This window comes from Streptomyces sp. NRRL B-1347, assembly GCF_000720325.1.
Lineage (GTDB): Bacteria > Actinomycetota > Actinomycetes > Streptomycetales > Streptomycetaceae > Streptomyces.
On sequence record NZ_JOJM01000028.1, the window covers coordinates 1 to 57671 of the forward strand.

Genomic DNA, 57671 nt, shown 5'->3' on the forward strand with positions numbered 1-57671 from the left:
GCCGGGCAGCGACAGGTGCGAGGGCAGGAGCGCCCCGCGGCAGCGCTGAGGCGCCAAGCCCCGGCCCCCGAAGCCGGGGAGGGCCGGGCGGGAGCATCCCTCGGCAGCGGTGGGGCCGTGCCGAGGGGCGTCAGCCGCAGCGCCCCGCGGCAGCGGTGAGGCGGCCCCTGAGGTGCCAAGCCCCGGCCCCGAAGCCAGGGAGAGGCGGGCGGGAGCATCCCGCAGCAGCGGTAGGGCCGTACTGAGGGGCGGCAGCCAGGCGGCACCTGGGGCGTCAGGCCAGGGGCTCCGAAACCGGGGAGGGCCGGGCGGGAGCATCCCGCGGTAGCGGTGGGGCCGTGCCGAGGGGCGTCAGCCGCAGAGCCCGCGCGGTAGCGGTAGGGCCGTACCGGGGGCGTCAGCCGCAGCGGGCCCGTGACAGGGGCCGTGAAGGCCGGGAGGGACCCGCCGGGGGCCGGGGCGGGGGTGCCCCCGGCCCCATGGGGGGAGGGACGACAGCCGTAGCCGTTACGCTGGTGTCGTGGCAGTCGTCGACGTATCCGAAGAGCTCAAGTCCCTCTCCTCGACCATGGAGTCGATCGAGGCCGTCCTGGACCTCGACAAGCTGAGGGCAGACATCGCCGTGCTCGAGGAGCAGGCGGCCGCGCCGTCCCTCTGGGACGACCCGGACGCGGCGCAGAAGATCACCAGCAAGCTGAGCCACCTCCAGGCGGAGGTGCGCAAGGCGGAGACCCTGCGCGGGCGCATCGACGACCTGGGCGTGCTCTTCGAGATGGCCGAGGAGGAGGACGACCCGGACACCCGCGCGGAGGCCGAGACGGAGCTCACGGCGGTCAAGAAGGCGCTGGACGAGATGGAGGTCCGCACCCTCCTCTCCGGCGAGTACGACGCGCGTGAGGCCCTCGTCACCATCCGCGCGGAGGCCGGAGGCGTCGACGCCTCCGACTTCGCCGAGAAGCTCCAGCGCATGTACCTGCGCTGGGCCGAGCGCCACGGCTACAAGACGGAGCTGTACGAGACGTCGTACGCGGAAGAGGCCGGCATCAAGTCGACCACCTTCGCCGTCCAGGCTCCGTACGCGTACGGCACGCTCTCCGTGGAGCAGGGCACGCACCGCCTGGTGCGCATCTCGCCGTTCGACAACCAGGGCCGCCGTCAGACGTCCTTCGCGGGCGTCGAGATCCTGCCCGTGGTCGAGCAGACCGACCACGTCGAGATCGACGAGAGCGAGCTGCGCGTCGACGTGTACCGCTCGTCGGGCCCCGGCGGCCAGGGCGTCAACACGACGGACTCCGCGGTCCGCCTGACCCACCTCCCCACCGGCATCGTCGTCTCCTGTCAGAACGAGCGCTCGCAGATCCAGAACAAGGCGACCGCGATGAACGTCCTCCAGGCGAAGCTGCTCGAGCGCCGCCGCCAGGAGGAGCAGGAGAAGATGAACGCCCTCAAGGGCGACGGCGGAAACTCCTGGGGCAACCAGATGCGTTCGTACGTCCTGCACCCGTACCAGATGGTGAAGGACCTGCGGACGGAGCACGAAGTCGGTAACCCCGAAGCGGTGTTCAACGGCGAGATCGACGGCTTCCTCGAGGCCGGAATTCGCTGGCGCAAGCAGCAGGAGAAGTAAGCAGGAGCAGGACTCGGGGAAGTAATTTCGGCGCTTTGTCGACACGGCGGGTTTCCGCTCGTCGGCACGGCGGGTCTTCGCCGGAGCATCGCGCACCCCTCGGAATTCACGGAAGCCGCGGCCTTCAAGGCCGCGGCTTCCGCGTTCCGCAGGCCAGTTGTGGGCTTCTCGCGCTGGTTTCGTCACAGTCGCATGTCCGCTCGACGGTCAACTGAGCGCATAACGGTCATCGCGCGCGCAACGTCCTTGACGGTGCTCAGAAAAGTGGAAAGGCTAGCGGGCGGCATGCGCATCTCTGGGGCGCGTGTGATCCGGGAGGCCGACCGCGAGCCGTCCCGTGACCGGGGCCCCGGGCGCTGCCTCACTGACGTATCAGCTACTGGGGGTAGCAGCCTGATGACCAAGAAGACGCGCATCCGCATCGCGCGGATAGCCGCCGGCGCGGTGATCGCCGCCGGTGCGTCGCTCACCGCCGCGGGCGCCGCCTCGGCCCTGGACGTGGGCGTCGATCTGGGCGGCAAGGGCGCGAGCGCCTCCGCCGACGAGAACGGCATCGGTGTCGACGCGGACCTCCCGGGTGACGAGGACCCGGAGGAGCCCACCAACCCGCCGGAGCCGACCGACGAGCCGACCGAGCCGACGGAGCCGCCCGAGCCCACGGAGCCGACGCAGCCGCCGCGGCCCACGGACCCGACCGACCCGCCCCAGCCGACGGAACCGCCGCGGCCGACCGACCCGCCCAAGCCCACCAGCGACCCGAGCAAGCCGGGCGAGGGCGGCACCGGCGGCGGTGGCACCGGCGGCGGCAACGGCGCCGACCCCGACGGCGGCGGCGACCGGCCCGTCGAGCAGGGTCAGGGCAAGGACAGCCTGACCGACACGGGCACCTCTCCGCAGCAGGTGGATCAGGTGGCCGACAAGGGCCAGGGCAAGAACGACGGCGAGCTGGCCGAGACCGGTGCCACCGAGGTGACCTTCCTGGTCATCGGTGCCGCGACGATGATCGCGGGAGGCATCGGCTTCCGCCTCCTGCCGCGCCTGGTCGGCAACCGCGGGGCAGCCGCGTAACCCTCCCGGGTGGACAAGCAGGAAAAAGGCCCGGAGCCGCATGGCTCCGGGCCTTTCTGTGCGCTCCGCCGGTGCGCGCGAACGGCCACCGGCGAACACGGTCGATCACGGATGGTCGGTCACGGACAGTCGCAGCCGGTCGCGGTCCGGTCCACCGCGGTCGGGGCGCTCGGCCCCGGGCCCGGCGGTTACGCGGTCTGGTGCGCGAGCAGCGCCATCGCCGCGATCAGGACGACGAGCAGCCCTATCAGGGTCGCGGGGCTGAGGCCGCCGAAGGGGCCTTCCTGCTGCATGCGCTCCCGGTTGGCCCGGCACACGGGGCAGCGGCCCTCGCTCACAGGCGCCGCGCAGTTCGCGCACACCAACCTGTCAAAGGTCATGCGCTTCTCCTCCCGCACAGTCTCAGCCTGCCCAACGCTCTGGGAACCTCAACCGTTCCCCCTACCACTGTGCCAGCTTCCACGGATTTCGGCGCGGCCCGCCCGCAGCCGCCGGTTTCCGGCCGATCCGCCCCCTCCAGGATCCGCGACAAATCGCGCAACTCAGGACGCCGACTGCGCTCGCCTACCGCATTCGCGTATGGTCACGCTCACCTACCCCCGGCTACCCGTGGTGCATCCGTGATCCGATTCGACAACGTCTCCAAGGCCTATCCGAAGCAGAACCGTCCGGCGCTCCGCGATGTGTCGCTGGAGATCGAAAAGGGCGAGTTCGTCTTCCTGGTGGGGTCATCCGGCTCCGGAAAGTCCACCTTCCTGCGGCTGATCCTCCGCGAGGAGCGCACCAGCCACGGCCAGGTGCACGTCCTGGGCAAGGACCTGGCCCGGCTCTCCAACTGGAAGGTGCCGCACATGCGCCGCCAGCTGGGCACCGTCTTCCAGGACTTCCGGCTCCTGCCGAACAAGACCGTCGCCGAGAACGTGGCCTTCGCCCAGGAGGTCATCGGCAAGTCGCGCGGCGAGATCCGCAAGTCCGTGCCCCAGGTGCTCGACCTCGTCGGGCTCGGCGGCAAGGAGGACCGGATGCCCGGCGAGCTCTCCGGTGGTGAGCAGCAGCGCGTGGCGATCGCCCGCGCCTTCGTCAACCGCCCGAAGCTGCTGATCGCCGACGAGCCGACGGGCAACCTCGACCCGCAGACCTCCGTCGGCATCATGAAGCTGCTCGACCGCATCAACCGGACCGGCACCACCGTCGTGATGGCCACCCACGACCAGCAGATCGTGGACCAGATGCGCAAGCGGGTCATCGAGCTGGAGAAGGGCCGTCTCGTCCGCGACCAGTCCCGCGGCGTCTACGGCTACCAGCACTGATTCGACGACTGCCCCCGTCGGCGGCCGGCCTCTCCTGTCCCCGTGGCCGGCCCTGACGACCCGCCTGCCGGAACCATCTGTTCCACCTGATCCACCGAAAGGCCGCCATGCGCGCCCAGTTCGTCCTGTCGGAGATCGGCGTCGGTCTCCGCCGCAACCTCACGATGACCTTCGCCGTCGTCGTGTCCGTCGCCCTCTCGCTCGCCCTGTTCGGCGGCTCGCTGCTCATGCGCGACCAGGTGAGCACGATGAAGGGCTACTGGTACGACAAGGTCAACGTCTCGATCTTCCTCTGCAACAAGGCGGACGCCGAGCAGGACCCCAAGTGCGCCAAGGGCGCCGTCACCAACGAGCAGAAGGACCGGATCCTCACCGACCTCAAGAAGATGTCGGTCGTGGACACCGTCGAGCACGAGTCGGCGGACGAGGCGTACAAGCACTACAAGGAGCAGTTCGGCGACTCGCCGCTGTCCAGCTCCCTGACGCCGGACCAGATGCAGGAGTCGTACCGCATCAAGCTGAAGGACCCGGAGAAGTACCAGGTGGTGGCCACCGCCTTCTCCGGGCGTGACGGGGTGCAGTCGGTGGAGGACCAGAAGGGCGTCCTGGACAACCTCTTCGAGCTGCTCAACGGCATGAACAAGGCGGCGCTCGCGGTGATGGCCCTGATGCTGGTCGTCGCCCTGATGCTGATCGTCAACACGGTGCGGGTCTCGGCGTTCAGCCGTCGCCGTGAAACCGGGATCATGCGTCTGGTGGGCGCGTCCAGCCTCTACATCCAGATGCCGTTCATCCTGGAGGCCGCCGTCTCCGGGCTCATCGGCGGCGGGCTCGCCTGTGGCTTCCTGCTGCTCGGCCGCTACTTCATCATCGACCACGGCCTGGAGCTCTCCGAGAAGCTGACGCTGATCAACTTCATCGGCTGGGACTCCGTCTTCGCGGTCCTTCCACTGGTCCTCGTCATCGGACTGCTGATGCCCGCCCTTGCCGCTTTCCTCGCGTTGCGCAAGTACCTGAAGGTGTGAGGCGGCGGGCGGCGCGGGGTGCCGCTGATGTGAGGAGTGCCTCGGGCGCCGTGCGGTCAACCGACCGTACGGCGCCCCTCGTTGTCCTAGACTCACCGACATGTCAGGCCCCGATTGGCTCGCCTCGCCCCGCCGCATCCGCCGCGGGGCAGCCCTGACATTGGTGTTCGCGAGCGTGCTCGCCACCGGCGCGGCCACCGGCTCCTGGAGCGAGGACCCCCCGGAAGGCCGGAACTCTGCGGCACCCCCCACCCGTTCCCTCGCCTCCTCGCGCGAACGCGACCGGGACCGGGACCGGGATCCCGCCGAGGAGGCGGCGGACGCCGCCGCCGAGGCCATGGCCGACGGCAAGTCCGGCACCGAGGCCGCCGAGGACGCGGTCAGCCGCAGCGGCGACCGCTGGGCCTCGGTGTACTCGCAGGGCGAGTACAAGGAGTTCGAGCAGGCCCTGGGCGGCGCCTACACGGGCGTCGGCCTGTGGGCCCGGCGCGCCGCCGACGGCCGCATCGAGGTGTCGAAGGTGCGCGGCGACGGCCCCGCCGCCCGCGCGGGCATCCGCCAGGGCGACCGGCTCACCACCGTGGACGGCCGCAAGGTCAAGGGCCGCCCGGTGACGGAGGTCGTGTCCCTGCTGCGCGGCGCCCGCGAGGGCACCCCGGTCGCGCTCGGCCTGGAGCGCGGCACGCGCGCGTGGCGGACGACGCTGCACCGCGAGCGCCTGTCGACGGACTCGGTGAGCGTGACCCGGCTCCGCGACGGCGCCGTGAAGATCAAGGTGGACGCGTTCACCAAGGGCTCGGGCGCGGCCGTGCGCGACGCGGTGCGGCGGGCCCCCCGGGGCGCCGGTGTCCTGCTCGACCTGCGGGGCAACGCGGGCGGCCTGGTCACCGAGGCCGTCACCGCCGCATCGGCGCTGCTCGACGGCGGCCTGGTGGCGACGTACGACGTCCGCGGACGCCAGCGCGCGCTGCACGCGCGGCCCGGCGGCGACGCGGCGAGACCCGTGGTCGCGCTCGTCGACGGCGGCACGATGAGCGCGGCCGAGCTGCTCACCGGGGCCCTCCAGGACCGCGGGCGCGCGGTCGTCGTGGGCTCCAGGACCTTCGGCAAGGGCTCGGTGCAGATGCCGAGCCGGCTGCCCGACGGCTCCGTCGCCGAACTGACGGTCGGGCACTACCGCACCCCTTCGGGGCGGGGCGTCGACGGCCGGGGCATCACCCCGGACCTGGAGGTCGACGGCGGCGCCCAGGAGCGGGCCGAGACAGTATTGACTGGCCTCGGACCCCCCTCGTAGTGCGAAAATGGCCGCACTATGGCTAAGGAAAAGGTGAAGCGCAAGGCGGCGAAGGCCGAGGCCAAGGCCGCCCGCCCCAAGATGATCGCGCAGAACAAGAAGGCGCGGCACGACTACCACATCCTGGACACGTACGAGTGCGGCGTGGTCCTGATGGGCACCGAGGTCAAGTCCCTCAGGCTCGGCCGGGCCTCCCTGGTGGACGGCTTCGTGCAGATCGACGGCCACGAGGCCTGGCTGCACAACATCCACATCCCGGAGTACGTCCAGGGCACGTGGACCAACCACTCCGCCAAGCGCAAGCGCAAGCTGCTGCTGCACCGCGCGGAGATCGACAAGCTGGAGGCGAAGTCCCAGGAGACGGGGCACACGCTCGTACCGCTCGCGCTGTACTTCAAGGACAGCCGCGTCAAGGTCGAGATCGCGCTCGCCAAGGGCAAGAAGGAGTTCGACAAGCGGCAGACGCTGCGCGAGAAGCAGGACCTGCGCGAGACGAACCGCGCGATCTCCGCCGTCCGGCGGCGCCAGGGCATCGCCTAGGCCCCCTGGCGGGGAATGCGCTGGCACGCGACGGCGTTGGTCACGTACGATGGTTCATGCTCCGCTGGTGACGGGGCGGCCCCTCCTCGGAGGGTTTGAAAAATCAACATGGGGATGATCGGTTTCGACAGCGGATGTCGAAGCAGGGGAAGCGTGTCGAGGAAGCGGCAATGATCTCGTTAACCATATGTCGCAACCAATAATCGCCAACACCAAGCGCGATTCCTTCGCCCTCGCTGCCTAAGTAGCGACTTTGCGAAGTGTCAGCCCGGGGCTGTTCCCGACCCGGATCCTGGCATCAGCTAGGGGACTAAACTTCTAGACCCGGTCACGGGGCCTAGGAGGAAATCAAACAGTGACTGAGCCCGTCGGAGACTTGTCCACGTGATCTCCGGGGCTGAGAAAATCGCAGTGGACTGCACACGGAGAAGCCCTGATTCTGCACCGTTGGACGCGGGTTCGATTCCCGCCATCTCCACGAAGGCGACAGGCGACGTGTGCCCGCGGACAGCGCGGGCCACGTCGCCTTCGTATTTTCTGCGCGGCTTCGCCGCGCGAGGCGGGGGCTCCGCCACCCGCACCCCCCTGGCCCAGGCCCCCCTGGCCCAGGTCGTGGCGCGGCCTACTGTTGCGAGGGGCCGTCATCCGGGATCCTCCAGGGTCATGAGTAGACCCGTGAGTCGCGTCAACACCCGCATGCGCCACTGGATCTGGCCCGCCGTCCTCGGCGTCGCCGCCGCCTCGCTGTCCCTCAGCGCCCCGGCCGGGGCCGACGCCGAGCGCAGCGGGCTCCCCGAAGCCATCGACACCATCCTCGGCGACCCCCGTATGGAAGGCGGCGTCGCCAGCGTCGTGGTCGCCGACGCCAAGAGCGGCGACGTCCTCTACCGGCACCGGCCGACCGGGCGGCTCATGCCCGCGTCCAACACCAAGATGCTCACCTCGGCCGCCGCCCTGGAGGTCCTCGGCCCCGACCACCGGTTCACCACGGACGTCCTCGCCGACGGCGAGCGGCACGGGCCCGTGCTCAAGGGGGACCTGTATCTGCGCGGCACCGGCGACCCGACGACCCTCGCCAAGGACTACGACGCGCTGGCCGCGAAGGTCGCCGCGGCCGGCGTCCGGCGGGTCTCGGGTCGGCTCGTCGCCGACGACACCCGGTTCGACGACCGGCGCGTCGGCGACACCTGGGGCGCCGACGACGAGTCGTCGTACTACGCGGCCCAGATCTCGGCCCTCAGCCTCGCCCCCGACACGGACTACGACACCGGGACCGTCATCGTCGAGGTGACGCCGGGCGCGGCCCCCGGGGACGAGCCGCGCGTGTCCCTCACCCCGAGGACCGGCTACGTGGACATCGACCTGCGCGCCACCACGGGCGCCGCGGGCAGCGGGAACAGCCTCGCCGTCGAGCGGCGGCACGGCGAGAACACCATCACCGTCACGGGCTCCGTCCCGGCGGGCGCCGCGGCCGTCAAGGAGTGGGTGACCGTCTGGGAGCCCACCCGGTACGCCGCCGCCGTCTTCCGGGACGCGCTCGCCGCCCACGGGGTGAAGGTCAGCGGGCCGACCAAGGCGGGGCGCGCGACCCCGAAGGACGCGCGGGCACTGGCATCGCACGCCTCCATGCCGGTCAAGGACCTGCTCGTCCCGTTCATGAAGCTGTCCAACAACATGCACGCCGAACACCTGACGAAGGCCATGGGGCACAAGGCGACCGGGCGCCCCGGCAGTTGGGGCGACGGGATCGCGGCGATCGGCGGCTATCTGAAGACGGCGGGCGTCGACCCGGGCAAGCTGCGCCAGGTCGACGGCTCCGGCCTGTCGCGCAAGGACAACATCGCCGCCGACCAGCTCATCACGCTGCTGCGCTCGGCCAAGGGCGAGCCCTGGTTCGCCGACTGGTACCGGTCCCTGCCGGTGGCCTGCGAGCCGGACAAGTTCGTCGGCGGCACGCTGCGCACCCGCATGTGCGGGACCCCCGCCGCCCGCAACGTGCGCGCCAAGACGGGGACACTGACCGGCGCGTCCGCCCTCTCCGGGTACGTGACCGACGCGGGCGGGCGCGAGCTGGTCTTCAGCATCGTCCTCAACAACCACCTGGCCTCCTCGGTGAAGCCCGTGGAGGACGCGATCGTCGTCACGCTCGCCAGGTCCACCGCGGACAAGGCGGTCCTGGTGGAGCCGCGCGCGGGCCGTGCCGGTGCCGGGGAGCGGGGCGGCGGCCTGGAGTGCTCGTGGGTCAAGCCCGCCCGGTGCTGACGGCACCGCCGGTGCCCCTGGTGGGGTCCCCGCCGAGCACCGTCAGGAGCAGCGCGCAGCACGCGGCGGCCACGGGCACGGCGTAGCCCGTGGTGGCGCCCAGGTGCTCCACGGTCCAGCCGCTCGCCGCCGCGCCGCAGGCGATGCCCCCGAGGAGGCCGGTCACGGCGAGGGTCATGCCCTCGTTCGTCCGCCCCTCGGGGGTGAGGCGCTGCACCAGCGTCATGCTGGTCACCATCGTCGGCGCGGTGGCCATCCCGGCGCACAGCAGCGCCCCGGCGAGCACGACGAGGGAGCCGGTGGCGGTGGCCGCGAGCAGCGGCAGGCACATCAGGGCCGCCATCGCCGCCGCGCACAGCAGTCTGCGGCGGTGCAGCGGGCCGCGCGGCCGTACGGCGCCGAAGACGAGCCCCGCGGCGCACGAACCCGCCGCCTGGAGGGCCAGGACGACGCCCGCGGCCGCCTTGTGGCCCTGCTCGTCGGCGTAGGCGATGGTGACGACCTCCATGGCGCCGAAGACCGCGCCGGTGGCCAGGAAGACGACGAGCAGCGCGGGCACGCCCCGCGCGCGCAGCGGCGATCCCGTCTTCGAGGCGGCGTCCGTACGCGCGTGGGGCGGCGGTTCCGTCGCGCCCTGTGCGGCGAAGAGCAGCACGCCGGTCAGCAGCAGCACGGCGGCCACGAGGGTGCCCGCCTCCGGGAAGAACGCCCCGCACAGGAACGCCGCGAGCACCGGGCCGAGCATGAAGCACAGCTCGTCCGCGGCCTGCTCGAAGGAGTTGGCGGTGTGCAGGGCGCGCGTGTCGCCCTTCAGGAGGTGGGCCCAGCGGGCGCGGGACATGCCGCCGGTGTTCGGGACCGTGGCCGTGGCGGCGTAGGAGGCGAACAGGGTCCAGTCGGGGGCCCCGTACCGCACGCACAGCAGCAGCGAGAGCGAGCCGAGCACGGCGAACGCGGTGGCGGGCACGGCCACGCGCGCCTGTCCGTGGCGGTCGACGAGCCGCGCCGTCCAGGGCGCCACGACGGCGGTCGCCGCGAGCCCGGTGGCGGTGACGGCGCCCGCGAGCGCGTACGAACCGCGGGATCCGGCGATCATCGTCACCGCGCTCACGCTGAACATGCCCATGGGCAGCCGCGCGATGAGGTTGCCGACGGTGAAGGCGGTGGCTCCGGGGACGGCGAAGAGACGGGCGTACGGGTTGCGGCGCGGGCCCAGGCCCGGGGCAGCGGCGGGGGACGCCATCGGGTCGGCGGCGGGAGCGGTGGTGGATATGTCGGGCGAGTCGGAGGGGGCTTGCGGCATGGCTCAAGGCTCATCGCTGCCCCTAGGAGTGGTCCAACACCTTCTGGAGGGCGATTAACGCGTCTGCGTTGTAAGTTTCCCGGATGGTCACCTCACTGCCCGGGGCGCGCCGTGACGTGGAGCCGCGGCTGCTCCGCGCCTTCGTCGCCGTCTCCGAAGAGCTGCACTTCACGCGCGCGGCCGCCCGCCTCTACGTCGCCCAGCAGGCGCTGAGCCGTGATGTGCGGCGCCTGGAGCGGGAGTTGGCGACGGACCTGTTCGTACGGTCCACGCGACAGGTCGTGCTGACGGCCGACGGTGAGCGGCTGCTCCCGTACGCCCGGCGGGTCCTGGAGGCGCAGGACGAGCTGACGGCCGCCTTCGCGCGCGGGGGCGCCACCGCCACCCGCCCCCTGCTGGTCGACCTCAACAGCCCCGGCCTCTTCTCCGCGCGGGTCCTGGAGCGGGCCCGTCAACTGGTCCCGCACTGCGAGCTGATGGCCCGCTTCGAGAGCGGCCTGACGGGCGCGGCGGCCGAGATCGCGGCGGGCAGGATCGACGCCTCGTTCGGCCGGTACGCAGGGCTTCCCGCCGCCCTGCGGGCCTCGCTCGCGCAGCAGCCGGTGCGGTACGAGCCGATGGCGGTGCTGCTCCCCACCGGGCATCCGCTGGCGGCCCTCGACGAGGTGCCGCTGGCCCGGCTCGCGGGCGAGCGCGTGTACGCGGGCGCGGGCAACGACCGCACCCCGGAGTGGACCGACCTGGCCGAACGCCTCTTCGCGGGCCGGGGCATCGAGGTCGCGCCGCCCGCCCCGCTGGCCGTCGGGCCCGAGGAGTTCGCGCGGGTCATGGCCAAGCACCGCAACCCCGTCCTCGCGGTGGTCGGCTTCCCCGAGCTGCCCGGCGCGGTGCTGCGGCCGCTCGTCGACCCGGTGCCGCTGTCACCGGTGTCCCTGGTGTGGCGGCGCGGTCTGGACCATCCCGGTCTCGACGCGCTGCGGCGCGCGGCGGCCGAACTCGCCGCGGCGGAAGGATGGCTGGTCAGGCCCATGAATGCATGGATTCCGGACAACGATGCACTCATCATGGTGAGTTAAGACTGGCGAGAAAACACAGGTGTCCCCGGCGTGCGCTACATTCGTCGCCCGGGTGCGGTGTGATAGTAGGGGCGCTCGGGCCGGGTGGGGGCCCGGTCCGGACGACGAGGGCCCGGCGAGTCGTACGCGCACCCGCATCGTTCCAGTGGGGGGTGGCCCGTGCGCGGCGAGAAGTGGCGGGAGAACACGCTGTCGGACGACCCGGCGAGCGTGCTGACAGGCGGTCTACCAGGCGATTCCTCGGGTGACCCGCATGGTGGCCCGATGGCGGGTCCGCCGGGTCCGGCGGCGGGCCCCATGGGTCCCACGAGTGCGTCGGCGGGGTACGTCCACGACCCGCACGAGGTCACGGTCCAGATCGACGGCGTGGGGCGGCACTTGGCGGGCGAGTCCCCGGCCGGTGTCGACGGCACCCGGATCATGCGAACAGTTTCAGACACCACGGACATGGCCGAAGGTCCGGTGTTCGTCGACGAGACGGGCCGCCGCAGCCGCAGGTACCGCCGCCTCGGCACCTTCGTCGGCCTCGCCTGCGCGGGGTACGCGGTGGTCGTCGTGGCCACCCTCGCCTCCGGCAACTCCAGCGCGCCCTGGCTGCCGGTGCCCGACCCCAAGGACGAGCAGCCCGCGAGCAAGGTGGACACGCCGAACGTACCGGCGGATTCGACGGGTTCACCGCCTTCGTCCCCTTCATCCGATAAGCCTTCCTCCGGTACGACGCCTTCGGCCGGTCCTTCGCGGACGACGAGCGGGACGGCCCCGGACCGGGTCGTCGTGCCCTCGGGCGGTCCGGGCGCGGACGTGCCCACCGCTGACCGCGACGGCGGCGGGCCCGGCGGCCCCGCGGCCCCCGCCCCGAAGCGCGGCGGCGACCGGCCCGCTCCCCGCCCGACGGACGGCGGCGGCGCCCCCGCCCCGGCCCCGACGAACGACCCCGAACCCCCGGCCGCCGAGCCGTCGCAGGACCCCGAGCCCCCTGCCGCCCCGCCCACGCCCACCCCCTCGCCCGAGGGCGAGAACGACGGCGCGGGCAACGGCGCCGGTGCGGGCGACGGAGCCGAGGCAGGCGACGGAGCCGAGGCGGGCGGCGAGTCCGGCTCCGGCTCGCAGCCCGCGACCGACGCGGGCGCCGCCCCACCGGAGGAAGCCCAGCCATGAACCCCCGCTCCAGCGGGCGCGGCGCGGCCCGCCGCGCCGGGCGCCCCGCTGCCCGCGCGCGGACCGCCCGCCGCCTCCCCATGCGCTATCTCCTGCCCAGCCTCCTCCTGGTGGCGCTGCTCGCGATGCTGCTGCTCCGCGGGTACGTGCACAGCGAGATCCTCGCCGACCACCGCGTGCGCCCGCCCGCGGCCACCGACCGGGTCCCGAAGGAGATCCTGCGCGGCGGCCCGGTCATCGACACCCGCGGCGACCGGCAGAAGACCCTGCGCGTGCCCGACCGCCACATCGTGCTGACCTTCGACGACGGCCCCGACCCGAAGTGGACCCCGAAGGTCCTCGACGTCCTGGCCGAACACGACGCGCACGGCGTCTTCTTCGTCACCGGCACGATGGCCTCGCGCCACCCCGGCCTGGTCGCGCGGATGGTCCGCGAGGGCCACGAGGTCGGCCTGCACACCTTCAACCACCCCGACCTGTCGTTCCAGTCGAAGAGCCGCGTCGACCGGGAGCTGTCCCAGAACCAGCTGGCGCTCGCGGGCGCCGCGGGCATCCGCACCTCGCTCTTCCGCCCGCCGTACTCGTCCTTCGCCGACGCCATGGACAACACCTCGTGGCCGGTCGCCCGGCACATCGGCAGCCGCGGCTATCTGACCGTCGTGAACGACACCGACAGCGAGGACTGGAAGCGCCCCGGCGTCGCCGAGATCATCCGCCGTGCCACGCCCGCGGACGGCAGGGGCGCCATCGTCCTCATGCACGACTCGGGCGGCGACCGCTCCCAGACGGTGGCGGCCCTCGACCGCTTCCTGCCGACGCTGAAGCAGCAGGGCTACCGCTTCACCCACCTCACCGATGCCCTGGACGCCCCCAGCGCCCACGCGCGCGTGACCGGCGTCGCGCTGTGGCAGGGCAGGATCTGGATCGCCCTGGTCACCGCGGCCGAGCACATCACGGACATCCTGGTCGTGGGCCTCGCGGTGATCGGCTTCCTGGTCCTCGGCCGGTTCGCCCTGATGCTGGTGCTCTCCGGGATCCACACCCGTCGCGTCCGCAAACGCGACTTCCGGTGGGGCGCGCCGGTGACGGAGCCGGTCTCGGTCCTCGTGCCCGCGTACAACGAGGCCAAGTGCATCGAGAACACCGTCCGTTCCCTGATGGCGAGCGATCACCCGATCGAGGTCCTCGTCATCGACGACGGCTCGACGGACGGCACCGCCCGCATCGTCGAGGGCCTCGGCCTGCCGAACGTACGCGTCGTCCGCCAGCACAACGCGGGCAAGCCCGCGGCGCTCAACAGGGGCCTGGCCAACGCGCGCCACGACCTCGTCGTGATGATGGACGGCGACACCGTCTTCGAGGCGTCGACGGTCCGGGAGCTGGTGCAGCCCTTCGGTGACCCGCGCGTGGGCGCCGTGGCGGGCAACGCGAAGGTCGGCAACCGGGACTCGCTCATCGGCGCCTGGCAGCACATCGAGTACGTGATGGGCTTCAACCTCGACCGCCGCATGTACGACGTGCTGCGCTGCATGCCGACCATCCCCGGCGCCGTCGGCGCCTTCCGCCGCTCCGCCCTGGAGCGGGTCGGCGGCATGAGCGACGACACGCTCGCCGAGGACACCGACATCACGATGGCCCTGCACCGCGACGGCTGGCGCGTCGTGTACGCCGAGAAGGCGCGCGCGTGGACCGAGGCCCCCGAGACCGTGCGCCAGCTGTGGTCCCAGCGCTACCGCTGGTCGTACGGCACGATGCAGGCGATCTGGAAGCACCGGCGCGCGCTCATCGACTCCGGCCCCTCGGGGCGCTTCGGCCGCGTCGGCCTGCCCCTGGTCTCCCTGTTCATGGTCCTGGCCCCGCTCCTCGCGCCCCTCATCGACGTCTTCCTCCTCTACGGCCTGGTCTTCGGCCCCACCCAGAAGACGGTCGCGGCCTGGCTCGGCGTCCTCGCCGTCCAGGCGGTGTGCGCGGCGTACGCCTTCCGCCTCGACCGCGAACCCATGACCCACCTGATCTCGCTCCCGCTCCAGCAGATCCTCTACCGGCAGCTGATGTACGTGGTCCTCCTCCAGTCCTGGATCACCGCCCTCACCGGCGGGCGGCTGCGCTGGCAGAAGCTGCGGCGCACGGGCGTGGTGGAGGCACCGGGCGCGGCGGCGCGGCGGTGGCAGGCGGGCGGCGCGGAAGGGGGGACGGCGGCATGACGCACCACCCCGCGCGCGTGGACGCGGCCGCGGGGGAGGCGGCGCCCGCGGGCGGCACGGAGGCGCCCCCGGCCCCGGCCCCTCCCCGTGACCGCTACCTCGACCTCCTGCGCTCCCTCGCCCTGGTCCGCGTCGTCGTCTACCACCTCTTCGGCTGGGCCTGGCTGACGGTCCTGTTCCCGTCGATGGGCGTGATGTTCGCCCTCGCGGGCTCCTTGACCGCGCGCTCCCTGAAGCGCCCGGCGTGGCAGGTCATCAAGTCCCGCGTACGCCGCCTCCTGCCGCCCCTGTGGGTGTTCAGCGCGGCCGCCCTGTTCCTGCTCCTCGCGGCGGGCTGGAAGCCGGCCGACGACCCGGACCTCGACGGCACCCGGGGCCTGCTGAGCCTCGCGAACTACGTCCTGCCGGTCGGCGCGCCGCCCTTCCCCTGGTACCTCGGCGACAAGGCGGGCCTCCTGGAGGACACCTGGGCCGTGCAGGCGGTCGGCCCGCTCTGGTACCTCCGCGCCTACCTGTGGTTCGTGGTCGCCTCGCCCCTGCTCCTGTGGGCCTTCCGCCGCGCGCCCTGGCCGACGCTCCTCGCGCCCCTGGCCCTGACGGCCCTGCTCACCACGGAGTTCGTCCGCATCCCCGGCGAAACCGGCAACGCCGTCTCCGACTTCGCGGTCTACGGAGGCTGCTGGATCCTCGGCTTCGCCCACCAGGACGGCGTCCTCGCGCGGGTCCCGCGCTACCTCGCCGTCTCCCTCGCCACCCTCACCATGGCCTTCGGCCTGTGGTGGGCCTCCGGCCACCTCGGCCCCGACGGCTGGGACCTGAACGACATCCCCCTCGCCCAGGCCACGTGGTCCCTCGGCTTCGTCGTCGTCCTGCTCGTCTACTCCCCGACCTGGCACCGCCTCCCCGGCCGCCTCGCCGCCTGGGACAGACTGATCACCCTCACCAACAACCGTGCCGTCACGATCTATCTCTGGCACAACCTCTTGATCATGGCGACGGTCCCACTGATCGACATGGCGTACGACATCCCGTTCATGACCGAGCGGACGATGGCGGCGCTCGACTCGACGTACACGATGTGGATGTTCATGCTGGTGTGGCCGCTGATCGGATTGATGGTGCTGGCCGTGGGGTGGGTGGAGGACCTGGCCGCGCGGCGGAGACCGCGGGCGTGGCCCGACGGCACCGCGGAGCGGGGCCGCCCGGGGGCGTAACCGCCCTTCCCGGGTTCTGCGACCGTTGCGCAACAACCCCCGCCGCGCGGCGGGGGTATGCCCCCTTCTGCCCCCGTCCTCGGCAAACCTCACTGTCGCGTGGCGCTTTGCCCGTGGATAGCGTGGGTTCACTCAAGTGAACCCACGTCCCATGGGAGCTGACTGTGACCCGCCGACCCACACTGCTCGCTGCCGCGTCTCTGACCGCTGCCGCAGTCCTGTCACTCTCCGCCTGCGGCGGCGGAGACGGCGGGTCCGGGAACGACGACAAGATCGAGGGCGCCGGAAGCGGCAGCAGCGAGAGTGCGACGCCGTCGCCGAAGGCTTCGGCCGACGCGATAGAACGGCCGCGGATCAAGTTGCCCAAGGGGGACACACTCGTCTTCACCCCTGACACGGTGGGCGACTCCAAGAAGGACGCCGTCCTGAGAGACAACGCGAACTACCTGCGTGCCATCGATGAGGCGATCGGTGCGCGCGACCCCAAGTCCAAGACGGTCGCCTTCTACAGCAAGGACTCCGCCTACCTGGGGTCGGTCGACTGGATCAGCGGATTCATCAAGGACGGGACCACCGTGACGGGCACCGTTCGCTACTTCGACCGCAAAGTCACTCTCAGCAAAGACGGTTCGGCCGGTCTGACGTACTGCGCGGACGAATCGAAGGGTTACACAAAGGACGTCAAGACGGACAAGACCAACGTCACCGAGGTGTCCAAGGATTCGTACGTCTTCTACAACGACCGCCTGCGGAAGAACGACAAGGGCGTCTGGCAGACGACGAGGAGCATCTCGAAGCGGGGAAGTGAGGTGTGCCAACCGTGAAGCACGCAGCCAGGCCTGCGGCGTTGGCCCTTGTCGCCGCGCTCTTGATCACGGCTCAAGCGGCCCCCGCGGCCTGGGCCGACCGCAAGAACACCGGCGGCACGAGCAAGGACGCCGAAGGTGGTGCCAACGGTCGCACCATCAACGTCAAGACCAGGGTCCAGACGACGGTGAACGGCAATGCCGCCACCGGCAAGTCCGGTGTTTCCTCATCCGTGGACGGGGACTGGACGCCCCCTGCTTGCTGGTACGAACCCGCCTTCTCGCCCAAGGAGATCGAGGCCACCGTCAAGAAGTGGCGCAAGGTGAAGATCCTGGGACTAGGCGACCTGGTTGGGGACTTGTTCGACGCGTACTACAAGGACGGAAAGCCGTACAAGGACTACAACCTGGACGAGCAGGGCAAGGGCATGTTCTGGGCGGCTGCCATCAACCCCAACAGAAAGGACGAGCCGGAGGCGAGCGCCTGCGACAAATTGCCCTTCTGGGTGCCCGACAACGCCACGCCGAAGGAACCGCTGGCCATCACACCCAAGGTTCTCGCGGAGTACGCCTATGACGAACTCCCACTGCCGGACACGGAAGTGGAGATGGCACCCAACGCCGAGACCAAAGTGAATCTGCCGACCTGGGTGTGGTTGGACGAGGCGAAGTTCAAGGAGGTCTCGGTCACGGCGAGTCTGCCGGGGACGGGGCTTTCGGCCACGACGACGGCCAAGCCCGTTTCGCTGCGGATCGACCCCGGGACGAAGGACGCCGAGACCTATCCCGCCGCGGGGGAGTGCCCCGTGGTGAAGGGGCGGATCGGTGCGCCCTGGGCGAAGGGCAGGAGCGAGGAGACGCCGCCGTGCGGGGTGAAGTACCTGCGCTCGTCGGGCGACGGATCGTACGGTCTGCGGGCCACCGTCACCTGGAAGATCAGCTGGACGAGCACCACGGAGAAGGGCGACGACCTCCCGGACGGCGAGTTCGGCGCGGACCAGGACGTCGTGGTCAAGGAGATCCAGTCCGTGAACCGGTGAGGGGGCTCCGCACGGGCGGCCGCCCCGGCCCGCCACGCTCCCTCACCACCGCCCGCCCGCCGCCGTGAGAGCAACGTTCCCCCGCGGTCATCCGTCGCCACGGGACGGAAACGCGCCGTCCCTACCTTCGGGATCACCAGTCGTTGGCCGGGGAGGCTTGACATGAAGGTGTGGGGCAAAGGGAGCAGGTGGATCCAGCGGTGGGATCCGGAGGACGACGGGTTCTGGGCGCGGGAGGGGGAGCGCGTCGCCCGGCGGAACCTGGTGTTCTCGGTCCTTTCGGAGCACGTGGGGTTCTCGGTGTGGACCCTGTGGTCGGTCTTGGTGCTGTTCATGGGGCCGGAGTACGGCATCGACCCCGCGGGGAAGTTCTTCCTGGTGTCGATGGCCACGCTCGTGGGCGCCGTCGTGCGCGTGCCGTACACCTTCGCCGTCGCCCGGTTCGGGGGCCGGAACTGGACGGTGATCGCGGCGGGCCTCCTGCTGCTGCCCACCGTGGCCGCGTTCGTCGTCATGGAGCCCGGCACCTCGTACGGCACGTTCATGGCGTGCGCGCTGCTCACCGGCATCGGCGGGGGGAACTTCGCCTCCTCCATGACCAACATCAACTCCTTCTTCCCGCTGCGGAAGAAGGGCTGGGCCCTCGGGCTCAACGCGGGCGGCGGCAACATCGGCGTGCCCGTCGTGCAGCTCGTCGCGCTGGCCGTCATCGGGGCCGGCGGCGGGCCGCGCCTGCTGCTCGGCGTCTACATCCCGCTGGTCGTCGTCTCCGCCGTCTGCGCCGCCCTGTTCATGGACAACATCGCCTCCGTGCGCAACGACACGGGCGCCGCGCGCCAGGCCGCGCGCGACCCGCACACCTGGATCATGGCGTTCCTGTACGTGGGGACCTTCGGGTCGTTCATCGGCTTCAGCTTCGCCTTCGGCCTCGTGCTCCAGACCCAGTTCGGGCGGACGCCGCTGGAGGCCGCGCAGCTCACCTTCGTCGGGCCGCTGCTCGGCTCGCTGATCCGGCCCGTGGGCGGGCGGCTCGCCGACCGCTACGGCGGGGCCCGGATCACCCTGGGGAACTTCGTCGCCATGGCCGCCGCCACCGGCGTCGTCGTCCTGGCCTCGGTGCGGGAGTCGCTCGGGCTGTTCACCGGCGCGTTTGTGGTGCTCTTCGTGCTCAGCGGCCTCGGCAACGGCTCCACGTACAAGATGATCCCGGGCATCTTCCAGGCCAAGGCCCTGCGCAAGGGGCTCACCGGGGACGACGCCGACCGCTACGGGCGGCGGCTCTCGGGCGCCGCCATGGGGCTCATCGGGGCCGTCGGCGCGCTCGGCGGGCTCGGCATCAACCTGGCCTTCCGGCAGTCGTTCCTGAGCGTCGGCTCGGGGACCGCCGCCTACCTCTCCTTCCTCGGCTTCTACGCCCTGTGCTTCGGGGTCACCTGGGCCGTATACCTTCGCCGGCCCGCCGCCCGCACGCGCTCCGTGGCCGCCGCGAGCGCCGAGCGGGAGCTGTCGTACGCCGAGGTGTGACGTAACACGGCGGACATCGCGGTGATCCAGTCCCGTCACCGGCCGTTGGCAGGCTCGATGGCCCGTGGAACCGGGGAGACGGCCACGACGGGGCGGCGGGCAACGGCAGGGCCACTACTACGAGCGGGACGCCACACATGAACGTGATCCACGAGCACGGTCCCCTCGCCGGGTTCACCGTCGGCGTCACCGCCGCCCGCCGCGCCGACGAGCTCGGCGCGCTGCTCCAGCGGCGCGGCGCCACCGTACTGCACGCGCCCGCCCTGCGGATCCTGCCGCTGTCCGACGACGGGCGGCTCCTCGCCGCCACCAAGGAGCTGATCGACCACGCGCCGGACGTCGTCGTCGCCACCACCGCCATCGGCTTCCGGGGATGGGTGGAGGCCGCCGACGGCTGGGGCCACGGAGAGGCGCTGCTCGCGCGCCTGCGCGGGGTCGAACTGCTCGCGCGCGGGCCGAAGGTGAAGGGCGCCGTGCGGGCCGCGGGCCTCGTCGAGCACTGGTCGCCGTCGTCGGAGTCGATGGCGGAGGTCCTGGACCGGCTGCTCGCCGAGGGCGTCTCGGGGCGCCGCGTCGCGCTCCAGCTGCACGGCGAACCGCTGCCCGGCTTCGTGGAGGCGCTGCGGGCCGGGGGAGCGGACGTCGTCCTCGTACCGGTGTACCGGTGGCTGCCGCCCGCCGACCTCGCGCCCGTGGACCGGCTGCTCGACGCGGCCGTGACGCGCGGCGTCGACGCGCTCACCTTCACCAGCGCGCCCGCCGCCGCATCCCTGCTCGCGCGGGCCGATGACCGGGGGATGGCCGGGGAGCTGCGCGCCGCCCTGGCGCACGACGTGCTCGCGGCCTGCGTGGGCCCGGTGACCGCCCTGCCGCTCCAGGGCCTGGGCGTGGACACCGTGCAGCCGGAGCGGTTCCGGCTCGGCCCGCTCGTGCAGCTGCTGTGCCAGGAACTGCCCGCGCGGGCCCGGACGTTGCCGGTCGCCGGGCACCGGGTGGAGATCAGGGGGCACGCGGTCCTGGTCGACGGCGAGCTGCGGGCCGTGCCGCCCGCGGGGATGGCGCTGCTGCGCTCGCTCGCGCGGCGGCCCGGGTGGGTGGTCGCGCGCGCCGAACTGCTGCGGGCGCTGCCGGGCGCGGGCCGCGACGAACACGCCGTCGAGACCGCCATGGCCCGGCTGCGCACGGCACTCGGCGTGCCCAAGCTCGTCCAGACCGTGGTCAAGCGGGGCTACCGGCTCGCGCTCGACCCGGCGGCCGGGTCCAAGTACGGGCTCTGAGCCGGGGCGCCCAGGAGCCGCCCGCGCAGCACGAGCGCCCGGCCGAGCAGGCCGAACGCGAGCGTGCACAGGACCGCCCGCACGATGTTCCACGCCACCCACGGGTCCTCGAAGTCCGCGCGCACGGCCGCAGGATCGGCGATCCGCGCCGGGTCGCCCGCCGCGGCGAGGTCGTCGTTCATGGGCACGTTCACCACGGCGGTGAGCACGAACGCGAGCGCGTACGCGGCCAGGGCGCCGAGCACCCACCACCGCAGCGGCGTGCGCCGCAGCCGCCACGCCGCGAGCCCGGTGCTCAGCAGCGCCCCGACGAAGCCGAAGAAGAACACCGGGTTCTGGATGACGTCGTTGATGTGCTGCATGACCTCGATGTACGCGCGGTCCGAGCTGCGGGCGAGGCCGGGCATCACCGCGCACGCGAAGACGTAGAAGGATCCGGCCATCAGGCCCGTGGTGAGCGCTGCCGCGCCCAGGGTGACGCCGCCGGAGGACCGGCCTGGGCGCGGGGCGTGGGGTGTGCCGTGGTTCGTCATGGCATCGAGTCAAGCCGCCCGCCGCCGCCCCGGCCATGGCCGACGAGCGCACCGGCATAAGCGCGCGTCTTCGGCCCGCGGCGCGGCCGTCTCCTGCCACAGTGGCGTCCGCGCGTGGTGGCAGGGGTTCCGGACCCGCGCCAGGACGGGCACTGTAGGAGTACGGACGGGCGTACGGACGAGCGTGACGGCGACGCGCACCCGCACGTCGGCACGCACCGGAACGGCCCCCCGAACTCACCGGTGACCCCGAGGCGGTGACACCCGCATGGCGTTGAGTGCGGCCCCCCAGGAGGCCCCTCAGGAGACCCCGCACAAGGTCGCGTACGGCGAGCTGCGCTTCGACTCCGGCCGGAGCTGCCTCGACCTCCTCGCGACGACCCACCCCGTGGAACGGCTCGACGACGTGGACCGGCTGTGCGCCTGGCTGACCGGGGCGGGCCTGGTCCCGCCGGGCACACCGCTGCCGGACGCCGGCCAGGACTGGCTCGCGGGCTTCCGCGAACTGCGCGGCCACATCGACCGGTTGGTCGGCGGCGAGCTGGCGGGACGGCCCGCCGACGCCGCGCTCGCCCGCGTGAACGCCCTTGCCGCGGCGGCCCCGCCCGCCCCGCGCGCCGTCCGCCACGCCGACGGCAGCCTCACCCGCGCCCTGCACGGCGCTCCGGGGCGCGCCGCGCTGCTCGCCGCCGTCGCCCGCGACGCCGTCGAACTGCTCACCGACCCGGTGGCCCGCCCGCTGCTCCGCCGGTGCGCGGGCGACAGCTGCCCCATCGTCTACCTCGACACGTCACGGGGGCACCGGCGCCGCTGGTGCTCCAGCGAGGTGTGCGGCAACCGGGAGCGGGTCGCCCGGCACCGGCGGCGGGCGGCGGGGCTCGCGCCCGCGTGAGCGACGAAAACCCCTCCGGCGCCTGAACACATCCCCCGCTCCGTCCGTACGTCCATGATGACCAGCCGGCGCGCGGTTCGGCAGGGCCCCGAAGGGGCGCGGGGAACTGCGCGACCGGCCGAGGACGGCTCGCAGGCAACCGACCACCCATCGCGGCAGCCCAGAGATCGCACAGTCGGGCAGCCCGGACGAACCGCGGACACCGGAGGCAGACGTGCGCAAGGATTCCGCCGTGGCCGATGAACGCCCGCACCGACATCGCGCGGAGCCCGTGCCGGAACCGGACGAGGAGCTGATGCGCGCGCTGTACCGCGAGCACGCCGGTCCACTTCTCGCCTATGTGCTCCGCCTTGTGGCGGGAGACCGGCAGCGCGCCGAAGATGTCGTACAGGAAACGCTCATCCGTGCCTGGAAGAACGCCGGTCAGCTCAACCGTGCGACCGGTTCGGTACGCCCCTGGCTGGTGACGGTCGCGCGCCGCATCGTCATCGACGGCCACCGCAGCCGGCAGGCCCGGCCGCAGGAGGTCGACCCGTCGCCGCTGGAGGTCATCCCCGCGGAGGACGAGATCGATAAGGCGCTGTGGCTGATGACGCTGTCGGACGCGCTGGAGGACCTGACTCCCGCGCACCGGGAGGTACTTGTCGAGACCTACTTCAAAGGGCGTACGGTCAATGAGGCGGCCGAGACGCTGGGCATACCCAGTGGGACGGTGCGCTCGCGGGTCTTCTACGCGCTGCGCTCGATGAAGCTGGCTCTGGAGGAGCGGGGGGTGACGGCATGAGTACGCCGTACGACGCACACGGCCATGACCGGGGTGACCACGACCCGCAGGGTCCCGGCGCGGTGCACGAGACCGTCGGCGCCTACGCCCTCGGCATCCTGGACGACGCGGAGGCCACCGAGTTCGAGGTCCACCTGGCGGGCTGCGAGATCTGCGCGCGGCAGCTGGAGGAGTTCTCCGGCATGGAGCCGATGCTTGCCGCCCTCGCGGACCTGCCGGGCGCGCGCGGTGCGCTCGGGGCGCCCGCGGGCCCCGACGCGGCCGTGCCCCGGCCGCGCGGCCTGCCCGAACTCGGCGAACAGCTCGCCGCCCGGCCCAGCCCGCGCCTCGCCGAACGCCTCGTGGACGAGGTCGCCGACCGGCGCGCGCGGCGGCGCAGGCGCGGCCTGTACCTGGTCGCGGCGGCGGCCGCGCTGATCATCGGCGGGCCCCTCGCGGTCGTCGTGGCCGACGGCGGTGACGACGGCTCGAAGCGGCCGGTGGCGGTCGACCCGCACCCGACCTCGCCCGCCGAGGACGCCTTCTTCCACCACATGGAGGAGAAGACCACCGCCACCGACCCCACGACCAAGGTCACCGCCACGGTCGGCACGGAGAAGAAGGCCTGGGGCACCCACACCGTCCTGGAGTTGAAGAACGTCAAGGGCCCGCTGAAGTGCTCCCTCGTCGCCGTCGGCAAGGACGGCAAGCGCGAGACCGTGTCGTCCTGGTCCGTGCCCAAGTGGGGCTACGGCATCAAGGACAGTTCGAACAAATGGGCCCGCAATCCGCTGTACGTCCACGGCGGTGCCGCCTTCGACCGCGCCGACATCGACCGCTTCGAGGTCACCACGTTCGACGGCGAGCGCCTCGTGTCGGTGGACGTCTGAGGCCCTCAGGACCCCGGCCACCGCCCTGACCAGCAACGCCCCGGGTCACGGCCCGGCGACGGACGGCGCACGAGACTGCACAAGCGGGGCCCCTTTCGCGTACGGTGGACGGCTGCTCAACACGAGCAGCAGCACGTCTTGAAAGGGGCCCCGGTGGCCGACGTACGCGACCGCGAGATCAGCGTCGAACAGGAACACCTCGACCAGGTCTACCGCCGCCTGGAGGAGAAGATCCACGAGGCCGAGTTCCTGATGAACGACGCCGCCCAGCGTTCTCAGGTCGGTACGCCGGGCGCGCTCGCCGAGCGCGACGCGCAGGTCTTCCGCGCGGGCATCCACCTCAACCGGCTCAACAACGAGTTCGAGGACTTCCTCTTCGGCCGCATCGACCTGCTGCTCGGCAAGGACGGCAAGAAGGGCCCGGACGGCGCCTACACGGCGGTCGAACCCGCCGAGGGCGTGGTCCGCGAGGACGAGTCGGGCCAGCGGGCCGACATCGCCGAGACCCTGCACATCGGCCGCATCGGCGTCCTCGACGCGGACTACTCGCCGCTGGTCATCGACTGGCGCGCGCCCGCCGCCGCGCCCTTCTACCGCTCCACGCCCGTGGACCCCGGCCGGGTCGTGCGCCGGCGCGTCATCCGCTCCAAGGGCCGCAAGGTCCTCGGCGTCGAGGACGACCTGATGCGCCCCGAGCTGACGGCGTACCTGAACGGCGAGGCGCTGCCCGTCGTCGGCGACGGCGCGCTCATGGCCGCGCTCGGGCAGGCCCGCAGCCACACCATGCGGGACATCGTGGCGTCCATCCAGGCCGAGCAGGACCTGGTGATCCGGGCCCCCGCCGCGTCCGTGACGTACGTCGAGGGCGGTCCGGGCACCGGCAAGACGGCGGTCGCGCTGCACCGCGCCGCGTACCTCCTCTACCAGGACCGCCGCCGCTACGCGGGCGGCATCCTCATCGTCTCGCCGACCCCCCTCCTGGTCGCCTACACGGAGGGCGTCCTGCCGTCCCTCGGCGAGGAGGGCCAGGTCGCCATCCGCGCGGTCGGCTCCCTCGTCGACGGCGTGGACGCCACGGTCTACGACTCCCCGGCGGTGGCCCGCGTCAAGGGCTCGTCCCGCATGCTGAAGATCCTCCGCAAGGCGGCGCGAGGGGCCCTGGAGACCCCGCCGGTGCCTGCCCCGGCCCCTGAGGAGGACGCCCTCTTCCCGGCTCCTGACGAGGACGCCCTGTTCGCGGTCCCGGCCGACGGTCCCCCGCAGGCGGCGAGCGGCCTCACCCGCCTGCGCGTGGTGGCCTTCGGCCGCCGCCTGGAGCTGGAGGCGGGTGACCTCGCCCGCATCAGGCGCAACGCGCTCGGCGGCACCGCCCCGGTCAACCTGCTGCGCCCCCGGGCCCGCAAGCTCCTCCTGGACGCCCTCTGGGACAAGTCGGGCGCGGCCGGGCGCCACAGCGACCCCGAACTCGCCGCCGAACTCCGCTCGTCGTTCGACGACGACGTCAGCACCGAGGACGCGTTCATCGCGTTCCTGGACGCGTGGTGGCCCGTGCTCACCCCCCGCGGCGTGCTGCGCGCGATGGCCGACGAGAAGCGCCTCGGCCGCTGGGCGCGCCGGGTGCTCAACCCGGGCGAGGTGCGCAAGCTGGCCCGCTCCCTGCGCCGCGAGGCGTACTCCGTGCACGACATCGCGCTCCTGGACGAGCTCCAGGCGATCCTCGGCACCCCGGCGCGGCCGAAGAAGAAGCGCGACCTCGACCCGCTCGACCAGCTCACCGGCCTCGACGAGCTGATGCCGGTGCGCGAGGAGTCCCAGCGCGAGCGCGCCGAGCGGCTCGCCGCCGAGCGCACCGAGTACGCGCACGTCATCGTCGACGAGGCGCAGGACCTCACGCCGATGCAGTGGCGCATGGTGGGCCGCCGCGGCCGCCACGCCACCTGGACGGTCGTGGGCGACCCGGCGCAGTCGTCGTGGTCCGACCCGGACGAGGCCGCCGCGGCCCGCGACGAGGCCCTCGGTACCCGCCCGCGCCGCCGCTTCACGCTGACCGTCAACTACCGCAACCCGGCCGAGATCGCCGACCTCGCCGCCAAGGTGCTCGCCCTGGCCATGCCCGGCTCCGAGTCCCCGTCCGCCGTGCGCTCCACGGGTGTCGCGCCGCGCTTCGCCGTGGTCCGGGGTAAGGACCTCGGCGGGTCCGTGCGCGAGGAGGCGGCCCGGCTGCTCGACGAGGTCGAGGGGACGGTGGGCGTCGTCGTGGCCATGCACCGCCGCGACCAGGCGGCCCGCTGGCTCGCCGGGCTCGGCGAGCGCGTCGTCGCGCTCGGCAGCCTGGAGGCCAAGGGCCTGGAGTACGACGCGACGGTCGTGGTCTCGCCCGCGGAGATCGCCGACGAGTCCCCGGCGGGGCTGCGCGTCCTGTACGTGGCGCTGACCCGTGCCACCCAGCAGCTCACGGTCCTGTCGGGCGAGCGCGACGAGCCGGACGCGGGCGGCGTGCCGGACCTGCTCAGGGAATGACCCCCTGCTACGGGAATTGCCTTACGGGATTCGTTTGTTACCGTTGATGTGGCACCGGCTCGATCCAAGCCCCCGGGCCCAACCTTCGTCGCTACGAGCGACCACTTGCCGCGAGGCGAGCATGGCGGGTCGGTGTCACTCAACGTGAGAAGAGGTCCGCGTCATCCGTGACGCGGACCTTTTCCTTTGCCTCCTCTTGCCTGCCCCCGACCCGCGTGCCCCTTCCCCGGACCCTGCCGCTTCTCGTATGGTGGAAGTGGTTTTCCAAAAATACGGTGAACAAAACGTTCTCAATCCGGGGCGGCTACCACGTACTCAGGGGTAGGTGCGACCATCGGACGGCAACAGCTACAAGGTGAAAGCAGAGGAAGTCCGCCATGGCAACGGCGCCCAGCGTCTCCTACTCGATGACGGTCAGGCTGGAGGTGCCCGCGAGCGGAACCGCGGTCTCCCAGCTGACCACGGCCGTGGAGTCCTCCGGCGGCTCCGTCACCGGCCTCGACGTCACGGCGTCCGGCCACGAGAAGCTGCGCATCGACGTCACGATCGCCGCGACGTCCACCGCGCACGCCGACGAGATCGTCGAGAAGCTGCGCGGCATCGAGGGCGTCACGCTCGGCAAGGTCTCCGACCGTACGTTCCTGATGCACCTCGGCGGCAAGATCGAGATGGCGTCCAAGCACCCCATCCGCAACCGCGACGACCTCTCCATGGTCTACACCCCGGGCGTGGCCCGCGTGTGCATGGCGATCGCCGAGAACCCCGAGGACGCCCGCCGCCTCACCATCAAGCGCAACTCCGTCGCGGTCGTGACGGACGGCTCGGCCGTCCTCGGCCTCGGCAACATCGGCCCCAAGGCCGCGCTGCCCGTCATGGAGGGCAAGGCCGCCCTCTTCAAGCGCTTCGCGGGCATCGACGCCTGGCCGATCTGCCTGGACACCCAGGACAGCGACGCGATCGTCGAGATCGTCAAGGCCATCGCCCCGGGCTTCGCGGGCATCAACCTGGAGGACATCTCCGCGCCCCGCTGCTTCGAGATCGAGGCCCGGCTCCGCGAGGCCCTGGACATCCCCGTCTTCCACGACGACCAGCACGGCACCGCGATCGTCGTGCTCGCCGCGCTGACCAACGCCCTGCGCGTGGTCGGCAAGAACATCGGTGACGTACGGGTCGTCATGTCCGGCGCGGGCGCGGCCGGTACGGCCATCCTGAAGCTGCTGCTCGCCGCGGGCGTCAAGCACGCGGTCGTCGCCGACATCCACGGCGTCGTGCACGCCGACCGCGCGGACCTGGTGGACGCCGCCGCCGATTCGCCGCTGCGCTGGATCGCCGACAACACCAACCCCGAGGGCATCACCGGCACCCTCAAGGAGGCCGTGCGCGGCGCCGACGTGTTCATCGGCGTCTCCGCGCCGAACGTGCTCGGCGCCGAGGACGTCGCGGCCATGGCCGATGGCGCCATCGTGTTCGCGCTCGCGAATCCCGACCCGGAGGTCGACCCGGCCATCGCCCGGCAGACGGCCGCGGTCGTGGCTACCGGCCGCTCGGACTTCCCGAACCAGATCAACAACGTCCTGGTCTTCCCCGGCGTCTTCCGCGGCCTGCTCGACGCCCAGTCGCGCACGGTCAACACCGAGATGATGCTGGCCGCCGCCACCGCCCTCGCGGACGTGGTGACCGAGGACGAGCTCAACCCGAACTACATCATCCCGAGCGTCTTCAACGACAAGGTCGCGGGAGCCGTGGCCGGGGCGGTGCGCACCGCGGCCAAGGCCGTGGGCGCGGCGGGCTGAGCCGCTTTTCCCACTTGTGACAGGTGCCACGGCGCGTCAGCACGGCGCGTCGTGGAACACCGCCCTCAGCGGGCCTTTAGGGTGGCTGGGCACGGGCCTGCGGGCCCGCGCCGCCCTGACCAGGCCCGCACGCCCTGCGGCACGGCGCCGGGAGCGGACGGAGCGTCACCATTTCGAGGCACCTTGACGAAATGGGCGCTTTTCGTGTGACTCCCAGGGGTGCCGGATTGGCTTTCCCGCCGCAGGTGGGGGCAGGATGCGTCTCTGGGCGCGAGGGTCTGACCAAGACCCGGGTCCTGGGCCTGACCGAGACCCTGGCAGCATCGGCTTCGCTGTTGCCTAACATGCGGCTCCGCCGCGTGGCACGCCTCAACGGCAAGAAGAACACGGGAGTACAAACATGAACCGCAGTGAGCTGGTGGCCGCGCTGGCCGACCGCGCCGAGGTGACCCGCAAGGACGCCGACGCCGTGCTGGCCGCGTTCGCCGAGACCGTCGGCGAGATCGTTGCCAAGGGCGACGAGAAGGTCACCATCCCCGGCTTCCTGACCTTCGAGCGCACCCACCGTGCCGCTCGCACCGCCCGCAACCCGCAGACCGGCGAGCCGATCAACATCCCGGCCGGTTTCAGCGTCAAGGTCTCCGCGGGCAGCAAGCTCAAGGAAGCCGCGAAGGGCAAGTAGCCTTCAGCCAGCGAGGGGCGGCCACCCGGTTCGGGTGGCCGCCCCTTTGGCGTGGTGCTGTGGTGTTTTCGTCTGCGGCGCCGTCGCGGCTGGGCGTGCAGTTCCCCGCGCCCCTTCGGGGCGCCTGGCTAGGCCAGCGCCGAGCTGCCCGGAAGCTCGACCTTCGCCCCGAGCGTCACGAGCTTGTCCATGAAGTTCTCGTAGCCCCGGTTGATCAGGTCGATGCCGTGCACACGGGAGGTGCCCTGCGCGGCAAGGGCCGCGATCAGGTACGAGAAGCCGCCGCGCAGGTCGGGGATGACCAGGTCGGCGCCCTGCAGCTTCGTGGGGCCGCTGACGACCGCGGAGTGCAGGAAGTTGCGCTGGCCGAAGCGGCAGTCGGAGCCGCCCAGGCACTCGCGGTAGAGCTGGATGTGGGCGCCCATCTGGTTCAGCGCCGAGGTGAAGCCGAGGCGGGACTCGTAGACCGTCTCGTGGACGATGGAGAGGCCCGCGGCCTGCGTCAGGGCGACGACCAGCGGCTGCTGCCAGTCGGTCTGGAAGCCGGGGTGCACGTCCGTCTCCAGGGCGATCGCGTTGAGCGAGCCGCCCGGGTGCCAGAAGCGGATGCCCTCGTCGTCGATCTCGAAGGCGCCGCCGACCTTCCGGTACGTGTTCAGGAAGGTCATCATCGAGCGCTGCTGGGCGCCGCGGACGTAGATGTTGCCTTCGGTCGCCAGGGCCGCGGAGGCCCAGGAGGCGGCTTCCAGACGGTCCGAGAGGGCGTGGTGGTTGTAGCCGCCGAGGCTGTCGACACCGGTGATCCGTATGGTCCGGTCCGTGTCCATGGCGATGATCGCGCCCATTTTCTGCAGGACGCAGATCAGGTCCTCGATCTCCGGCTCGACCGCGGCGTTCGAGAGCTCCGTCACACCCTCGGCGAGCACGGCGGTGAGCAGGACCTGCTCGGTGGCGCCCACGGAGGGGTACGGCAGCCGGATCTTGGTGCCGCGCAGGCGCTGCGGGGCCTCCAGGTACTGGCCGCCCTCGCGCTTCTCGATGGTCGCGCCGAACTGGCGGAGCACCTCGAAGTGGAAGTCGATCGGCCGGCCGCCGATGTCGCAGCCGCCGAGGCCCGGGATGAAGGCGTGGCCGAGGCGGTGCAGGAGCGGGCCGCAGAACAGGATCGGGATCCGCGAGGAGCCCGCGTGCGCGTCGATGTCCGCGACGTTCGCACTTTCCACATGCGAGGGGTCGAGCACCAGCTCGCCCGGCTCCTCACCCGGACGGACCGTCACGCCGTGCAGCTGCAGCAGGCCGCGTACGACACGGACGTCGCGGATGTCGGGAACGTTGCGCAGGCGGCTCGGCGCGCTGCCGAGCAGCGCGGCGACCATGGCCTTGGGCACGAGGTTCTTCGCTCCGCGGACACGGATCTCACCCTCCAGCGGGGTTCCGCCGTGGACAAGCAGTACGTCTTGGGTGCCGGTGACGGTCATGAATCTCGCGTTCCGATGAGGTGGACGGGGGGATCAAAGGGAAAGCGTAATGGCCGCCCGCCCCCCGTCCGTAGGTCCGAGGGGGCACAAGCACGTCATGAGTCCGCTACAACACGAACCGTGCGGAACCGGACGCTCAGGGTCACCTTCCCCGTGCGCCGTCCGAGCCGCCCGCGTACGCCCTGAACTGGGCGCACTTCCGTAGGCCCATTGCCTCCCCGCGCGAGCCCAAGATGCGGGATCATGTCTGGCATGACCGAGGTGTCCTCGCTCACAGGGCGGTTGCTCGTGGCCACGCCGACCCTGTCGGACCCCAATTTCGACCGTGCGGTGGTGCTGCTCCTCGACCACGACGAGGAGGGCTCCCTGGGCGTGGTCCTCAACCGCCCGACACCGGTGGGCGTCGGCGACATCCTGGAGGGCTGGGGCGAGCTCGCGGGCGCGCCGGGCGTCGTCTTCCAGGGCGGCCCGGTCTCCCTCGACTCGGCGCTCGGCGTCGCGGTGATCCCCGGCGACGAGGCGGCGGACTCCCGGCGGCGCCGGGGCCGCGACGACCCCATCGGCTTCCGGCGGGTGCACGGCGCGATCGGCCTGGTCGACCTGGAGGCCCCGCCGGAGCTGCTCGCCGCCGCGCTCGGCTCCCTGCGGATCTTCGCCGGGTACGCGGGCTGGGGCCCGGGCCAGCTGGAGGACGAGCTGGTCGAGGGCGCGTGGTACGTGGTCGAGTCCGAGCCGGGTGACGTCTCCTCGCCCGACCCGGAGCGGCTGTGGCGGTCCGTGTTGCGGCGCCAGCGCAGCGAGCTCGCGATGGTGGCGACGTATCCGGACGACCCGTCCCTGAACTGACCCGGTGCCCGCCGGGGAGGCGGCCCGGTCGGGCGGCCCCGGTCAGGCGGCCGGGCGCTCCGCGCACTCCCGCAGGTACCGCTCGGCGAGCGGGTGCGGGTCGCGGGCCGGGACGGCCAGGTGCACGGTGACCGGCGGCGCGTTCTTCAGGCGCAGATAGCGCAGGCCCGGGTGGGCGTACCGGCGGGCCACCGGCTCCGGGGCGACGCCGACGCCGTGGTCGGCGGCGACGGCCTCCAGCCACTCGTCGAAGTTGTCGGCGGTGCAGGCGAGCCGGGGGCGGCGGTCCGCGGGCCACAGGTCGGGGCGCGTGGTGCCGGTGACGGTGTTCACGACGAGCGGGTGCGCGGCGAGCTCCGCCCAGTCCACGACGCGGCGGCCCGCGAGGGCCTGGGAGCCGCGGGCCACGACGGCGACGCGCGGCTCGCGCAGCAGCACCCGGCCGCGCACCTCGGCCCCGGGCGGCAGTTCGCCGCGGACCACCGCCACGTCGCAGGCGCCCGCGGTGAGCCCGGCCAGCGGCTCGTCCCGGCGCACCAGGCGCACCACGGCGCCGGACGACTCCTTGAACGCGGTGGTGAGCGGTCCGCAGGCCTCCGGCAGCATCGAGGTGAAGCCGAGCCGCAGCACCGGACGCCCCGCCCCCGGGGCGCGCAGCGTGGCGTCGAGGCGGGTGAGCAGCGGCGCGAGCTCGTCGCGCAGGCGCCGCCCGGCTTCGGTGAGCTCCACGCGGCGCGTGGTGCGGTCGAGCAGGCGGGTGCCGACGGCCTCCTCCAGGGCCCGCACGGTCCGGGTGAGCGCGGGCTGGCCGATGCCGAGCGCGGCCGCGGCGTGCGTGAAGCTCAGCTCGTCGGCGACGGCGAGGAAGCCCCGCAGATGCCGCAGTTCCACGCTGTCGAGGGGACCCAAGTCATCCATGCCGCCCGAGCATAAACGCACCGTGGCGGGCATTTCCCCGTCGAACCGGAGACTGCCTACGTTTCCGTCCGGACGACGACCGACCGGGAACGAAGGGAGCTGGTGACCCGTGCGGAAGATCTGGCTGTTGATGCTGGGGGCCTTCACGCTGGGGCTCGACGCGTATGTGATGGCGGGCCTGCTGCCCGTCGTCGCGGACGATCTGGGCACGACCGTGTCCCTCGCCGGGCAGATGGTGACCGTCTTCACGCTCGCGTACGCGGTGAGCGCGCCGCTCGTCGCGGGCCTGTTCGCCGGGGCACGGCCGCGGGTGCTGCTCATCGCCGCCCTCGCCGTGTTCACCGTGGGCAACGCGCTGACCGCGCTCGCGCCGGGTCTCGCGGTGCTCCTCGTCTCCCGTGCGGTGGCGGGCGTGGGGGCCGGGGTGTACTCGGCGCTCTCCACGGCGGCCGCCGCCACGCTCGCCGGACCCGAGAAGCGCGGCCGGGCGCTCGCCCTGGTGATGGGCGGGATGAGCTCGGGCACGGTGCTCGGCGTGCCCCTCGGGGTGCTGCTCGCCGACCACACCTCGTGGCGGTCGACCATGTGGCTCGTGACGGGGCTCGGCGCGGTCGCGCTCGCGGGCCTCGCGGTGGGCCTGCCCGAGATCCCCGCCCCGCCCGCCGTGCCGGTGCGGGCGCGGCTCGGGGCGCTGACCGACCGGGCCGTCCTTCCCGTGGTGAGCGTGTCCTTCCTGGGAGCCGTGTCGAGCCTCGGCCTGTACACCTATCTCGCGCCGGTCCTGGACGCGGTGGGCGACGTCGGCGAGGGCGACGTGGCGCCGTACCTGTGGGCGTGGGGCATCGGCGGGGTGCTCGGCAGCGTCCTCGCGGGTCCGCTCGTGGACCGTACGGGCCGGGTGCTCGCCCTGGTGACGGGCGTGACCGCGCTCCTGGTCGTATCGGAAGCGTCTCTTCCGCTCCTGGGTGCCGCGGCCTTTCCCGCGCTCGTGGTCTGGGGCGCGGCGGGCTGGGCCTTCCAGGTGCCGCAGCAGCACCGCCTGTTGGCGATCGGCGCCGAGCGCGGCACGGTGGCCCTCGCCCTCAACAACTCCGCCCTCTACCTGGGCAGCGCGGTCGGCTCGGGCGTCGCGGGACTCGCCCTGTCGGCGGGGCTCGACGCGGGCGCGCTGCCCTGGGCGGCGGCCGGGGTCGCGGCCCTGGGCCTCGCCGTGCACCTGGTGGCGGGGCGTGGTCCGCGCGGAGCCGGCAGGCGCTGCCAGGACGCGCCGGGCGTGAGTACCCTTGGCACCTATGAGCACTCTTGAGCCCGAGCCCGAGCGCGGGGCAGGTACGGGGACCCTCGTAGAGCCGACGCCGCAGGTGTCGCACGGTGACGGCGACCACGAGCGCTATGCGCACTACGTCCAGAAGGACAAGATCATGGCGAGCGCGCTCGACGGGACCCCCGTCGTGGCGCTCTGCGGCAAGGTGTGGGTCCCCGGCCGCGACCCGAAGAAGTATCCCGTCTGTCCCATGTGCAAGGAGATCTACGAGTCCATGGGCGCCGGCGGCGACAAGGACAAGGGTGGCAAGGACGGCGGCAAGAAGTAGCCACCCGCCGACCCGGCCGACCACCGTGGGCCCCCGCCGCGCTCGACCGCGCGCCGGGGGCTCACGCGTGTCCGGGCTCTTCCGGCGGCGGGTCGACGGTGATGTTCAGCCCGTCCGGCGTTTGAGGACGAGGCGCGCGGCGCCGATGGCCGTTCGGGGCCCAGGGGCCGGCCTCCGTTGCATATGCCGCAAAGGCTCTTTTGCCCCGTGCAATGCCGTGGCAGCCTCCTCCCCATGACCTTCGAGCAACTGATCCCGGCGCCCGCGCGCGCCGAGGCCACGCAGGGCGGCACCGGCTTCACCGTCGACGGGTCGACGACGCTCTGGGCGGGCCCGGGCACCGAGTCCACCGAGCGCTGGCTGCGCGCGACGCTGGGCGCCGCCTTCCAACTTCCGCTCGCGCCGGGCGCGGAGACCGCGCCGGGCACCATCGTCCTGCGCGTCGACGACGAGGGCGGCGAGCTGGCGGCCGAGGCGTACCGCCTCACCGTCACCGCCGACCGCGTCGAACTCCGCGGCGGCGGCCCGGCCGGCGTCTTCTGGGGCGCTCAGACGCTGCGTCAACTCCTCGGCCCGGAGGCGTTCCGCCGGGCCCCGATCGCCGGGGAGGCCGCGCTCACCCTCCCCGAGGGCGTCGTCGAGGACGCCCCCCGGTTCGGCTGGCGCGGCATGATGCTCGACGTGTCGCGGCACTTCATGTCCAAGGAGGGGGTCCTGCGCTATCTGGACCTGCTCGCCGCGCACAAGCTGAACGTCTTCCACTTCCACCTCACCGACGACCAGGGCTGGCGCCTGGAGATCAAGCGCTACCCCCGGCTCACCGAGGTGGGCGCGTGGCGGTCGCGCACCAAGTGGGGCCACCGCCAGTCGGACCTGTGGAACGAGAACCCGCACGGCGGCTTCTACACCCAGGACGACATCCGCGAGATCGTCGCGTACGCCGAGGCGCGGCACATCACCGTCGTACCGGAGATCGAGGTTCCGGGGCACTCCCAGGCCGCCATCGCCGCCTATCCGGAACTCGGCAACGCCGACGTCATCGACACGAACGCCCTGACCGTCTGGGACAACTGGGGCGTCACGCCGAACGTGCTCGCGCCCACCGAGGGCACCCTCCGCTTCTACGAAGGCGTCTTCGAGGAGGTCCTCGAGCTGTTCCCGTCGACGTTCATCCACGTCGGCGGCGACGAGTGCCCCAAGGAGCAGTGGAAGGACTCCCAGGTCGCGCAGGAGAACATCGAGCGGCTCGGGGTCAGCAACGAGGACGAGCTGCAGAGCTGGTTCATCCGGCACTTCGACAAGTGGCTGGCCGCGCGCGGGCGTCGGCTCATCGGCTGGGACGAGATCCTGGAGGGCGGGCTCGCGGAGGGCGCGGCCGTGTCCTCCTGGCGCGGGTACAGCGGCGGCATCGCGGCGGCCAAGGCGGGCCACGACGTCGTCATGTGCCCCGAGCAGCACGTGTATCTGGACCACCGTCAGCACGGCGGCGCCGACGAGCCGGTGCCCATCGGCTGGGTGCGCACCCTGGAGGACGTCTACCGCTTCGAGCCGGTGCCGGACAAGCTCACCGCCGACGAGGCCCGGCACGTGCTCGGCACCCAGGCCAACGTGTGGACCGAGGTGATGGAGAACGAAGGGCGCGTGGACTACCAGGTCTTCCCCAGGCTCGCCGCGCTCTCCGAGGTCGCCTGGAGCGAGCTCCCCGCGCCCGCCGAGCGCGACTTCGCGGCCTTCGAGGAGCGAATGACGGCCCACTACGCACGACTTGACGCCCTCGGCGTGGGCTACCGCCCACCGAGCGGCCCGCTGCCCTGGCAGCAGCGCCCCGGCGTGTTCGGACGCCCGATCGAGGGGGCGCCCCCAATCGTGTGAGGTCCGCCCCGCGCACGTGCTCCTGGCGGCCCGCCCTGCGACTGTGGGCCGCCAGGAGAAAGCCGTACAAGGCTGACCGAAGAGTGGCAATTCCCGCTGACCGGCGAGGGAGTGCGAAAACGGCATATCCCCCAGGTCTGCGGACGAACGTCTCCTAGCGGACCCCCGCGCCGGGCCCCGGTGAAGATGTGCCAGAGTTGCCACGTCCGGGTTGTGAGCACGTACCGTACGGCGGAACAGGCGTAACGGTGAGCACGGCACGCAAGCGGCCGGGCCATCGGGAAGGGGCAGCCGGTTTTGACCACGCACGCACCGCGGGCGGCGCAGGGGGCGCAGTCTGTGTCGCTGCCCGCCACGCTCGACGAGGCCGTCGCGGCGCTCGCCGCCGTGCCCGCCGCCGTGCCCGTCGCGGGCGGCACGGACCTGATGTCGTCGGTCAACGCCGGCCTGCTGCGCCCCGCCGCGCTCGTCGGCCTCGGCCGCATCAGCGAGATCCGCGGCTGGCAGTACCAGGACGGGCACGCCCTGCTCGGCGCCGGACTCACGCACGCGCGCATGGGACGCCCCGACTTCGCGGCGCTCATCCCGGCGCTCGCCGCGGCCGCGCGCGCCGCGGGACCGCCGCAGATCCGCAACGCGGGCACCCTCGGCGGCAACATCGCGTCCGCCGCCCCCGCCGGTGACTCGCTGCCCGTACTCGCCGCGCTCGAAGCCGTGTTGATCATCGTGGGTCCCGGCGGCTCCCGCCGTGAGGTCCCGGTCTCGCACCTGCTCGCGGGCATGGAGATGCTGAACCCCGGCGAACTCATCGGATTCGTCCGCGTACCGCTCCTGCACGCCCCCCAGGTCTTCCTGAAGGCCACCGGGCGGACCGGGCCCGGCCGCGCCATCGCGTCCGTCGCGCTGGTCCTCGACCCCGCGCGCCGGGGCGTGCGGTGTGCGGTGGGGGCGATCGCGCCCATGCCCCTGCGCCCCCTGGAGGCGGAGCAGTGGGTGGCCGGGCTCATCGACTGGGACGGCGAGCGCGGGCTCGTACCGGAGGCCCTGACGGCGTTCGGTGAGTACGTGGCCGCGGCGTGCATCCCGGACCAGCCGCCCGCCGAGGACGGCAGCGAGCGGCCGCATCCGCCCGCCGTACTGCACTTGCGGCGCACCGTCGCCGCGCTGGCCCGACGAGCACTGGGGAGGGCGCTGTCGTGACCGACGCTCAGAGGAACGGGGCGGGCGGCGGCTGGCAGCCGCACCCGCAGGGCGAGTACGACGCCGACGCCACGGCGTTCGTGCAGCTCCCCGAGGGTGCTGTCGACGCGGTGAGCACGCCGCTCGCCGCCCCCGGACACGGCTACGTGCCGCCGCAGATAACGGTCGCGCCGACGGCCCCCGACGCCACCGACCCGGCCGCCACGGGTGTGTGGGTGCTGCCCCCGGAGATCACCGGTGTCGCGCCCGCGACCGTCGACGCGCCGGTCGCGAGCTGGCCGGACCCCGCCGCGCAGGCCGGAGCCGGGCTCCACGAGGCGTACGACGAGCCGGTCCACGAGCCGCACGGCCCGCACACCCCGCACGACCCGTACGAGCAGCACGTGCAGGACGCCTACGATCCCCGGGCCACCGGCCAGTGGACCTTCCCGGAGGCGGTGACGCCGGAGCGGCAGCCCGCTCCGGGGCACCCGCACGCGCCCGCCGCCCACGACGTGACCGGGCAGTGGTCGATCCCCGTCGCGGATGGTGATCTTCCGGACGAATCGGGCGAGTTCACGGCGTCGTCGCTCGCGCAGCAGTGGGGCGGTACGCCGCCCGCGACGCTGCCGGGGGGCGCGCCCGCGCCCTGGGCGTCGGCGCTCGCGGCCGAGCAGCCTCCCGCTGAGCCGGTCGTGGAGCCGGTCATGGAGCCGGTCACGGAGCCGGTCATGGAGCCGGTCGTGGAGCCGCCCGCCGTCGAGGAGACTCCCTTCGAGCGGACCGCCAAGCTGTTCGTCGTCGAGCGGCGCCCGGACGGGTCGCTCGGTCCCCGGGGCGGCGCGCCGGAGGAGGCGGCGGCGGAGCCGGAGCCCGCCCCCGTGGTGGCCGAGGCCCCGGCGCCGACGGAAGCTCAGGTCGCAGTAGAACGCTCTATCCAGGAGGAGCAAGTCATTGCTCCCGAGGGGCTCGTCGAAGCCCCGGCCCCCGAGCCGGAGCCGGAGCCCGTCCCCGAGCCGGAGGCGGCCGCTCCGGTTGAGGTCGCGGTCGAGCCGGAGCCGGAGCCTGAGCCCGAGCCCGTTCCCGAGTCCGCGCCTGAGCCCGAGCAGCAGCCGGAAGCCGAGACGGAGCAGCCGGAGGCCGAGCGGCCCGAGGTCGAGCGGCCCGAGGCCCAGCAGCCCGAGGCCGAGCCGCAGCCCCTTCACGACGAACACCCCCTCGTCTCCTACGTCCTGCGCGTCAACGGCGCCGACCGGCCCGTCACCGACGCCTGGATCGGCGAGTCGCTGCTGTACGTGCTGCGTGAGCGGCTCGGCCTCGCGGGCGCCAAGGACGGCTGCTCGCAGGGCGAGTGCGGGGCCTGCAACGTCCAGGTGGACGGCCGCCTCGTGGCCTCCTGCCTGGTGCCCGCGGCGACCACCGCGAGCAGCGAGGTGCGCACCGTCGAGGGCCTGGCCGCCGACGGGCAGCCCTCCGACGTCCAGCGGGCGCTCGCCAACTGCGGTGCCGTGCAGTGCGGCTTCTGCGTCCCGGGCATGGCCATGACGCTGCACGACCTCCTTGAGGGCAACCCCGCCCCCAGCGAACTGGAGACCCGCCGCGCCCTGTGCGGCAACCTGTGCCGCTGCTCGGGCTACCGCGGCGTGCTCGACGCGGTGCGCGACGTCGTCGCCGAGCGCGCGGCCAAGGGCGCCGCCGAGCAGGAGCAGGACGAGCAGGCCGCCGGGCAGACGCGCATCCCGCACCAGGCGGACCCGTACGGGCAGGACGGAGACCAGGCGTGACCGGCGTGACCAACGAAGCCGTCACCTCCCCCGGAGGGGCCGAGCAACTGCCGCACGGCATCGGCTCCTCGCTGCCGTCGGCGGACATCAGGGCCAAGACGGAGGGCACCTTCCCCTACGCCTCCGACCTGTGGGCCGAGGGCCTGCTGTGGGCGGCCGTCCTGCGCTCCCCGCACGCGCACGCGCGCGTGGTGTCCATCGACACCACCCACGCCCGCGAGCTGCCGGGCGTGCGCGCCGTCATCACGCACGAGGACGTGCCGGGCGCGCCCCGGCACGGCCGGGGGAGCGCCGACCGGCCGGTGTTCGCCTCCGAGGTGGTGCGCCACCACGGCGAGCCCATCGCCGCCGTCGCCGCCGACCACCCGGACACCGCGCGGATGGCCGCCGCCGCGATCATCGTCGAGTACGAGGCCCTCGACCCGGTCACCGACCCGGAGCAGGCCTTCGAGGCGCCGCCGCTGCACCCGGACGGCAATCTGATCCGGCACATCCCGCTGCGCCACGGCGACCCGGAGGCGACCGGCGAGGTCGTCGTCGAGGGCCTGTACCGCATCGGCCGCCAGGACCCGGCGCCGATCGGCGCGGAGGCGGGCCTCGCGGTGCCGCGCCCGGACGGCGGCGTCGAGCTGTACGTCGCCTCGACCGACCCGCACGGCGACCGCGACCGGGCGGCGCTCGTGTACGGCCTCACGCAGGACCTGGTGAAGGTCGTCGTCACCGGCGTGCCCGGTGCCACCGCCGACCGCGAGGACCCGGGCTTCCAGCTGCCGCTCGGCCTGCTCGCGCTGAAGACGGGCTGCCCGGTCAAGCTCACCGCGACCCGCGAGGAGTCCTTCCTCGGCCACGCCCACCGCCACCCGACGCTGCTCCGCTACCGCCACCACGCGGACGCGGAGGGCAAGTTGGTGAAGGTGGAGGCGCAGATCCTGCTCGACGGGGGCGCGTACGCGGACACCTCGGCGCAGGTGCTCGCCGCCGCCGTGTCCTTCGCCTGCGGCCCCTACGTCGTCCCGAACGCCTTCATCGAGGGCTGGGTGGTGCGGACGAACAACCCGCCGTCCGGGCACGTGCGCGGCGAGGGCGCCTTCCAGGTCTGCGCGGCGTACGAGGCGCAGATGGACAAGCTCGCCAAGAAGCTGGGCGTCGACCCGGCCGAGGTGCGCCTGCGCAACGCGATGGCGACCGGCGACGTCCTGCCCACGGGACAGACCGTGACGTGTCCGGCCCCGACGGCCGAACTCCTCACCGCCGTACGGGACTTCCCGCTGCCGGAGCTGCCGAAGGACACCCCGCCGGAGGAGTGGCTGCTGCCCGGGGGCCTGGAGGGCGCGGGCGAACCGGCCGCCGTCAGGCGCGGCGTCGGCTACGGCCTCGGCATGGTCCAGCTGCTCGGCGCGGAGGGCACCGACGAGGTCTCCACGGCCACCGTGAAGGTCCACGACGGCGTGGCGACGGTCATCTGCGCGGCCGTCGAGACCGGCCAGGGCTTCACGACGCTCGCCCGCCAGATCGTCCAGGAGACCCTCGGCATCGACGACGTGCGCGTGGCCCCCGTGGACACCGACCAGCCCCCGTCGGGCCCGAGCTGCCACGGCCGCCACACCTGGGTGTCGGGCGGCGCGGTGGAGCGGGCCGCGAAGATGGTCCGCACCCAGCTGCTCCAGCCCCTGGCGCACAAGTTCGGCATGTCCACCGAGCTGCTCCAGATCACCGACGGCAAGATCACCTCGTACGACGGCGTCCTCTCCACCACCGTGGAGGAGGCGATGGAGGGCAAGGAGCTGTGGGCCACGGCCCAGTGCCGCCCGCACCCCACCGAGCCGCTCGACGCCGACGGGCAGGGCGACGCCTTCGTGGGCATGGCCTTCTGCGCGATCCGCGCGGTGGTGGACGTGGACATCGAGCTCGGCTCGGTCCGGGTGGTGGAGCTGGCGGTCGCCCAGGACGTCGGCCGCATCCTCAACCCCGCGCAGCTGCGGGTCCGCATCGAGGCGGGCGTCACCCAGGGCCTCGGCGCGGCGCTCACCGAGAACCTCCGCACCCCGCGCGGCATCGTCCGCCACCCCGACCTGACGGGCTACGCCCTGCCGACGTCCCTGGACGCGCCGGACATCCGCATCGTCAAGCTCGTCGAGGAGCGCGACGTCGTCGCCCCCTTCGGCGCGAAGGCGGCCAGCGCGGTGCCGGTGGTCACGTCCCCGGCGGCGATCGCGTCCGCGGTGCGGGCGGCGACGGGCCGTCCCGTGAACCGGCTGCCGATCCGGCCGCAGGCCGCGGTGGGGGCGGAACTGGCCTGAGCCGCGTTCCGCTCACCGGAAAAGGGGAGGAGCGCCGGGCCCGCCCTGCGATACGTTCGCGCGTGTGAACGCACACACGGGTACGGGCGTCATCCTGATCACCGGCATCATGGCGGCGGGCAAGTCCACGGTCGCGCAGGCCCTCGCGGAGCGGCTTCCGCGCGCCGCGCACGTGCGCGGCGACGTGTTCCGGCGCATGATCGTCTCCGGCCGCGAGGAGTACGAGCCCGGCGCGGGCGGCGAGGCCGAGGCCCAACTGCGGCTCCGCTACGGCCTGTCGGCGGCCACGGCCGACGCGTACGCCGCCGCGGGCTTCACCGCGATCGTCCAGGACGTCGTCCTCGGCCCCGAGCTGAAGCGCTACGTCGACTCGATCCGGACCCGCCCCCTGTACGTCGTCGTCCTCGCCCCGCGCCCCGGAGCGGTCGCCGCCCGCGAGGCCGGCCGCGCCAAGACCGGCTACGGCGAGTGGACCGTCGAGGCCCTCGACAACGGCCTGCGCGCCGAGACCCCGCGCATCGGACTGTGGCTGGACAGCTCGAAGTTGACGGTGGATCAGACGGTGTCGGCGGTCCTCGCGCGCCTGGACGAGGCGGCGGTGGCCTGAGCGCGGAATGTCTCAGACCGGTCCCGAGGACGTCCCAGCTGACCTATGACGCCATAAATCCCTTTTAATTCGGGCGAGTTGCAAGGCACCATCGAAGTGTCCCGAACCACTCACCGCACGATCCGACTCGTTACGGGGGAGAGACGTCATGGGGGATGACAACGACACCGGCTGGGGCTGACGGCCTCACACTCTGAAGACGCGCCAAGGGGCGGCTCCGGTTGGAGCCGCCCCACACTTGTGTTTCTCAGCCCGTCCGGCGTTTGAGGACGAGGGCGCAGCGCGATGGGCGGGGTCCAGGGGCGGCAGCCCCTGGTTTCGGGAAGGGGCGGGATTGGGGAGCCCCCGGCAGGGCCTAGCGCCGCACCGTCACGACCGCCCCCGGCGACAGCCGCCCGTACACCCACCGGGCATCCGCAGAGCGAAGCCCGATGGACCCCCGCGTGGCGTCGCGCGTACCCGGCGCCCCCTCCGCGTACGTCATCGCGACGAGGAAGTTGGCCCGCCCGTCGGGCCCCCGCAGTTCCACCACCCACGGCAACCGCACGTCGTACTCGTCCCCGAGCCCCACCGACTCACTGGTGAGCCTCTTCACGCGGTGCTTGGCGACGACCGTCATGCGGCCGGTCGCGGTCGGGTGGGAGGCGTTCCCGGAGGAGACGGGCACGCGCCGCCCGTCCAGGGTCAGCGTGCGCGCGCCGAGGTCGACGGTGGCGGCGGGCGCGGCGGAGCGCGTGCTGGGGGCGGCGGGCGGCGCGGGCCGGGCGTCGGAGCCGCCGCCGAGGGCGCCCGTGAGGCCGAACGCGAGGGCGGCCACGGCGACGGCGGCGCCGCCCGCGAGGGCGGTGTGCCGGCGCCGCCGCCGGGCCACGGCCCGGCGGCGGACCTGGGCCCCGGCCACGGGCGCGGGCGCCGCACCGCTCGCGGCGAGCGAGCGCAGGGACGCGGACAGTCCGGGGGCGGCCAGCTCCGGGGCGGACGGCTCCGGGACGGACAGCTCCGGTACGGCCGGTTCGGGGGCGGACGGCTCGCGGGACAGGTCATCGGACACGGCCGGTCTCCTTCGCGCTGGGCGGCCCGCCGAGGGCGTCGTTCTCGTCGGCCGAGAGGATCCGGGCGAGGGCCGCGCGGCCGCGCGAGAGGCGGGCCTTGACCGTCCCCGAGGGGGCACCGGTCTCGGCGGCCACCTCCTCCACGCTGAGGTCGCACAGGTGGTGCAGCACGATCGCGAGGCGCTGCGCGTCGGGAAGCTGCCGCAGGGCGTGCACGAGGGCGAGGTGTTCGGGCCCAGGCCCTGGCGCGTGCTCGGGCGGCGGGGTGCGGCGCACCAGGTCGAGCCAGCGCCGGGCCCGCCGCCAGTGGCTGACCGCGAGGCGCATGGCGACCGTGCGGATCCACGCCTCCGGCGCCTGAGTGGCGAGGAAGTCGCGCCGCCGGTCCCAGGCGCGGACGAAGGCCTCCTGGACGACGTCCTGGGCCTGCCCGTGGTCGCCGGTGAAGGCGTAGACCTGGCCGACGACGCGGGGGAACGCCGACGCGTAGAACGCGTCGAACTCGTCCTCCGTCATGCCGCCCCCGAGGGTCCCGAAAACCGTCCCGAAAAGTTTCTCGCACGGCATGCAACCCGGTGGCCCCTGGCGTGCGTACAGGTCGCGTACATCGAAGCACACCACACAGGGGGGCTCTGTTGACCATGGGAAACAGCGGAAACAGGGGCAGCGAGCAGGCCAGGGGCAACACCCGGATCTGGGGGCGCAGGGGAGCCGCGGCGGCGCTCGGCGCCCTGCTGCTCGCGGGCTGCGGCGTCGGCGGCGGCGAGGGCGACGCGGGCGGCACGAGCGACGGCAAGGGCGGCGGGCCCGCCGCGGCGGCCCCGGCCGCGAAGCCGTCCCCGCGCGCGAAGCCGCTGCCCGCGGCGCTGCGCGAGGGCGCCAAGGTCAACCTCTTCGACGGCCAGACGGTCGGCGTCGGCATGCCGGTGTCGGTGACGTTCGCGCGGCCCGTCCCGGCGGCGGAGCGCGCGGCGGTGGAGAGGCGCCTGAAGGTCACCACGGACAACGGCACGACCGGCTCCTGGAGCTGGGTCAAGGACCGCAACCTGCACGAGGGCCAGCGGATCGACTACCGCCCCGAGACCTACTGGAAGCCCGGCACGAAGATCACCGTCCGGGCGGGCAAGGCCATCGACAGGACTGTCACGGTGGGCCGCTCCCTCGTGGCCACGGTGGACGTGCGCCAGCACACCATGACGGTGGTGAAGGCCGGGACCACGCGCCGCGTGCCGATCACGGCGGGCGCCCCGGGCATGGACACCTGGAACGGCACGATGGTCGTCTCCGACAAGCAGCGCCGCGTCCTCATGGACTCCCGGACCGTCGGCTACGGAGACGCGTACAAGGGCTACTACGACTACGCGGTGCACCTGACGACGTCGGGCACGTATCTGCACCAGAACCCCAAGGCCAACACGTTCGCGGGGAACACCAACGTGACGCACGGCTGCATAGGCCTCGCCACGGACGGCACGGCACAGCGCTTCTACGAAGAGGTGATCCCCGGGGACGTCATCCGCGTCACGGGCTCCACGGAGACGGTGGCCGCGGGGAACGGCTACGGCGACTGGAACGTGCCGTGGGACCAGTGGAAAGCGGGCAGCGCCCTGTAGGCGCCGCCCGCTCGGTCCTGTCCGGACGTAGAGGCCGTGACCGGAATCGAACCGGTGTGCTTCGCTTTGCAGGCGAATCCCTAAACCACTCGGGCACACGGCCAAGCTGTGCTCTCTTGTCCTCGACCGTAGGCGGTGGCCGCGGCCTCTCTCAAGGCCGCGGCCCGTCCCGCAACGGGACCGCCATACGGCGTTCATGAACGCCGGGAGGAGCTACGGCGTGGGGCCGAGCTTCTTCCAGGGGCGGCTTCCGTCGGCTTCGGTCCTGCCCGGTTCGACCGTGGTGTACCACTGGGCGTACCAGTAGAAGCCGTCGTGCTTGACGTAGGCGCCGGTGGCCCGCTTGGGGTCGCCGGTCAGGATGTGGGTCTCGTGGTCGTTGTCGCCGTTGGCGGCCTCGGCCTCCTGCCCGGTGGCGGCGCGCAGCTTGAAGAGCTTGCCGTGCTTGGGTCCGCCGGGCGAGCCCTCGGTGCCGTCGTCGTTGACGGGGACGAAGCGCCAGCGCTGGCGTTCGCCGTCGCCGCAGTCCCGGGTGGCGAGGTCCTCTCCGGCGTCGGTGGCGGTGAGGCACTGGCCGCTGTTGCCGATGGTGTACCAGCCGTCGCCCGCGTCCTTGACCTGCCAGAACTGGTTGGGGTTGGTCGTGGACGGGGACACGAGGTGGACCCGTGACTGGTCGGGGTAGTAGTCCATGTTCATCTGCTGGTACTCGAACTGCCAGCCCTTGTCGCCCTTGTCGAACGCGCCCCAGAGGCGGCCCGCCGACGGGGTGTACGTCTTGCCGGGCTTCCAGTCGACGGCGGGGCAGCCACCGGCCGCGGGGGCCGGGGGCTCCACGGTGTCGGTGCCCCGGCGCTGGTCACCGGTGACGCCGAACTCCTTGTCGCCGATCTTGACCACGGTGTTCGCGGGGCCGGTGATCGGCAGGTAGTACTTGACGTCGATGTCCATGGACTTGCCCGGCGGGATGTCCTCGCAGTAGCCGAGTTCGATGGTCACGCGGTGGAAGTCTGCCTTCAGTCCGCCCTTGTTGGAGCCGCTGCGGCCGGGTTTGACGATCGGCATCACCTTGTAGTCGTTGTCCTTGATGACGGGCGGGGCGGAGGTGGGGATGTCGAAGGAGATCTCGGTGCCCTGGCCGAGGGTCTCCTTGCTGTTGTTGGTGATGCGCAGCTTGGGCTGGAGGGGGTAGAAGTCGTCCTTCCCGGTGGGGAAGTCGACGAGCTCGACGTCGGCGTCGATGACCTGCCGGGGCAGGGTGCGACCCTGGCCCGCCTTGGTCGCCCCGTAGGGGCCCGCAGCGCGCATCGCCTTGTCCAGGCGCGTCGTCAGGTCGTAGCCCATGCCGTACTCGCCGCCGGGCCGCTCCGCGTAGTCACCCGCGAGCTCCCACAGCATGACGCCGCCGATGCCGTTGTCCTTCACGTACTCGGCCTTGGCGTCGATGGACCGCTCGTTCTCGGTGGACAGGAACACCTTCTTGTCGGCGTTCCACAGCCACGGGGCTTCCAGCTCGGAGCTGTACTTCTCGCTGTAGTCGCCGCGCAGCTTGTTCCGCTGCTGCGTGGTGTCGAGCCCGTACGACCTCAAGTAGCCGGGCGTGGTGCCGCGTTGCAGGTTCTTCGCGTGCCACAGCGGGTTGGAGCCCGCGGCGACCTCCTTGCCGTCCTCGATGTCGTGCCAGATGTTGTCGATGCCCTCGGCGCCCATGCCGCAGTCCGAGTGGCCGCCACGGCCACCGGTGCCAAGCGGGCAGTCACCCTGCTGCGGCAGCGACGAGGTGCCCCACAGGCCGTCCTGGCCGCCCTGTACGTCGCGCCAGCCGCGCGTGTAGTAGGGCAGGCCGAGGTTGATGCGGCCCGCGGGGAGCGCGCCCCGGTAGTAGTGGTACGCCCAGTCGGTGTTGAAGTAGCCGTGCTTCTGGAAGTCCTTGGTGTCCGCCTTCTGGTCGTCGTAGACGCCGGCGGCCGCCAGCTCGTTGTCCTTGCCGTCGTCGTACAGCGGCGCCTGCGGGCCGACGTACTTGTTCCAGGAGCCGTGCAGGTCGTACGACATGACGTTGACGAAGTCCTGGTACTGGAAGGACTTTCCGGCGTCCAGGCCGCGCACCAGATAGCCCGACGAGGAGCCCGCGGAGGTGAGCTGGAGGTACCGGCCCTTGTCGGCCCCGGCCCGGTCGAGCTTCTCCCGCAGCGTCTTCATCAGCGCGTTGTAGCCCTTGGTCAGGCCCTTGCGGCGCGGGTCGGCGACGTCCCAGTCCTTGGGGTTGCCGGTCTTGGGCAGCGCGGTGGGGTACTCGTAGTCGATGTCCACCCCGTCGAACCCGTACCGCTGGAGGAAGTCGACGACGGAGTCCGCGAAAGTGTCGATGCCGCCCTGGTTGACCGATCCGTCCGCGTTGGTGGCCATCGAGTAGAACTCGCGGGTCTCCGCCCAGCCGCCGACCGAGATCAGCGTCTTCACCGACGGGTGCCGCTTCTTGTACTTGGTCAGCAGGTTGAAGTGCCCCTTGTACGGCAGCGAGTCGTCCATCTCGGCGCGCGGGTTGCCGGGCCAGGTCATGCCGGTGGCCGGGTTCTTCGGGTCGGACGTGTCCCCGACCGAGATCTTGTCGTCCTTGACGTGCGCGAACGCGTAGTTGATGTGCGTGACCTTGGTCCACGGGATGTTGCCGACCAGGTACTTCGGGTCGCCCTTGGCGCCGGTGCGCCAGCCGGTGAAGTAGCCGACCACGCGCCGCGAGCGGCCGTTGCCGAGCCACTCGCGGCCCTGCTCGTCGTACACGTCGCAGTAGGGCGTGTCCACCCCGGCCGTCTTCGCCATCCCCTCGGGCCGGCAGTCGCCGGAGGCGGCGGGCTTGTCGTCACGCACCGGTTCCCCGTCGTCGTACGGGTCACCGGCGTCGCCGTCCTTGCCTTCGTCGTCCGGCTTCTCCGGAGTGACTCCGAGGGCCTTCCACCGCTGCCCGGCGTCGTCGGCCGCGCAGTCCTTGAGGGCCAGCGTCTCGTCCTCGCCGCCCGCCGTCAGACACCGGCCGCCGTTGCGCAGCCGCGTCCAGCCGTCGCCCGCGTCCTCGGCCTGCCACAGCTGGTCCTTGTCCCCGTCGTCGTCCTTGGCGAGGCGCGCCTCGTGCTTGTCGGTGTCATGGGCCAGTACGGGGGCGCCGTCCAGGGCGCTGATGATCTGCCACCCCTCGGGCGTGGAGCGTGCCCGCCACTTCTGGGCGGGGTGGTCCTTGGGCGCGAGCGCCTTCACGCGGGTGCCCGGCTCCGACCACGCGTTGTCGACGTCGGCGACGAGGTCGTCCTTGGCGGACTTGAGGTGGCCGGTGCGGTGGATGGGCTGGGGGCGGGGGGTGATCTTTATGTCGGCCTTCTCGATCTTCCATGAGATGCGAAGGAAATTGGAGGTGCTGCACGGCCTCAGGGAGCCCCATTGGGTGGAACGGGGTTCAACGGCCAGGCACCACTTCTCGTCATCCGTGGTGATGAAGAAAGCACCGGGTGACCCGATTGGCTTGATCTTCCAGATGCGGGGGGTGTCGGTGACGGATGCCCATTGCCACGAACTCCCGCCGTCACCCTGCAGGTACTGTCCCGTCCTGTTCCTGATGGCGGTCTCTAGTACCTCGTCGTCCTCAGGCTCCTCGCCGGTCTTCAGGGCGCTGGGGTCACCGTTGATGTACCACCGTCCTGTGTCGGCGTCGTCCGGGCCTGTGGACACCCACTTGGAATCGGGTGTGTGACGCTGCAGAACTTCCTGGGGAATGGCGTCATTCGTTTTGTACTGGGAAATGCGGACCGCGTGCTCAAGGCCCACACCGTCAGTGTCCTGGCCCGGAGTGCCCACGCACGTCGACGTCTTCGCCTGCCCCGGCACGCGCGACCGGGCGAAATCCGCCAGACACGAGCCGAGCGCCTTCTGCCCGTAGGCATTGGGGTGGATGGCCTCCTGCTTGGCCCCTTGGGACCCCCACAGCCAGTTCTGCGTCTTGTCGAACAGGAACGGAATCCACCGGACCCACTCTGCGTCCGCGTCCGACACCGGGTTCGCGCGCGAGTTCGCGCTCGTGGCCTGCTTGGTGCCCTTGCGGCACAGCTCGTGCCCAGCGAACGCGTCCTCCACGTTCAGCAGGGATGTCCCGGCGTTCTTCGCCGCGTCGCGCAGCATGGAGGTAATGCCCGGCATGAGCTCGTCGCGGGCCCAGTCCACGTCGGTGTCGCGGAAGGGGCAGCCCCCGATGCTGTAGCGGTCGGTATCGCCGTCATGGACGTCGTACTTCATCTGCTCGCTGCGGGGCAGTGGATTCGGGTATGTGCTCAGCACCAGGTCGTACTCGTCGCGCTCGTACCCGGCGTCCGTCATGACGGAGCGGATCTTCTCCAGGGCCTTGACGACGTCGCCCCGTGTTTTGTCCAGCTTCTCCTTCAGCTCCGCGTTCGCGGAGCTCGTGTTGCAGGAGCCGCCGCTCGGCCAGCCCCAGTAGCGCCAGACGCAGTCGGTGATGATCTTGGAGAAGCCCAGGTCGTTGCCGCCGATGGACACCACGATCATCTTGACGTCGTAGTCCTTCGCCAATTGCGCCAGCTTCTCCGCCTGCGGCTCCTGGTTCTTGAATTTCTCCGAGGTGATGTGTTTCGTCTCGGCCCCTGAGCAGGCGATGTTGAAACGGCGTTCTCTGGGGATGCCGTCGAGCGCGGCGCTCTTGATGGGGGCGACGTCCGAGCGGTCGCAGCCGGTTCCGCCGTCGTACGACGTCTCTCCGTAGATGCAGTCCTTGCCGCCCTCGCAGTCGGCCCTGCGGTCGGTGCCCCACACGTCGCCGCCGGGGCCGGTGTTGGCGTTGCCCGCCCACCGGCCGGCCTCACCGGAGATGTAGCTGTCGCCCATGGAGACGGCAGCGGTCTCCTTCCCGCAGGCCTCGCCGCGTGTGGTGGAGCGGGCTACGGTATTTCGATTGCGGCAGCGCGTCTCGAACAACACCGCATGGTGGTCGGAGTAGAGGTTGTTCACGCGCACGCCCACGTAGGTGGCCGGCGGCGCGGCGCTGGTGATCGCGTAGTCCAGGTTCTTCCCTGTGGGAAGGGTGGGGAGAGGGGCCTTGTACGTAGCCGTTCCGGAGTCCACGACATGTGCTCCGTTGAGGTCGGCGCGCCCCCACGTCTCCGCTCTCCTGTTGAAGTCACCGAGCACTGTCCAACTGATGAGACCCGCATCCGCCCTGGCCGCGGCGATGCGGTTGGCGGTGTCACCCCGGTCGTCGGTGTTGTTCGCGCCGTGCACGCTGTAGAACCACGTGTCACCGCCCACCTTGATGCCGAGCATCGGCTTGGGATTGCCCGGGACCAAGTCCCCGTTGCCGTCCACGGCCCGCCCGATGACGTGGACGTCATTGGCGAGCGACACGTCCAGTTCGCTCTTGACCACGAAGCCGAGGTTCCGGGTGGAGTTGCCGTTCTCGATGCCGAGGAAGAACAGGTCGTAGCCCCTTGCCTTGACGAACGGGTCACTACATTCGGTCACCTCCCAGTACCGGGGGTCCTCGGTCCCGGCCAGACGGCCGCTCCGGACCTGGCGCGTCTCTGACCTGCTGTCGACGCAAGGAGCCCAACTGCCCAGCTCTTGGAGCGCCACGACGTCGGGTGCGTCAGAGGTGTCCAGGAGATCGGCTTCCAGGTTTCCGCCTGCGTTCGTTACGGTGCCGTCCCAGCGGTTTCCGTTCTGCATGTTGAACGTGGCCGCCTTATAGGTATGCATGGCGGCGAGGGCAGGCGGCGCCTGGGTGACCGCGAGGGCCCCCAGCAGCGTCGTCAGCAGGGCCAGCGTCACGGCCCCTGCCAAGCCCTGCCGGGCTGGGGCCCGGCGTGGGCGATATGGATGTCTCATGGTGCCGGACGGTAATCGGGGCTGGTCAACGGCCGATCAACAACTCTTGGCTCAGGAGAATCCCCATCGATCCCTACCGGCCGCAGCCGAGCTCCGCCCACACCGTCTTGCGCGGCTCCGGGCCGACCTCCGTGCCCCAGCGGTCCGCGAAGGCCGCCACCAGCGCGAGGCCCCGGCCCGACTCGTCGTCCGGTTCCGCCGCCCCCGGCGCGCGGGGCAGCCGCTCGGCGCACGTGTCGCTCACCTCCACCCGCAGCACCCCGTTCGCCGTGAGCCGCAGCGTCAGGCGGAAGTTCCGCCCCGGCACGTGCCCGTGCCGCACCGCGTTGCTCGCCAGCTCCGCCACGATGTGCTCCGCGCTCTCGAAGGGGCGCTCCCACGCCATGAGTTCGCGTACGACGGCACGCCGGGCCAGGTGCGCTCCGCGCGGGCTTGACGGCATCAGCGCGCTGAACTGCCGTACGGGGGCCAGGGCTTGTGTGGTCTCTGTGTTCATGCGCCTCAGCGTGGCGCAAGGCACTTAGCCTGCACCGTGGTGCGGTGTGCACGTACGGTGACTGTCCCGTCGCTGTCCGGTCCTGTCCCGGCTGTCCAGGGTGTCGTACGGGTACGGCTGCGCGTTGGAGCGGGGCGGCACTTCGGAGGTGCGTTGATGAGCGCGGACGGCGAGAGCGTGGACGAGGCGGGCTGGGACGTCGAGCCCGAGGACGAGATCGCGTCGGTGGTGGAGGCCTTGGGCCACCAGCAGCGGCGCTGGCGCGAGGCGCGCGGCCTGAGCGCGTCGGAGTTCGGCGAGGCCATCGGCTACGGCGAGGACCAGGTGCGCAAGGTGGAGCGCGGAGCGCGGATCCCGCGCCCGGAGTACCTGGACGCGGCGGACGAGGTCCTGGACGCGAACGGTTTCATCTCGGCGATGAAGGAGGAGATGGCCAAGGCGAGGTACCCGAAGAAGGTTCGGGAGCTGGCGAAGCTGGAGGAGAGGGCTGTGGAGCTGTGCCTCTACAGCAACCACAACATCCATGGGCTGTTGCAGACGGAAGAGTACGGAGATGCGCTGCTGCGGACGCGGCGGCCCGCGTACTCCCAGGACGAGCTTGAGCAGCTGCTTGCCGCGCGGATGGCGCGACAGTCCATCCTCAAGCGTAGCCAGGCGCCTGAGCTGAGCTTTGTCCAGGAAGAGGTGACGCTCCGCAGGCCTGTTGGGGGGACAATGGTTTTGCGTCGGCAGCTCGAACATCTCCTGGAGGTAGGTCAGTTGCCAAGCGTCGAACTCCAGGTGATGCCTACGAGCTGTGAGGGACATCCCGGCCTGAGCGGCCTGATCGAGGTGTTGAAGTTCGGCGACGGCTCGGGAGTGGGGCGGGGTGAGGGCATGTTCGGCAGCCGCCCCGTCTACGAAGCGAAGCAGCTCCGCATCCTCGAACTGCGGTATGGCATCATCCGGGCCCAGGCTCTCACGCCGAGGGAGTCGATGGCCTTCATCGAGCAAGTGCTGGGAGAGACATGACCCGTAAGTCCTACGTCGGGGGCGCTTCCGAGCTGGAGTGGTTCAAGAGCAGTTACAGCGACAGTAGCAACATCAACGACTGCGTTGAGGTCGCGCTGGAGTGGGCCAAGAGCAGCTACAGCAGCAGCAATGAGGGCACGGACTGCGTCGAGGTCGCCACCACCCCCGGCACCATCCACGTACGGGACTCCAAGAACAAGCAAGGCCCCTGCCTAGGGTTCAGCGCAGGGGCCTGGCGCGACTTCCTTCAGGCCGCCACGTCGTAGGTGTAGTACCTCGTGTGGTCCAGCATGTCCGCAGGGGTCACGTCGCCCCACGGCCGCATCGTGTCGCGCAGGTCGACGACGTTGCGCGTGCCCGCTGCGGGCAGGTAGGGCGAGTTGGGGTGCCGCGACTGCCACTGCGTCCACAGCTTGTCGACGTAGGCGTGGTGCAGCCAGAAGACGGGGTCGTTGGGGGAGGCCCCGGTGGCCATGTGGCCGCCGACCCAGACGTGGACGCGGTTGTGGAGGTTCACGCCGCGCCACCCTTCGAGGTGGTTGCGGAAGCCGTCGGACGCGCTGTTCCACGGCGCGGCGTCGTAGACGGGCGTGGCGAGGACGGAGTCCACCTCGGCCTTGGTGGGGAGCTGGACGCCGCTGGAGCCGAGGCCGCGGCGGAGGAAGTCGCGCCCGTCGACGCGGACGTTGATGCGCCAGCCGTTGCCCGTGGCGGCGAAGGCGCCGTCCGTGACCTGGCCGTCGCGGGAGCGCCCCGTGCCGCCGAGGAAGTCGGGGGCCCAGAGGGAGGCGGCGGGGGTGCGGTCGGTGGTCCAGTCCCAGTAGGGCAGGGCGACGGAGGCGTCGACGGACTGGAGGGCCTGCTCGAACTGTATGAGGAAGCGGCGGTGCCAGGGCAGGAACGACGGGGAGCGGTGGCCGACGCGGTCGCTGTCGTCGCGGTCGCTCATGATGAAGTCGTTGTGAGTGGAGACGAAGGAGTCGTAACGCCCGTCGCGCTTCAGCGCGAGCAGCGCGTTGACGAAGCGCCGCTTCTCGTCGGCGGTGAGCTGGGCCTGGTTCTTGCGTACGGTCATGGCGGCGGGGCTCCGGATCAGCGGGTGGAGGGGACGAGCGGGACCAGGGCGGCGCCCTGGAGGTCGTCGACGGCGGCGCGGGCGAGGGCGCGGGGCGTGGCCTGCGGGTCGTAGTGGGTGATGGCGCTGATCCAGGTGCCGTCGGCGTTGCGCATGATGTGCAGCTCGTCGCCGTCGATGCGGACGGAGTAGCCGCCGCCGTGGTCGGCGTGGTGCCCGCCGTGGCCTCCGGCGGGCCCGCCCTGGATGCGGCGGCCGAGGTAGACCTCGTCGAAGGAGGCGGGCTCGGCGGGGCGGGCGCCGCGCGGGGCGGCGGCAGCGGGCGTGGCGCCGACGCCGACGACGGCGAGCCCGGCGGCGGCGCTCGCGGCGCTCGCCGCGCCGATGGCCTGGCGGCGGGTGATTCCGGACATGCGTGAGACCCCCAAGTGTGCGTGGTGGAGAGGCAGTGCCGGTGGTCGGGCCGGGCTGCTGTTCCCATGCGTACAGGGAGGGGAGGGAGAGTCCGCAATCGGCAGGCAGGGTTGCCCGCCATTACGGACACCTACGCACAAATAGTGCATTCTTGAACGACGCCGATCCTGCGGCGCGTTCACTCGCGTGGCGTGCGGGCCGCAGATTCTGCGGTGGAAGTGACGATACCGTGAAAGATCTTCACGACTGCACCACGGCTCGTGCCCGGCGTCACAAGGAAAACGTGTCCGAAAAGCCGTGCCGCGTGAGTAGCCCTTGAGTACCCGTACTCAAGGCCGCTTCCGGGCTGTTGGCGACACTGGTGCGCATGACGACACCGCCCCCGCAGGCCCCGGTTCCCCCTCCGCCTCCCTATGCGCCGCAGCAGTCGCAGCCGCCGCAGCCGTCGCCGTCGGGGCGGTCGCGGCGGCGGCAGGGGATCATCGCGGTCGTGGTCGTGACGCTGGTGGGTGCCGGGCTCGGGGCCTGGTGGTGGAGCAGGGGCGGGGACGAAGAGCCGCTGGCGGGGCGGCCCTGGGAGACGGACCTGAAGGCCGGGGTGTCGTACCGGCTTCCCGAGGGCTGGACGCGGGACAAGGGGGACCTCGTCAACGCCTTCACGAGCTCGATCAGGACGGGCGCCGAGGGCGAGGGCGAGGACAGCGGCCGCTACGGCATGGTGCTCACCGGACGCGGCGGCGCCGTCGCGGAGTCGGACCTGAAGGCCCAGACGGAGCGCGCCGCCCGGTCCAACGCGGAGTTCTTCAACCCGGACGGGTCGGCGGAGCAGACCGGGTCCGAGGCGACCACGGTCGGCGGGCACCCCGCCCACACGGTCGTCCTCATGATGAAGGGCGAGGACGGCGAGACCCGGCTGCGCCTCACGGTGATCAGCGCGGACGCCGGACGGTCGGTGTTCCTGATGGGCCTGGCGAAGCCGGGCGAGGGGGCCGAGCAGGAGGCGGCGGACGCGGTCCTCAAGAGCGCGAAGGTGCTGTGAGCCCGGCGCGCTGACCCCCGGCGGAAGGCCGCCCGCCACCGGGGCCCCCTCCCCGGGTCGGAGAGAGCAGGTCCGCGAACGCCGTGGAAGAGGCCGGGGGCGTACGACCAAGGGACCAGGTCAGGCCCGTCTCCAGACAGGCGTCGGATGTCGGTGCCCGCTCCTACGCTGGCCGGCATGACCACCCACGACTCCCGCGACACCGACGTCGCCACCGCACCAGCCGCCCCGCAGGCGGCACCCCACGAGGTGTCCGACGGCGGTGTGCTCGCGAAACCGTATCGGGCGCTGAGCATCGGGATCGTGTCCGTCGTGCTGCTCATCGCCTTCGAGGCGACCGCCGTCGGCACGGCGATGCCGGTGGCGGCCCGGGAGCTCGACGGCCTCTCGCTGTACGCGTTCGGGTTCTCCGCGTACTTCACGACCAGCCTGTTCGGGATGGTGCTCTCCGGGCAGTGGGGCGACCGGCGCGGCCCCCTCGGCCCGCTGACCGGCGGCATGTCCGCCTTCGCCGCGGGCCTCCTGCTGTCCGGCACGGCGGGCGCGATGTGGCAGTTCATCCTGGGCCGGGCCGTGCAGGGCTTCGGCGGCGGCCTCGTCATCGTGTCCCTGTACGTGGTGGTGAGCCGGGTGTACCCGGAGCGCCTCCGGCCTTCGATCATGGCGGCGTTCGCGGCCGCCTGGGTGGTGCCGTCCGTGGTCGGCCCCCTGGTGTCGGGCACCGTGACGCAGCACCTGGGCTGGCGGTGGGTGTTCATCGGCGTCCCGGTCCTGGTCGCCGCGCCCCTCGCGCTCGCCCTGCCCGCGATCCGCCGGGACGCTTCGGGCCCGCTGGACCCGGACGCCCCGGCCGAGCCCCTGGACCGCCGCCGCGTCCGGCTCGCCCTCGGCATCTCGCTCGGCGCGGGCCTGCTCCAGTACGCGGGCCAGGACCTGCGCTGGCTGTCCCTGCTCCCGGCGGCGCTCGGCGCGGCCGTCCTGGTCCCCTCCGTGCTCGGCCTGCTGCCGCGCGGCACCTACCGCGCCGCGCGCGGGCTTCCCTCCGTGGTGCTGCTGCGGGGCGTGGCCGCCGGGTCCTTCGTCGCCGCCGAGTCGTTCGTGCCGCTGATGCTGGTCAGTGAGCGCGGCCTGTCACCGACGCTCGCGGGCCTCTCGCTCGCGGCGGGCGGCGCCACCTGGGCCCTCGGCTCGTACGTGCAGTCGCGGCCGCGCATGGAGGCCCACCGGGAGAAGCTGGTGGCCGTCGGGATGGTGCTCGTCGCCGTCGCCATCGCCACCGCGCCCAGCGTGCTGATCGACGCCGTCCCGGTGTGGACCGTCGCGGTCGCCTGGGGCGTCGGCTGCCTCGGCATGGGCATGGTCATCGCCTCGACCAGCGTCCTGCTGCTCCGCCTCTCGCCCCCACAGGACGCGGGCTCGAACTCCGCCTCGCTCCAGATATCCGACGGCCTGTCCAACGCCCTCCTGCTCGCCGCGGGCGGCGCCGCCTTCGCCGCGCTCGGCGGCGGCATGATCGGCGGCCACGGCTCGGGCGCCGGGGCCGCGGGCTCGCACCCGGGCGCCTTCACCGCGGTGTTCCTGCCGATGGCGGCCGTGGCGCTCGCCGGGGCCTGGCTGGGCACGCGTCTGCGGGCACCCGCCGCGAAGGCCTGAGACCACCCGGCGGACCGGTGTGAACCGCGTCGCACCCCGGGGCGGACCCGAGCGTCAGCCCTGGAGTGCGGTCATCCCACCGGTAGGGTGGCCCGGTTGTCGTACGTACCCCCAGCGTCAAAAACGGAGACCGTGACTACCACCGCCGCCTCCAACCACCACCTCTCGCCCGCCTTCCCGGGGCGCGCTCCCTGGGGCACTGCCAGCAAGCTGCGCGCCTGGCAGCAGGGGGCGATGGAGAGGTACATCCAGGAGCAGCCGCGCGACTTCCTGGCCGTCGCCACCCCCGGCGCCGGCAAGACGACGTTCGCGCTGACGCTCGCGTCCTGGCTGCTGCACCACCACGTGGTGCAGCAGGTCACCGTGGTCGCCCCCACCGAGCACCTGAAGAAGCAGTGGGCCGAGGCCGCGGCACGGATAGGCATCAAGCTGGACCCGGAGTACAGCGCGGGCCCGCTCAGCAGGGAGTACCACGGCGTCGCCGTGACGTACGCGGGCGTCGGCGTCCGGCCCATGCTGCACCGCAACCGCGTGGAGCAGCGCAAGACCCTCGTCATCCTCGACGAGATCCACCACGCCGGCGACTCCAAGTCCTGGGGCGAGGCCTGCCTGGAAGCCTTCGAGCCCGCCACCCGGCGCCTCGCGCTCACCGGCACGCCCTTCCGCTCCGACACCAACCCCATCCCCTTCGTGACGTACGAGGAGGGGAACGACGGCATCCGCCGCTCCTCCGCCGACTACACGTACGGCTACGGCAGCGCCCTCGGCGACGGCGTCGTGCGGCCCGTCATCTTCCTCTCCTACAGCGGCAACATGCGCTGGCGCACCAAGGCCGGTGACGAGATCGCCGCCCGGCTCGGCGAGCCGATGACCAAGGACGCGATCTCGCAGGCCTGGCGCACCGCCCTGGACCCGCGCGGCGACTGGATGCCGAACGTCCTCAGGGCCGCCGACCGGCGCCTGAGCGAGGTGCGCAAGGCCATCCCGGACGCGGGCGCCCTGGTGATCGCCTCCGACCAGGACTCGGCGCGCGCGTACGCCAAGCTCATCCGGGAGATCACCGGGACCAAGGCCACGCTCGTGCTCTCCGACGACACCGGGGCCTCGCAGCGCATCGACGACTTCAGCGGTAGCGACGACCGCTGGATGGTCGCCGTCCGCATGGTGTCCGAGGGCGTCGACGTGCCCCGGCTCGCGGTCGGCGTGTACGCGACGACGATCTCGACCCCGCTGTTCTTCGCCCAGGCCGTGGGCCGCTTCGTGCGCTCCCGGCGGCGCGGCGAGACCGCGTCCGTCTTCCTGCCCACCGTCCCCGACCTGCTCGGCTTCGCCAACGAGATGGAGGTCGAGCGCGACCACGTCCTCGACAAGCCGAAGAAGCAGGGCGAGGAGGACCCGTACGCCGAGTCCGAGCAGGAGATGGACGAGGCGAACAAGCAGCAGGACGAGGACACCGGCGAGCAGGAGCAGTTCTCCTTCGAGGCCCTGGAGTCCGAGGCCGTCTTCGACCGCGTCCTCTACGACGGCGCCGAGTTCGGCATGCAGGCCCACCCCGGCAGCGAGGAGGAGCAGGACTACCTCGGCATCCCGGGCCTCCTCGAGCCCGACCAGGTGCAGCTCCTGCTCCAGAAGCGGCAGGCCCGGCAGATCGCCCACAGCAAGAAGAAGCCCGCCGACGAGGCCGACCTCCTGGAGCTGCCCGCCGAGCGCCGGCCCGTGGTCTCCCACAAGGAGCTCCTCGAACTGCGCAAGCAGCTGAACACGATGGTCGGCGCGTACGTCCACCAGAGCGGGAAGCCGCACGGGGTGATCCACACGGAGCTGCGGCGGGTGTGCGGGGGTCCGCCCAGTGCGGAGGCTACCGCCGGGCAGCTTCGGCAGCGCATCGCCAAGGTGCAGGAGTGGGCTACGCGGATGAGCTAGTTCCGGTGTGCCTTCGCCTGCGGGTCGTTCTGGGTTGCTCGCGCAGTTCCCCGCGCCCCCAAAAAAAGGGCGCTCCCGCAGGGCCTCTTCGTCACCGGAAGGTCGGGAAACGTGCGCAGTGCGTGCAGGCAT

46 protein-coding genes, 1 tRNA gene and 1 other RNA gene are annotated in these 57671 nt (G+C 72.1%); 36 read left to right on the forward strand and 12 right to left on the reverse strand.

All coding sequences use genetic code 11. From position 1 onward, the window contains the following. The first annotated feature begins 520 nt into the window (after positions 1-520). Positions 521-1627, forward strand: a complete 1107-nt coding sequence (gene prfB / locus IG74_RS0123235) for a peptide chain release factor 2 (RefSeq protein WP_030680622.1) — start codon at positions 521-523, stop codon at positions 1625-1627. A 396-nt stretch (positions 1628-2023) separates the two neighbouring features. After that, positions 2024-2695, forward strand: a complete 672-nt coding sequence (locus tag IG74_RS0123240; protein ID WP_030680624.1) for a hypothetical protein — start codon at positions 2024-2026, stop codon at positions 2693-2695. A 188-nt stretch (positions 2696-2883) separates the two neighbouring features. Here IG74_RS0123240 and IG74_RS0123245 read toward each other — a convergent pair whose 3' ends face one another. Next, complete coding sequence (locus tag IG74_RS0123245) at positions 2884-3075, reverse strand: hypothetical protein (RefSeq protein ID WP_030680627.1); 192 nt, start codon at positions 3073-3075, stop codon at positions 2884-2886. A 240-nt stretch (positions 3076-3315) separates the two neighbouring features. Here IG74_RS0123245 and ftsE point away from each other — a divergent pair, with 240 nt between their 5' ends. The 6 genes from ftsE to dacB all read left to right on the forward strand — a co-directional run bounded on the left by ftsE (position 3316) and on the right by dacB (position 9126). Beyond that, positions 3316-4005: a cell division ATP-binding protein FtsE gene (ftsE, locus tag IG74_RS0123250; RefSeq protein ID WP_016644946.1), complete on the forward strand. Its 690-nt coding sequence runs from the start codon at positions 3316-3318 to the stop codon at positions 4003-4005. A gap of 107 nt (positions 4006-4112) precedes the next feature. Further along, positions 4113-5030, forward strand: coding sequence for a permease-like cell division protein FtsX (ftsX, locus tag IG74_RS0123255; RefSeq protein ID WP_030680632.1), 918 nt, complete (start codon positions 4113-4115; stop codon positions 5028-5030). Between the two features lie 100 nt (positions 5031-5130). Next, positions 5131-6324, forward strand: a complete 1194-nt coding sequence (locus tag IG74_RS0123260) for a S41 family peptidase (protein WP_078868982.1) — start codon at positions 5131-5133, stop codon at positions 6322-6324. An 18-nt stretch (positions 6325-6342) separates the two neighbouring features. Beyond that, positions 6343-6864, forward strand: coding sequence for an SsrA-binding protein SmpB (gene smpB, locus IG74_RS0123265; protein ID WP_051855187.1), 522 nt, complete (start codon positions 6343-6345; stop codon positions 6862-6864). Between the two features lie 110 nt (positions 6865-6974). After that, positions 6975-7345, forward strand: a transfer-messenger RNA (tmRNA) gene (gene ssrA, locus IG74_RS48765). A gap of 182 nt (positions 7346-7527) precedes the next feature. Beyond that, positions 7528-9126, forward strand: a complete 1599-nt coding sequence (gene dacB / locus IG74_RS0123270; RefSeq protein WP_030680642.1) for a D-alanyl-D-alanine carboxypeptidase/D-alanyl-D-alanine-endopeptidase — start codon at positions 7528-7530, stop codon at positions 9124-9126. Here the strand turns inward: dacB and IG74_RS0123275 are convergent. Further along, complete coding sequence (locus IG74_RS0123275) at positions 9107-10369, reverse strand: MFS transporter (RefSeq protein ID WP_234334427.1); 1263 nt, start codon at positions 10367-10369, stop codon at positions 9107-9109. The two genes, dacB and IG74_RS0123275, sit on opposite strands and share 20 nt — an antisense overlap. A gap of 143 nt (positions 10370-10512) precedes the next feature. Here IG74_RS0123275 and IG74_RS0123280 point away from each other — a divergent pair, with 143 nt between their 5' ends. The 8 genes from IG74_RS0123280 to IG74_RS0123315 all read left to right on the forward strand — a co-directional run bounded on the left by IG74_RS0123280 (position 10513) and on the right by IG74_RS0123315 (position 20728). After that, positions 10513-11505 carry a LysR family transcriptional regulator gene (locus IG74_RS0123280; protein ID WP_030680646.1) on the forward strand — a complete coding sequence of 331 codons (993 nt, stop codon included), beginning with the start codon at positions 10513-10515 and terminating at the stop codon, positions 11503-11505. Between the two features lie 297 nt (positions 11506-11802). Beyond that, on the forward strand, positions 11803-12663 hold the full coding sequence (locus IG74_RS54225; protein WP_158857727.1) for a hypothetical protein: 861 nt from the start codon (positions 11803-11805) through the stop codon (positions 12661-12663). After that, positions 12660-14867: a glycosyltransferase gene (locus tag IG74_RS0123290; protein ID WP_030680650.1), complete on the forward strand. Its 2208-nt coding sequence runs from the start codon at positions 12660-12662 to the stop codon at positions 14865-14867. Before IG74_RS54225 ends, IG74_RS0123290 begins: the two co-directional genes overlap by 4 nt. Further along, positions 14864-16081 carry an acyltransferase family protein gene (locus IG74_RS0123295; protein ID WP_051855199.1) on the forward strand — a complete coding sequence of 406 codons (1218 nt, stop codon included), beginning with the start codon at positions 14864-14866 and terminating at the stop codon, positions 16079-16081. Before IG74_RS0123290 ends, IG74_RS0123295 begins: the two co-directional genes overlap by 4 nt. A 164-nt stretch (positions 16082-16245) precedes the next feature. Next, positions 16246-16905 carry a hypothetical protein gene (locus tag IG74_RS0123300; RefSeq protein ID WP_030680654.1) on the forward strand — a complete coding sequence of 220 codons (660 nt, stop codon included), beginning with the start codon at positions 16246-16248 and terminating at the stop codon, positions 16903-16905. Next, on the forward strand, positions 16902-17927 hold the full coding sequence (locus IG74_RS0123305; protein WP_234334424.1) for a hypothetical protein: 1026 nt from the start codon (positions 16902-16904) through the stop codon (positions 17925-17927). Before IG74_RS0123300 ends, IG74_RS0123305 begins: the two co-directional genes overlap by 4 nt. A 162-nt stretch (positions 17928-18089) precedes the next feature. Continuing rightward, the gene (locus IG74_RS0123310) at positions 18090-19451 is read left to right on the forward strand and encodes a nitrate/nitrite transporter (RefSeq protein WP_030680659.1); all 1362 of its coding nucleotides are present in this window, start codon (positions 18090-18092) and stop codon (positions 19449-19451) included. 137 nt (positions 19452-19588) lie between these two features. Next, entirely contained in the window at positions 19589-20728 is a 1140-nt protein-coding gene (locus IG74_RS0123315; RefSeq protein ID WP_030680662.1) for a uroporphyrinogen-III synthase, read from the forward strand. On the opposite strand, the gene IG74_RS0123320 is transcribed toward IG74_RS0123315, so the two are convergent. After that, positions 20680-21261 carry a DUF1772 domain-containing protein gene (locus IG74_RS0123320; protein ID WP_030680665.1) on the reverse strand — a complete coding sequence of 194 codons (582 nt, stop codon included), beginning with the start codon at positions 21259-21261 and terminating at the stop codon, positions 20680-20682. The genes IG74_RS0123315 and IG74_RS0123320 overlap by 49 nt on opposite strands. Before the next feature lie 268 nt (positions 21262-21529). Between IG74_RS0123320 and IG74_RS0123325 the strand changes: the two genes are divergently transcribed. The 6 genes from IG74_RS0123325 (at position 21530) to IG74_RS0123350 (ending at position 28801) form a co-directional block, all read left to right on the forward strand. Continuing rightward, on the forward strand, positions 21530-22153 hold the full coding sequence (locus IG74_RS0123325; RefSeq protein ID WP_078868983.1) for a CGNR zinc finger domain-containing protein: 624 nt from the start codon (positions 21530-21532) through the stop codon (positions 22151-22153). A gap of 214 nt (positions 22154-22367) precedes the next feature. Then, complete coding sequence (locus tag IG74_RS0123330) at positions 22368-22937, forward strand: sigma-70 family RNA polymerase sigma factor (RefSeq protein ID WP_030680670.1); 570 nt, start codon at positions 22368-22370, stop codon at positions 22935-22937. Further along, the gene (locus IG74_RS0123335) at positions 22934-23806 is read left to right on the forward strand and encodes an anti-sigma factor family protein (RefSeq protein ID WP_030680673.1); all 873 of its coding nucleotides are present in this window, start codon (positions 22934-22936) and stop codon (positions 23804-23806) included. The genes IG74_RS0123330 and IG74_RS0123335 overlap by 4 nt, the downstream gene beginning before the upstream one ends. 153 nt (positions 23807-23959) lie before the next feature. Beyond that, positions 23960-26326 carry a HelD family protein gene (locus IG74_RS0123340; RefSeq protein ID WP_199818879.1) on the forward strand — a complete coding sequence of 789 codons (2367 nt, stop codon included), beginning with the start codon at positions 23960-23962 and terminating at the stop codon, positions 26324-26326. 377 nt (positions 26327-26703) lie between these two features. Beyond that, a complete protein-coding gene (locus tag IG74_RS0123345; protein WP_030680679.1) occupies positions 26704-28119 on the forward strand; it encodes an NAD-dependent malic enzyme in 1416 nt (471 codons plus the stop codon). Between the two features lie 400 nt (positions 28120-28519). Next, on the forward strand, positions 28520-28801 hold the full coding sequence (locus tag IG74_RS0123350; RefSeq protein WP_030680681.1) for an HU family DNA-binding protein: 282 nt from the start codon (positions 28520-28522) through the stop codon (positions 28799-28801). Between the two features lie 128 nt (positions 28802-28929). Here IG74_RS0123350 and murA read toward each other — a convergent pair whose 3' ends face one another. After that, on the reverse strand, positions 28930-30279 hold the full coding sequence (gene murA, locus IG74_RS0123355; protein ID WP_030680683.1) for a UDP-N-acetylglucosamine 1-carboxyvinyltransferase: 1350 nt from the start codon (positions 30277-30279) through the stop codon (positions 28930-28932). A gap of 252 nt (positions 30280-30531) precedes the next feature. Between murA and IG74_RS0123360 the strand changes: the two genes are divergently transcribed. Then, positions 30532-31125 (forward strand): YqgE/AlgH family protein, encoded by a 594-nt coding sequence (locus IG74_RS0123360; RefSeq protein ID WP_030680685.1) that lies wholly within the window; start codon positions 30532-30534, stop codon positions 31123-31125. A gap of 42 nt (positions 31126-31167) precedes the next feature. Here the strand turns inward: IG74_RS0123360 and IG74_RS0123365 are convergent, their stop codons facing one another. Then, positions 31168-32043, reverse strand: a complete 876-nt coding sequence (locus IG74_RS0123365) for a LysR family transcriptional regulator (protein ID WP_030680689.1) — start codon at positions 32041-32043, stop codon at positions 31168-31170. Positions 32044-32152: 109 nt separating this feature from the next. Here IG74_RS0123365 and IG74_RS0123370 point away from each other — a divergent pair, with 109 nt between their 5' ends. The 7 genes from IG74_RS0123370 (at position 32153) to IG74_RS0123400 (ending at position 41377) form a co-directional block, all read left to right on the forward strand. Further along, positions 32153-33349 (forward strand): MFS transporter, encoded by a 1197-nt coding sequence (locus IG74_RS0123370; RefSeq protein ID WP_030680692.1) that lies wholly within the window; start codon positions 32153-32155, stop codon positions 33347-33349. After that, positions 33336-33635, forward strand: a complete 300-nt coding sequence (locus tag IG74_RS46090) for a DUF3039 domain-containing protein (RefSeq protein ID WP_037825937.1) — start codon at positions 33336-33338, stop codon at positions 33633-33635. The genes IG74_RS0123370 and IG74_RS46090 overlap by 14 nt, the downstream gene beginning before the upstream one ends. Before the next feature lie 234 nt (positions 33636-33869). After that, positions 33870-35507, forward strand: coding sequence for a beta-N-acetylhexosaminidase (locus IG74_RS0123380; RefSeq protein ID WP_030680698.1), 1638 nt, complete (start codon positions 33870-33872; stop codon positions 35505-35507). 297 nt (positions 35508-35804) lie between these two features. Next, positions 35805-36707 (forward strand): FAD binding domain-containing protein, encoded by a 903-nt coding sequence (locus tag IG74_RS0123385; RefSeq protein ID WP_030680701.1) that lies wholly within the window; start codon positions 35805-35807, stop codon positions 36705-36707. Further along, the gene (locus IG74_RS0123390) at positions 36704-38470 is read left to right on the forward strand and encodes a 2Fe-2S iron-sulfur cluster-binding protein (RefSeq protein ID WP_037825938.1); all 1767 of its coding nucleotides are present in this window, start codon (positions 36704-36706) and stop codon (positions 38468-38470) included. Before IG74_RS0123385 ends, IG74_RS0123390 begins: the two co-directional genes overlap by 4 nt. A gap of 5 nt (positions 38471-38475) precedes the next feature. Further along, positions 38476-40770, forward strand: coding sequence for a xanthine dehydrogenase family protein molybdopterin-binding subunit (locus IG74_RS0123395; protein ID WP_030680707.1), 2295 nt, complete (start codon positions 38476-38478; stop codon positions 40768-40770). Positions 40771-40834: 64 nt separating this feature from the next. Further along, positions 40835-41377 carry an AAA family ATPase gene (locus IG74_RS0123400; RefSeq protein ID WP_267885588.1) on the forward strand — a complete coding sequence of 181 codons (543 nt, stop codon included), beginning with the start codon at positions 40835-40837 and terminating at the stop codon, positions 41375-41377. Between the two features lie 355 nt (positions 41378-41732). Here IG74_RS0123400 and IG74_RS0123405 read toward each other — a convergent pair whose 3' ends face one another. Next, complete coding sequence (locus IG74_RS0123405) at positions 41733-42428, reverse strand: L,D-transpeptidase (protein WP_051855191.1); 696 nt, start codon at positions 42426-42428, stop codon at positions 41733-41735. Next, a complete protein-coding gene (locus tag IG74_RS0123410; protein ID WP_030680714.1) occupies positions 42418-42945 on the reverse strand; it encodes a SigE family RNA polymerase sigma factor in 528 nt (175 codons plus the stop codon). Before IG74_RS0123410 ends, IG74_RS0123405 begins: the two co-directional genes overlap by 11 nt. Before the next feature lie 125 nt (positions 42946-43070). Between IG74_RS0123410 and IG74_RS0123415 the strand changes: the two genes are divergently transcribed. After that, on the forward strand, positions 43071-44042 hold the full coding sequence (locus IG74_RS0123415; RefSeq protein ID WP_078868984.1) for a L,D-transpeptidase: 972 nt from the start codon (positions 43071-43073) through the stop codon (positions 44040-44042). 31 nt (positions 44043-44073) lie between these two features. Here the strand turns inward: IG74_RS0123415 and IG74_RS0123420 are convergent. The 3 genes from IG74_RS0123420 to IG74_RS0123430 form a co-directional block, all read right to left on the reverse strand. After that, positions 44074-44145, reverse strand: a tRNA-Cys gene (locus IG74_RS0123420). A 110-nt stretch (positions 44146-44255) separates the two neighbouring features. Continuing rightward, the gene (locus IG74_RS48075) at positions 44256-49871 is read right to left on the reverse strand and encodes a glycosyl hydrolase family 18 protein (RefSeq protein ID WP_051855193.1); all 5616 of its coding nucleotides are present in this window, start codon (positions 49869-49871) and stop codon (positions 44256-44258) included. A gap of 130 nt (positions 49872-50001) precedes the next feature. Next, the gene (locus tag IG74_RS0123430; protein ID WP_030680721.1) at positions 50002-50424 is read right to left on the reverse strand and encodes an ATP-binding protein; all 423 of its coding nucleotides are present in this window, start codon (positions 50422-50424) and stop codon (positions 50002-50004) included. Positions 50425-50580: 156 nt separating this feature from the next. Between IG74_RS0123430 and IG74_RS0123435 the strand changes: the two genes are divergently transcribed. Then, positions 50581-51435, forward strand: a complete 855-nt coding sequence (locus IG74_RS0123435) for a helix-turn-helix domain-containing protein (RefSeq protein WP_030680724.1) — start codon at positions 50581-50583, stop codon at positions 51433-51435. Next, entirely contained in the window at positions 51432-51701 is a 270-nt protein-coding gene (locus tag IG74_RS0123440) for a DUF397 domain-containing protein (protein ID WP_030680729.1), read from the forward strand. The genes IG74_RS0123435 and IG74_RS0123440 overlap by 4 nt, the downstream gene beginning before the upstream one ends. On the opposite strand, the gene melC2 is transcribed toward IG74_RS0123440, so the two are convergent. Together melC2 and melC1 are read right to left on the reverse strand one after the other, a co-directional pair. Continuing rightward, a complete protein-coding gene (melC2, locus tag IG74_RS0123445; protein WP_030680731.1) occupies positions 51683-52510 on the reverse strand; it encodes a tyrosinase MelC2 in 828 nt (275 codons plus the stop codon). The genes IG74_RS0123440 and melC2 overlap by 19 nt on opposite strands. 17 nt (positions 52511-52527) lie before the next feature. After that, positions 52528-52923, reverse strand: a complete 396-nt coding sequence (gene melC1 / locus IG74_RS0123450) for an apotyrosinase chaperone MelC1 (RefSeq protein ID WP_030680733.1) — start codon at positions 52921-52923, stop codon at positions 52528-52530. A gap of 368 nt (positions 52924-53291) precedes the next feature. Here melC1 and IG74_RS0123455 point away from each other — a divergent pair, with 368 nt between their 5' ends. From IG74_RS0123455 to IG74_RS0123465, 3 genes are all read left to right on the forward strand, one after another. Continuing rightward, the gene (locus IG74_RS0123455; protein WP_158857729.1) at positions 53292-53963 is read left to right on the forward strand and encodes a hypothetical protein; all 672 of its coding nucleotides are present in this window, start codon (positions 53292-53294) and stop codon (positions 53961-53963) included. Positions 53964-54140: 177 nt separating this feature from the next. After that, on the forward strand, positions 54141-55616 hold the full coding sequence (locus IG74_RS0123460; protein ID WP_030680740.1) for an MFS transporter: 1476 nt from the start codon (positions 54141-54143) through the stop codon (positions 55614-55616). Between the two features lie 132 nt (positions 55617-55748). Continuing rightward, on the forward strand, positions 55749-57539 hold the full coding sequence (locus IG74_RS0123465) for a DEAD/DEAH box helicase (RefSeq protein ID WP_030680742.1): 1791 nt from the start codon (positions 55749-55751) through the stop codon (positions 57537-57539). Positions 57540-57671 lie beyond the last annotated feature (132 nt).

Bases quoted from the DNA above. Each gene is read 5' to 3' on its own strand.
- IG74_RS0123240 (WP_030680624.1), top strand. From the start codon at position 2,024: ATGACCAAGAAGACGCGCATCCGCATCGCGCGGATAGCCGCCGGCGCG.
- IG74_RS0123245 (WP_030680627.1), bottom strand. From the start codon at position 3,075: ATGACCTTTGACAGGTTGGTGTGCGCGAACTGCGCGGCGCCTGTGAGC.
- ftsX (WP_030680632.1), top strand. From the start codon at position 4,113: ATGCGCGCCCAGTTCGTCCTGTCGGAGATCGGCGTCGGTCTCCGCCGC.
- IG74_RS0123260 (WP_078868982.1), top strand. From the start codon at position 5,131: ATGTCAGGCCCCGATTGGCTCGCCTCGCCCCGCCGCATCCGCCGCGGG.
- smpB (WP_051855187.1), top strand. From the start codon at position 6,343: ATGGCTAAGGAAAAGGTGAAGCGCAAGGCGGCGAAGGCCGAGGCCAAG.
- dacB (WP_030680642.1), top strand. From the start codon at position 7,528: ATGAGTAGACCCGTGAGTCGCGTCAACACCCGCATGCGCCACTGGATC.
- IG74_RS0123275 (WP_234334427.1), bottom strand. From the start codon at position 10,369: ATGGCGTCCCCCGCCGCTGCCCCGGGCCTGGGCCCGCGCCGCAACCCG.
- IG74_RS0123280 (WP_030680646.1), top strand. From the start codon at position 10,513: ATGGTCACCTCACTGCCCGGGGCGCGCCGTGACGTGGAGCCGCGGCTG.
- IG74_RS54225 (WP_158857727.1), top strand. From the start codon at position 11,803: ATGGGTCCCACGAGTGCGTCGGCGGGGTACGTCCACGACCCGCACGAG.
- IG74_RS0123290 (WP_030680650.1), top strand. From the start codon at position 12,660: ATGAACCCCCGCTCCAGCGGGCGCGGCGCGGCCCGCCGCGCCGGGCGC.
- IG74_RS0123295 (WP_051855199.1), top strand. From the start codon at position 14,864: ATGACGCACCACCCCGCGCGCGTGGACGCGGCCGCGGGGGAGGCGGCG.
- IG74_RS0123310 (WP_030680659.1), top strand. From the start codon at position 18,090: ATGAAGGTGTGGGGCAAAGGGAGCAGGTGGATCCAGCGGTGGGATCCG.
- IG74_RS0123315 (WP_030680662.1), top strand. From the start codon at position 19,589: ATGAACGTGATCCACGAGCACGGTCCCCTCGCCGGGTTCACCGTCGGC.
- IG74_RS0123320 (WP_030680665.1), bottom strand. From the start codon at position 21,261: ATGACGAACCACGGCACACCCCACGCCCCGCGCCCAGGCCGGTCCTCC.
- IG74_RS0123325 (WP_078868983.1), top strand. From the start codon at position 21,530: ATGGCGTTGAGTGCGGCCCCCCAGGAGGCCCCTCAGGAGACCCCGCAC.
- IG74_RS0123335 (WP_030680673.1), top strand. From the start codon at position 22,934: ATGAGTACGCCGTACGACGCACACGGCCATGACCGGGGTGACCACGAC.
- IG74_RS0123345 (WP_030680679.1), top strand. From the start codon at position 26,704: ATGGCAACGGCGCCCAGCGTCTCCTACTCGATGACGGTCAGGCTGGAG.
- IG74_RS0123350 (WP_030680681.1), top strand. From the start codon at position 28,520: ATGAACCGCAGTGAGCTGGTGGCCGCGCTGGCCGACCGCGCCGAGGTG.
- murA (WP_030680683.1), bottom strand. From the start codon at position 30,279: ATGACCGTCACCGGCACCCAAGACGTACTGCTTGTCCACGGCGGAACC.
- IG74_RS0123360 (WP_030680685.1), top strand. From the start codon at position 30,532: ATGACCGAGGTGTCCTCGCTCACAGGGCGGTTGCTCGTGGCCACGCCG.
- IG74_RS0123365 (WP_030680689.1), bottom strand. From the start codon at position 32,043: ATGGATGACTTGGGTCCCCTCGACAGCGTGGAACTGCGGCATCTGCGG.
- IG74_RS46090 (WP_037825937.1), top strand. From the start codon at position 33,336: ATGAGCACTCTTGAGCCCGAGCCCGAGCGCGGGGCAGGTACGGGGACC.
- IG74_RS0123380 (WP_030680698.1), top strand. From the start codon at position 33,870: ATGACCTTCGAGCAACTGATCCCGGCGCCCGCGCGCGCCGAGGCCACG.
- IG74_RS0123410 (WP_030680714.1), bottom strand. From the start codon at position 42,945: ATGACGGAGGACGAGTTCGACGCGTTCTACGCGTCGGCGTTCCCCCGC.
- IG74_RS0123415 (WP_078868984.1), top strand. From the start codon at position 43,071: ATGGGAAACAGCGGAAACAGGGGCAGCGAGCAGGCCAGGGGCAACACC.
- IG74_RS0123430 (WP_030680721.1), bottom strand. From the start codon at position 50,424: ATGAACACAGAGACCACACAAGCCCTGGCCCCCGTACGGCAGTTCAGC.
- IG74_RS0123435 (WP_030680724.1), top strand. From the start codon at position 50,581: ATGAGCGCGGACGGCGAGAGCGTGGACGAGGCGGGCTGGGACGTCGAG.
- IG74_RS0123440 (WP_030680729.1), top strand. From the start codon at position 51,432: ATGACCCGTAAGTCCTACGTCGGGGGCGCTTCCGAGCTGGAGTGGTTC.
- melC2 (WP_030680731.1), bottom strand. From the start codon at position 52,510: ATGACCGTACGCAAGAACCAGGCCCAGCTCACCGCCGACGAGAAGCGG.
- melC1 (WP_030680733.1), bottom strand. From the start codon at position 52,923: ATGTCCGGAATCACCCGCCGCCAGGCCATCGGCGCGGCGAGCGCCGCG.
- IG74_RS0123455 (WP_158857729.1), top strand. From the start codon at position 53,292: ATGACGACACCGCCCCCGCAGGCCCCGGTTCCCCCTCCGCCTCCCTAT.
- IG74_RS0123460 (WP_030680740.1), top strand. From the start codon at position 54,141: ATGACCACCCACGACTCCCGCGACACCGACGTCGCCACCGCACCAGCC.